The following is a 51,518-nucleotide window of genomic DNA, read 5'->3' as shown; positions in this document are numbered from 1 at the left end:
GGGGGCGGCGGGCGCCGGGCGGGTCCGCGCGGCCGCGGCCGGGTCGCCGCGCACGTCCGCGCCGTCCGGCGTCCTACGCATCCCGGCGCCGCCGGGCCTGCCAGACGGCGGCGCCGGCGAGGACGGCGACGATCGCGCCGCCCGCGACGAGCCCGACCGACGGCCCGCCGCCCTTCCCACCGGAGTTACCGGAGTCCCCGGAGTTCCCGGACGCACCGCTCGCGGCGGCCGTCTCCGGCCCCTTGCCCGCGTCCGGCCCCTTGCCCGAGACCTGTTCGCCGCAGCCCTTCGCCGGGTAGCCGGCGATCGCGCACAGCAGGGCGTTGGTGTCGTAGCGCAGGGGCTTGGCGACCGCCGCCAGCGCCTCCGCCGTCGTCGCGTCCGAGGACACCCGGGCACAGGCGGTGCGCGCGGCGGGCGGGGCCTCGCCGGCCGGGGCGTCGGCCTTCGTGCCGAAGTCGAGGACGAGCGCCACCCGCTTCTGGCCGTGCCGGGCCGGCGTGCCCGCGCAGATCGCGGCGAAGTCGGCCGCGCCGCGCGGCCGGGCCGCGTCCTGGGAGTCCTCGCTGACCGCGAACCGCAGCCCCTGCACGTCGCCGTCGGCCGGACGGGCCGTCGAGGGCCCCTCGGTGGCGTACGTCCACCGGCCGCCGTCCCGGTCCCAGAAGGACCAGTAGCGGTAGCCCACGGCCTGCGCCGTGCCCGCGCCCGCCGCCACCAGCAGGAGGGCGGCGGCCAGCAGCAGGACGGGCAGGGCGTACGGCGGGCGCGGGCGGCCGGTCACGGCTGCTGCCCCCGCTTGCGGCGGCCGCCCAGCATGACGCCGACGGCGACGACGACGAGAAGGAGGATGCCGCCGGTCCACCACAACGCGTGGCCGCCGCCGCTCTTCGCCGACGTCCCGGCGGCCTCGCCGGGCGTGGGCGCGTCGGTGGACCGCGGCGCGGGGCCGGTGGCGTTGAGCGCCTTGACCAGGTCGAGGCCGCCGAAGTCGCGCGGGTCGGTGCCGGTGGCGTGGGCGGCGAGGACGAGCTGGGCCCAGGCGGCCGGGCCGCTCTGCTTGGCCCACGCCTCGGAGTGCTGCTCCAGCCACTGAAGCGGCTTCTTCGCCTGCGCGGTCCCGCCCTGCGCGGCCAGCGCGACGACCGTGTCGGCGGTGTTGCCGTAGTCGGGCTGGGCGGTGGCGCCGGGCAGCACGGAGGTGAGGTAGCCGTTCTTGGCGACCTGGTGCGCGAGGTAGGCGGCGCCGTTGGCGGCGGCCTGCGCGGCCGTCGGCTTCCCGGAGCCGGAGCACCGGGCCGCGCCGCCCTTGCTCGCGCCCGTGGCCGCCAGGCCCTGGCCGAGGGCGGCGACGACGCCCGCGGCGGTCGCGTCCGCGTTGGCGGCCAGCTCGCCCTTCTTGTCCGGCTGGTAGGCGAACGCGCCCGCGCCGTCGCCGGAGCACGGCAGGGCGAGGCCGAGCAGCGCGTCGTAGGGGGACTTGCCGTCCTTCAGGACGGCGGCGGGCTTCTCGCCGGTCGCGGCGAGCGCGCCGACGACGACCGAGGTGGAGTTGGTGTCGCTGGGGCCGCCGGGCGTGTAGCCCCAGCCGCCGTCCTTGTTCTGCGCGGACTTCAGCCAGGCGACCGCCTTGCCGGTGGCGGCGTCGTGCCCGCCGAGCGCGGCGAGGGCCTGGACGGCGGCGGCCGTGCTGTTGGTGTCGACCATGACCTTGGCGTCGCAGGCGCGGGCCGGGTCGGCGCGGAAGGCGGCGAAAGCGCCGTCGGCGCACTGCTGCCCGGTCAGCCAGTCCACGGCCCGGGCGGCGGGCCGCACCCCGGCGGTGTGCTGGGCGAGCAGGGCGAGGGACTGCCGCCACACGCCGTCGTACTTGGGGTCGGTGTCGCCGTAGAGCCCGGCGGGCAGGGTGGCCGGCCCGGTCGGGGAAGGCGACGAGCCGGCGGCGAAGGCGGGGCCCGGTATGCCGATCACGGCGACGGCGGCCAGGGCCGCGGCGCAGCGGCGGATGTTCATGATCGGCGGATGCCTCTCCCTGTGGGGAGCCGGACAGCACGGGGCATCCCCGCAGCTCGGCTCCGTATACCTCGACGGCGCCGTGCGGCGGCGGGCGCCGACGCACGTGAGCCGGTCACGGGCCGTACGAGGCAGTCCGGCTCGCCGCCCTCGGGGCGGCTCACGGTTGCGGGTCAGCGCCGGATTCGCACCGGCTTCCCCTCGTACGGCTGTGATGACGACGCCGTCACTTTACCGGCCGGTGAAATCCGGCAATCTTTCCCCGCCCTTCCCTCACTCTCGTTGGGGGGTTGCGTACCGGTTGCGGCGGGTTCATCCTGGAAGTGGCCTACGAGGCGAGTGAGGGAGTTCGACCGGAGTAGCCGACTTGGGCGAGACGCGTCACGCATCCGCCGGGGCCGACGTCGACGGACGGGCTGAGAGGCCGGAAAGCCGCAAGGACTGGGCTGGACGGCGACCCCTAGTACCTGATCCGGGCAATACCGGCGAAGGGAACCCGTCTCGTAGGTTTTCTGCGGGTTCCTCGCGCCTTCTTCACGCCCGCGTCAGATCGATCAGCCGGCAGGCCGTCGCCACGTCCGTCTCGACCTGGGCCGTGGACGCGCGGCCCGCGAGCCAGGTGATCAGGGCCGAGTGCCAGGTGTGCTCGATGACCCGGATCGCGGAGAGCTGCTCGTCGGTGGGGTCGGCGTCCTGCCCCATCGCCTCCAGGATGATCGCCGTCGTCTGCCGGTGCACCCGCTCCACCTCGGCCGTGACGCCGCTGTCGGCGAAGGTCAGGGCGCGCACCATCGCGTCGGCGAGCCGGGGCTCGCGCCGCAGCGCGCGGAAGGCGCGGAGCAGGGTCTCCGTCACCCGTTCGGAGGCGGTCGCACCGGCCGGCGGCTTGGCGCGCAGGGTGCCGCGCATCCGCTCCAGCTGGTCGTGCATCGTGGCCACCAGCAGGTGCACCTTGGACGGGAAGTACCGGTAGAGCGTGCCGAGGGCGACCTGCGAGGACTCCGCCACCTCCCGCATCTGCACCGCGTCGAACCCGCCCCGGCAGGCCAGCTGCGCGCTGGCGTGCAGGATGCGGCGCCGGCGGGCCTCCTGCCGCTCGGTCAGGGGTGCCGGGCAGGGGCGCGTGATACGGATCTCCGCAGGCATGGGTCCCGTTCCGTGACATTCGGTGAGGGCGTGCGACCAGACAGCATGCCAGGGCCCCGGCCGTGGCGTGAATCACCCGTTCCACCGCCTTGCGGCGAGGCTACCTGCCGGTAGATTCGGAGCTTCCTGGACGATCAAGTCTGAAACTTGTTCTAGATCGACGACCCGGCGTAACCTCGCGGGACAGCGCAGTCAGAAGGGGGCCCAGAGTGTCCGCTGAGGCCAGTCAGGCGGAGTCCTCGCAGGGCCTCGCAGCCGACGGCGGGCGACCGCTCGGAATCGCGCTCCTCACCTACAAGGGCAACCCGTTCTGCGGCGGCCAGGGCGTCTACGTCCGCCACCTCTCCCGCGAACTGGCCCGCCTCGGCCACCGGGTGGAGGTGATCGGCTCCCAGCCCTACCCCGTGCTCGACGCCCTCGACGGCCCGGCCGCCCAGCGCCTGAGCCTCACCGAGCTGCCCAGCCTCGACCTCTACCGCCAGCCGGACCCCTTCCGCACCCCGAAGCGCGACGAGTACCGCGACTGGGTCGACGCACTGGAGGTCGCCACCATGTGGACCGGCGGCTTCCCCGAACCGCTGACCTTCTCGCTGCGCGCCCGCCGCCATCTGCGCGCCCGCCGCGGCGAGTTCGACGTCGTGCACGACAACCAGACGCTCGGCTACGGCCTCCTCGGCGACGTCGGCGCGCCCCTGGTCACCACCATCCACCACCCCATCACCGTGGACCGGCAACTGGAGCTGGACGCCGCGCAGACCCGCCAGCGCCAGTGGTCCGTACGCCGCTGGTACGCCTTCACCCGCATGCAGAAGCGGGTCGCGCGCAGGCTGCCGTCCGTGCTCACCGTCTCCGGCACCTCCCGCCAGGAGATCGTCGACCACCTCGGGGTGCGCCCCGACCGCATCCACGTCGTCCACATCGGCGCCGACACCGACCTGTTCGCGCCCGACCCGTCGGTGGCGAAGGTGCCCGGCCGCATCGTCACCACCTCCAGCGCCGACGTCCCGCTCAAGGGACTGGTCTTCCTGGTCGAGGCGCTGGCGAAGGTGCGCGCCGAACACCCCGCCGCCCACCTCGTCGTCGTCGGCAAGCGGCCCGCGGAGGGCCCCGTCGCCCAGGCGATCGAGCGCTACGGCCTGGAAGGCGCCGTCGACTTCGTCAAGGGCATCTCCGACGCCGAACTGGTCGACCTGGTGCGCTCCGCCGAGGCGGCCTGCGTGCCGTCGCTGTACGAGGGCTTCTCGCTGCCGGCCGCCGAGGCGATGGCCACCGGCACCCCGCTGGTCGCCACCACCGGCGGCGCCATCCCGGAGGTGGCCGGGCGCGACGGCGAGACCTGCCTCGCGGTGCCGCCGGGCGAGCCCGGCGCGCTGGCCGCCGCGCTGACCCGGCTGCTGGGCGACCCGGAGCTGCGGACGCGCCTGGGCGCCGCCGGCCGCGCGCGGGTCCTCGCGCACTTCACCTGGGCCCGGGCCGCCGAGGGCACCGTCGCCCGCTACCGCGAGGCCATCGCCGCCCCGGCCACGCCCGCGCGCCCCGCGCCCCCGACCACCGGCCGCCCCGCGGCGGCCGCCCCGACCACCGGCGACCACTCCGAGCACACCGAAAGCAGGGCCACGTGCTGACCGTCGACTTCTCCCGGTTCCCGCTCGCCGCGGGCGACCGCGTCCTGGACCTCGGCTGCGGCGCCGGCCGGCACGCGTTCGAGTGCTACCGGCGCGGCGCGCAGGTCGTGGCGCTGGACCAGAACGGCGAGGAGATCCGCGAGGTCGCCAAGTGGTTCGCCGCGATGAAGGAGGCCGGCGAGGCGCCCGCCGGGGCCACCGCCACCGCCATGGAGGGCGACGCCCTCCACCTGCCCTTCCCCGACGAGTCCTTCGACGTCGTGATCATCTCCGAGGTGATGGAGCACATCCCCGACGACAAGGGCGTCCTCGCCGAGATGGTCCGCGTGCTCAAGCCCGGCGGCCGGATCGCGATCACCGTCCCGCGCTACGGCCCCGAGAAGGTCTGCTGGTCCCTCTCCGACGCCTACCACGAGGTCGAGGGCGGCCACATCCGCATCTACAAGGCCGACGAACTGCTCGCCAGGATCCGCGAGGCCGGCCTCAAGCCGTACGGCACGCACCACGCCCACGCGCTGCACTCGCCGTACTGGTGGCTCAAGTGCGCCTTCGGCGTCGACAACGACAAGGTGCTGCCGGTGCGGGCGTACCACAAGCTGCTGGTCTGGGACATCATGAAGAAGCCGCTGGCCACCCGGGTCGCCGAGCAGGCGCTCAACCCGCTGATCGGCAAGAGCTTCGTAGCGTACGCCACCAAGCCGCACCTGCCCCGGGCGGCCGCCCAGTGACCACGCCCCGGACAGAACACCTCGTCCTGCCCGGGGTCCTCACCGCGGAGCAGGCCGCCGCCACCGTGCGCGGCATCCTCGCCGCGCAGCGGGAGGACGGGGCGATCCCGTGGTTCCGCGGCCACCACCTCGACCCGTGGGACCACGTCGAGGCCGCGATGGGACTGGACGCCGCGGGCGAGCACGAGGCCGCCGAGCGGGCCTACGCCTGGCTCGCCCGGCACCAGCTGCCCGACGGCTCCTGGTACGCCGCCTACACCGACGGCGCGCACGACGCCGTCACCGACCGCGGCCGGGAGACGAACTTCGTCGCCTACGTCGCCGTCGGCGTCTGGCACCACTACCTCGCCACCGGCGACGACACCTTCCTGGACCGCATGTGGCCGGTGGTGTACGCGGCGGTGGAGTTCGTGCTGCGGCTCCAGCGGCCCGGCGGGCAGATCGGGTGGAAGCGGGAGGACGACGGCACCGCCGCCGAGGACGCCCTGCTGACCGGCTCCTCCTCGGTCCACCACGCGCTGTGCTGCGCGCTCGCCATCGCCGAACAGCGCGAAGAGCCCCAACCCGACTGGGAGTTGGCGGCCGGTGCGCTGCGCCACGCGATCCGCCGGCACCCCGAGCGGTTCCTCGACAAGGACCGCTACTCGATGGACTGGTACTACCCGGTCCTCGGCGGTGCGCTGACCGGCGCGGAGGCCAAGGAGCGCATCGAGGCCGACTGGGACCGCTTCGTGGTGCCCGGCCTCGGGGTGCGCTGCGTGGTGCCCAACCCGTGGGTGACCGGCGGCGAGTCGGCCGAACTCGCCCTCACCCTGTGGGCGGTGGGCGAGTCCGACCGCGCGCTGGAGGTGCTCAAGTCCATCCAGCACCTGCGCGATCCGGAGACCGGCCTGTACTGGACGGGCTACGTCTTCGCCGACGACGCCATATGGCCGCGCGAGCTGACCACGTGGACGGCCGGCTCGCTGCTGCTCGCGGTGGCCGCGCTCGGCGGGCACGAGCCCACCTGCACGGTCTTCGCCGGCGACCGGCTGCCCAGGGGCCTGGACCCGGACTGCTGCGACGGGGAGGCCCTGCGGCCGTGAGCCGCAGGGCGCTCCCGTCGCCCGGGACGCCCGGTCAGTGCCGGTGCAGGCGGTTGGCGAGGGCGTGCCCGACGAACAGGTACACCACGGCGGCCAGACCGTAGCCCGCCACCACCCGGGCCCACGCCCGGTCGAAGGTGAACAGGTCGCGGGACCAGCCGGCGAGCCAGTTCGCCGCGCTGTGGATCCACTGGACCAGATCGTTGGCGCGGTTGGCGTCCAGCAGATACATCAGTATCCACAGACCGAGGATGGCGGCCATCACGTCCGCTACCACCGCGATGACCGTACCGGCGGAGTTGGAACCCGTGCGATATCGAGGGGACATGGTGTTCGACTGCCCCGCCTCCCCGGTTGAAACCTGTACCGCGCACGGGCGGTGACCCGGCCGGTACGACCCGTATCCTGTTTCGGGCGGTATGACCCGGTTCACACGGACCGACGGAGAACCCGAAGCAACACGATGCGGAGGACACCGTGCCCGTCGTACCGATACGGCGCCTCGCCGTGGCGCTCACCCTGTGCTGCGCCCTGCTCGCCGGCTCCGCCGCGTGGGCCACGAACCAGGGCGGAGGGCAGCGCACCGACCGTCCCGCGGCCGTCGCCGCCGCCGCCACCCCCAGTCCGACCACGTCGGCGGAGCGGCAGAAGTTCGCCAAGACCCGCTTCGTGGCCAACGCGGGCCTCGCGGCCGGAGCCACCTACCAGTGGATCTGGAAACCGTACAAGGAGGGCAAGTTCAAGAAGGGCGCGCACGGCCGCAAGGTGACGCTCGTCAAGGCCGGTCTGGCCGGCGCCTTCACCTACAACCGGCTCAAGGCGGCGGTGCGCAACGCGCAGGGCGACCCCCTCCTCTCCAAGGCGCTCGCCCCGCTCAACGAGGCCATCGCCGGGCTCAAGGACCTGCCCGCCAAGCTCCGCAAGGGCGACGGCTCGGCCGCCCAGAGCTTCAACGACACCATCAACAAGGTGAAGGACGCGGGCAAGGACGCCGGGGCGCCGGTCAAGGACAAGGTGCCGTCCACCGGCGACCTCAGGCAGGGCGCCAACGCCAACCCCTGAGGCCGCGCCCCGCCGGCCGCACGGCAACGGCCCCCCGCCCGCAAGGACGAGGGGCCGCAGGGCCGTTCAGCCGGTTCAGCAGTGGACCGGCGGGCGGTTCAGCTGCCGCGCTGGATGTCCGAGGCGTCCTGGAGGACACCGCGGCGGCCGTCCTGCATCTCCGTCAGCAGGCCCTGGCCGCGCTGCTCCACCGCCAGGTACCAGACGCCCGGCGACAGTTCGGCGACCGGGGTGGGCGCACCGTCCTCCCCGAACAGCGGACGCGGCGCGGGCACCGCGTACCAGAACGGCGAGAACGGCGCCGCCGACTGCGGGGCGGACGCGCCGGCCGGCTGCGGCTGCGCGGGCGCCTGCTGCTGGGCGGCGTAGGGCTGGGGCTGACCCGGCTGCGGCTGGGCGCCGTAGGGCTGACCGGGCTGACCGGCCTGCGGCTGGGCGCCCGGGTAGCCGTAGCCACTGGGCGGCTGCGCGCCGTAGGGCTGCGGGGCGATGGGGCGCTGGGCCGGGATCAGGGCGGCCTGGAGGGCGGGGACCAGCGGGGTGGCGACGGCCGCGGCGGCCAGGACGAGCGCCCCGATGAAGCCGAGGATCAGGCCCGCACCCGCTTCGATGCCGCTCGGCACGTCCACCAGCGACCAGAAGAAGATCCACGCGGCCAGGACGGTGAAGCCCACGCCGATCGTCCCGAGGTCGAGACCGGCCACCTTGCGCGGCTGCGGCAGGCAGCGGTTGAGGACGATCAGGGCGGCGCCGATGACGGCCCCCATGTAGATGCCGAGGCCGGTCCCGAGGGACTCCCACGCGTTCTGGCTGCTGGAGTAGCCGGACATGGAGTAGGAGTAGTAGTCGAGGAACGACGCGATGAACAGCAACACCGCTGCTCCGATCACCACGCCGTCGCCCCGAGTGAGGGAGCGGATATTCACGTCAGGTCCTTCGTAGGTCGTCTCGTCGTCGGTAGAGGCGTCGCTGTCACCAGGTCGCCGTCAGGCCCTGGTGCGAAGCGTGGGGGTGCCCTCTCATCGTAGGAGTGACACTATCGCCCGTACGGTGAGGCTGTCCGCAGAGATCAACGCGGCGTCGCCTGCCCGCGCAGGAAACTCACGATTCCCTCAGACAACCCCTGCGCGGCCTGCTGCCGCCAGTCACCGCTGGTGAGCCGTGCCGCGTCCCGGCCGTCGCGCATGTTGCCGCACTCGATGAAGACCTTGGGAACCGTTGACAGATTGAGACCACCCAGATCCTCGCGCGTGACGAGACCGGTGCCGCCGCCGAGGTAGTTGGAGGCCGGCTCGCCCGTCACGCGGGCGAAGTCCCCCACGATCGCCGTCCCGAGCTTCTTGGAGGCGGCCGCGATCGGGCGGGTGTCGGCGGCGCCGGAGTGCACGGCCGCCGGGAGGATGACGTGGAAGCCGCGGTTGCCGGGCGCCGAGCCGTCGGCGTGGATCGAGACGGCGGCGTCCGCGTGCGCCGCGTTGCCGATCCGGGCCCGCTCGTCCACGCACGGACCCCAGGCGGGCGAGCCGTCGTCGTGCGTCAACTTCACCGTGACGCCCTGCCGTTCGAGCAGGGTGCGCAGCCGGTGCGCCACGTCCAGGGTGAACCGGGCCTCGGCGTAACCGGCGTCGGTGGCGGTGCCGGTGGTGTCGCACTCCTTGCGGTGGGTGCCGATGTCCACCTGGCGGGCGATCTCGGCGGTGTGCCGGACGTTCCCCGGGTTGTGGCCCGGGTCGATGACGACGACCTTGCCCTTGAGCGATCCGGCGGCCGCGGCGCCCTTGCCGTCCCCGCCCGCCGGGGCGGACGCGGACGAGGCGGCCGGCGCGGTGGCCCCGGCCGTGTGCGCCGCCCCCGGGCCGGAGGCGGGGTCCGAGGCCGCCGTCGTCTCGTACGCCAGCCAGCCCAGCAGCGCGCCGCAGACCAGCGCGACGCCGGCGACGGCCGGCCGGCGGCGCGGGCGGCCGGGACGGCCGGGGTGTTCGGGCCGCCCGGGCCGCGGCGGAACGAGGTCGGGGTCCGTGTACGACACGACAGCGACTCTAACCGCGGCCCTCGCCCGGCACCCCGCCTCCCGCCCCGGCGGCCACGGCTCCCGACCGGGCCGCGACGCCTCCCGCCCCGGCGGCCACGCCCCCCGGCCCCGCAGCCTCCGCGCGCCGCAGGACGCGCAGCGAGCCCGTCGCCGAGACCTCGGTGAACTCACCGGACTCCAGCGCCCGCAGGTACACCCGGTACGGGGCCTGCCCGGTGAACTCGTCCTCCGGTTCGGGGAACACGTCGTGGATGACCAGCAGTCCGCCCGCCGCCACGTGCGGGGCCCAGCCGGCGTAGTCCGCCCCGGCGTGCTCGTCGGTGTGGCCGCCGTCCACGAAGACGAACCCGAGCGGGGTGTTCCACAGCGCGGCGATCTGCGGCGAGCGGCCGACGAGCGCCACCACGTGCTCCTCCAGACCCGCCCGGTGCAGCGTGCGCCGGAAGGCGGGCAGCGTGTCCATCAGGCCGATCTCCGGATCGACCGTCTCCGGGTCGTGGTAGTCCCAGCCGGGCTGCTGCTCCTCGCTGCCGCGATGGTGGTCGACGGTCAGGGCGGTGACCCCGGACCGCCGGGCGGCGTCGGCGAGCAGGACCGTGGAGCGCCCGCAGTACGTGCCGACCTCCAGCAGCGGCAGCCCGAGCCGTCCGGCCTCGACGGCCGCCGCGTACAGCGCCAGCCCCTCGTCCACGGGCATGAAGCCCTTCGCGGCCTCGAACGCGGCCAGGATCTCGGGCTGGGGCGCCGCGGTCATGCGGGGGGTCCTTCCGGTCGTACGTCCGTTCCGGCCGCCCATGCTGCCGCACCCCCCGCCGCGGGTGCGACGGGGGGTGCGGTGGGGTGCGTCCCGGCGGCCGCGCCGCCCGTCCGCACCGGGCTCAGGCGGTGACGGTCTCGCCCGGCAGCGCGAGGTCCAGGTCGACCGGGCGCTCGTCGCCGGCGTGGCTGGCGGACGAGGCGTGCGGGCCGTGACCGGCGGCGCGGGCGGCCAGCACGTACGGGCCGCTGGCGGGCACCGCGAGGACGTAGGAGCCGTCCTCGCCGGACAGGGTCGCCCCGGCCTGCCGGCCGCGGTGGTCGATCAGGGTGACCTTGGCGCGGGCGACCGGAGTGCCCTGGGCGTCCAGGACCCGGCCGCGGAAGCCCCGCAGCGCCTCCTCGGCGCGGGCCAGGTTGGCGTCCTCCTCGCTGCTGGCGCGCAGCTGCGGCACGGACGAGCGGTTCGCCTTCGGCAGGCACAGCGCCAGCACCAGACCGACGGCGACGGCGGCGGTGGCGATCAGGAAGGAGACGTGGAAGCCGTGCATGGTCGGGACGGCCACGCCGTTCACGTGGTCGGCGGTGTTGGCCAGCACCATGCCGATCACGGCGCTCGACACGGAGGTGCCGATGGACCGCATCAGGGTGTTGAGGCCGTTGGCCGCGCCGGTCTCGGAGGCCGGGACCGCGCCGACGATCAGCGCGGGCAGGGAGGAGTAGGCCAGGCCGATGCCGGCGCCGAGCATCAGGGAGGTGATCACCGTCTGCCAGGCCGCGTCCATCAGGCCGAGGCCGCCGCCGTAGCCGATCGCGATGATCAGCAGGCCGGTGATCAGGGTGACCTTGGGGCCGTAGCGGGCGGACAGCCGGGCGTAGACCGGCGCGGTGAACATCATCGTCAGGCCCAGCGGGGCCACGCACAGGCCCGCGACGACCATCGACTGGCCGAGGCCGTAGCCGGTGGCGGTGGGCAGCTGGAGCAGCTGCGGCAGGACCAGGGAGACTACGTAGAAGGCGACGCCGACCATGATCGAGGCGAGGTTGGTGAGCAGCACCTCGCGGCGGGCGGTGGTGCGCAGGTCGACCAGCGGGGCGGCGACGCGCAGCTCCAGCAGGCCCCACAGCAGCAGGACGGCGGCCGCGGCGGCGAACAGGCCGAGCGTGGTGGCCGAGGACCAGCCCCAGTCGCTGCCCTTGGTGATCGGCAGCAGGAAGAGCACGAGTCCGGCGGACAGGCCGAGCGCGCCGAGCAGGTCGAAGGAGCCCTCGGCGCGCATCGGCGACTCGGGCACGGTCAGGAGGGTCAGGACGATGGACAGCACGCCGAGGCCGGCGGCGCCGTAGAAGAGGGCGTGCCAGTTCGTGTGCTGGGCGACCAGGGCGGCGGCGGGCAGCGCGAGTCCGCCGCCGACGCCGATCGAGGAACTCATCAGCGCCATCGAGGAGCCGAGCTTCTCGCGCGGCAGCATGTCGCGCATCAGGCCGATGCCCAGGGGTATCGCGCCCATGGCGAAGCCCTGGAGGGTGCGGCCGACGATCATGGGCAGCAGTGCGCTGGTGAACGCGCTGACCAGGGCGCCGGCCACCATCACCGTGAGGCTCACGATGAGCATGCGGCGCTTGCCGTACAGGTCGCCGAGGCGGCCCATGATCGGCGTGGCCACGGCGCCGGAGAGGAGGGTGGAGGTCAGGACCCAGGTGGCGTTGCTGGACGAGGTGTCCAGCAGCTGCGGCAGGTCCTTGATGACCGGCACGAGCAGGGTCTGCATCACCGCGACAACGATGCCCGCGAACGCGAGCACCGGGACGGTGGCCCCGCTCGCGCTCCGTGCGGGCCGGTCGGTCGTCGTGAGCGTCATTGAGGGTGGCCTCCAGGCCGTCGTCGAAACATGGGTCGGAGAGAGCGGGGTCGCTGATCGTCCGGGGGCGTCGCTGATCATCGCGACCGGTGCCGGGTGAAACCTCGTACGCCTGGGCGACTATTCCGATGCTTCGGCGTACTAACGAATTCTTGACCGTTCCGAGAGGAAGTGACAGGGCGTCAGGGGGCGAGTGGAGGCGAGGGGAGGCGGTCGCCCGGCGGGCGGGCACCGCGCGGGCGCGGCGCGTGCGCCGGGGTGGACGCCCGCGTTCCGCGAGCGGACTCCGGCGTTCCGCGAACCGGACTCCCGGATTCCGTGGACCGGACTCCGGCGCTCCGCGATCATGCGGAACCTCGCACTCCACAACCAGTCGGGCGCTCGCGTGATTTATCAGTGCATGACATCTAGTGGTGGCCGGTACGGGTTCCTAGACTGCCGCTGCTCACCGGCCGCACCCGGCCGGCCGCGCACCACCACGCCGCGCCGCCGACCGGCGACGCCTCACGAGGGAGGTCCCGACCATGGTCAAGCACTACCTCAAGTACGCCCTGAGCACCCTGTCCGCCGCGATGTTCGCGCACATGGCCTGATCCGGCGGTCCCGTCGCGGGCGGCCGGCCACGACGGCCGCCCGCGACGGACCGACGGCGCCCGTACGGGCCGGCGGGCGAGGACCCCACCGCCGTCACGGGCAGACGAGCGAAGGCCCGTCCCGAAGATCCCGGACGGCGGCCTTCCGTCCCGGCACCAGGAGAGGGCCCCCCTTTGTTCGGCACCGCCCTGAGTCAGCTGCGCTACGGCATGTCCATCCTGCTCAACCGCCCCATCCGCCCCCAGGACCTCGAACGGATCGCCCGCGATCTGGTCGCCACGCTGGAGGAGTTCGGCGCGCCCGGCGCCGACTCGGCACTGCTGCCCGGACAGGCGGCCGGGATCGACCCCGAGGTGCGGCGCACCGTCACCCGCCGCAGCCTGCGCGCCACCGCGCGGGCCGCCGCCCGGCACACCGCCCACTACCGCCGCCTCTTCGGCGACCTCGGCCTCGACCCCGACACGCTCGACCCCGAGGACGGCACCTGGGCCCAGGTGCCCGTCACCCCGAAGACGGCCCTGCGCGGCCTGCCCGGCGCCTTCGTCTCCGCCGCCGCCCGGCCCGCCCTCATGGCCCTCACCACGGGCACCAGCGGCACCCCCACCGCGGTCTGGTACTCCCGCGCCGAACTCGACACCACCCTCGCCCTCAGCACCATCTCGGCCGTCCTCGGCATGGGCATGCGCCCCCACCACACCCTCGCCTACGCCGGCTGCTCCCGGGCCACCCTCCCGCTGCTCAACGCCGAGGAGTCGACCACCCGCGTGGGCGCCTCCTTCGTCCAGTTCGGCACCCTGGAACCCGCGCTCGCCATGGACCGGCTCGCCGCGCCGCTCGGCCTGCCCGGCAAGGCGCCGCAGATCACCCACCTCAGCACCGCCGCCTCCTACCTCGCCGCCCTGGTGCACCGCGCCGAACGCGACGGCTGGCGGCCCGGCGACTTCGGCCTGACGAGCATCGGCGTGGGCGGCGAAGTCCTCTCCCGCCCGCTGCGCGAACGCGCCGAGGCGGTCTTCGGGGCCCGGGTGACCACCTCGTACCTGATGACCGAGACCCTGCCCTCCGGCGGCACCCCGTGCGACCAGGGGCACCTGCACCACACCACCGAGTTCGGCCACCTGGAGGTGCTCGACCCGCGCACCTGGGAGCCGACCCCGCCCGGCGGCACCGGAGTCGTCGTGCACACCCCCTACGTCCCCTACCGCGAGTGCACGCTGCTGCTGCGCTACGCCACCGGCGACCTGGTCCGCCTGCCCGCCGCCGCGCCCGGCTGCGAGCTGGCCCACCTGCCCGCCACCAGCGAGATCCTGGGCCGCTGGAACGGCCCGCTCAGCGCCGCCGTCACCACCCGCGACCTGCTCGACCTCGTCGAGGCCGAGCCCGAGGTGCCGCTGCCGGCCCGCTACGCGCTCACCGAACGGCCCGACGGCGGCGCGCTGCTGCACCTGCTCGTCGCCGCGCTGCCCGCCCGCGCGCTGCGCGCCCGCCTTGAGGACCGGATCGCCGCGGCCGGCCTGCCGCTGACCGGACTCGTCCTGCACGACGACCGCGCCGCCCTGCCGCCCACCGCCCCCCTCCGCGCCGACCTGCGCGAACACAGCTTCGAGACGGCGCCCGCACCACCGGCCGCACCGCCGGACCCCGCCCCCGACACCCGCAGACCCGTCGTGGCCGCGACCGCGCGCCCGGCGACCGACCAGGAGGGGAGCGGGTCGTGAACGGCGTCGCGCTGGAGGAGGGGAGCCGGTCGTGAACGGCATCGCGCTGGTGGCGCTGAGCTGCTGCGTGGCGCTGATCATGGCGCTGGCCGCCGGCTATCTCGCCCGGGTCGACATGCCCCGTCCGCCCGTCGGCGTCTACACCCCGGCCGACGTCGCCGTGCTCTGCACGGGCGTCGTCCTGGCCCCGCTGCTGTACGCCCGCCTGCCCGGCGCCTGGGTGGCCGCGCTGTTCGGCCTGGTGCTCTGCACGGCCGTCCAGTTCACCCTGGCGCCCCTGTGCGGCGGCCGCTGGGCCTGGTGCCTCGCGCTCGCGGCGACCGGGGCGACGGCGGGCGCGTCCTTCGGCGACGCGGCGCTCGCGGTGCGCGCCGGGACCGGCGTGCTGCTGGCCGTGGCGGTGGTGGGCGTGGCCAACCTCTGGACCCAGAGCGGCATGCGCTCGGCCCAGGTCGCCGCCCTGGCCGCCGTACTGACCTGCTACGACCTGGCCGCCACCACCCTCACCCACGTCACCGCCGACTTCTTCGACCAGGTGCGCGGCCGGCCGTTCGCCCCGCTGCTCGCCCTCACCGGCGGCGCCCACCCGGTTGGCGTCGGCCTGGGCGACCTGCTGCTGCTCGTCCTGTTCCCGCTGGTCGCGGCGAAGGCGTACGGCCGGACGGCGGCGCTGCTCGCGGCGGCCGTCGGCGTCGCCGTCACCAGCGCGGTCAGCGTCCTGTTCGCGCTGGACGCGCTGACGGCGGGCTTCCCGCTGCTCACCGCGCTGGGACCGCTCATCGTGGCGCAGCACCTGGTGTGGTCACGGCGTACCGGCGGCGAGCGGAGCACCGCCGAGTGGCGGGCCGGCGCCCCCCGGCCGGCGCCGCGCGGACGCGACCAGGACCCGTACCCGGCGCTGGTCGCCGCGCTCGCCCTCACCGCGCCCGGCGACCTGCCCGAGGGCGCCTGGATCGCCTGCGCCGACGGCGGCCGGATCGCCGGCACGGGCGCCTCGGCCGGACTGGCCCGCCGGGACGCCCGCGAACGCGGCGAACCGGCGGCGGTGCTCGCGGTACGTCAGGTGTGAGCCCGGCCTGATCCGCACGAGGGGCCCCGGTCCGGCGCGGCCCGGCGCGTCACAGCCAGCCCCGCTGCCGGGCCTCGCGCAGCGCCTCGGTGCGGTTGCGGGTGCCGGTCTTGCCGATCGCGGCGGACAGGTAGTTGCGGACCGTGGACTCCGACAGGTGCAGCCGGGCGGCGACGTCGGCGACCGTCGCGCCGTCGGCCGAGGCGCTCAGCACATCGCACTCCCGGGCGGTGAGCGGGCTCGGGCCGGCGCTCAGGGCCGCCGCCGCGAGCGCCGGATCGACCACCGTCTCACCGGCCAGCACCCGGCGGATCGCCGAGGCCAGCTCCTCCACCGGGCCGTCCTTGACCAGGAACCCGGCCGCGCCCGCCTCCATCGCCCGGCGCAGATAGCCGGGCCGGCCGAAGGTGGTCAGGATGAGCACCCGGCACCCGGGCGCCCGCCCGCGCAGCGCGGCGGCGGCGTCCAGCCCCGTCATCCCCGGCAGCTCGATGTCCAGCAGCGCCACGTCGGGCCGGTGCGCCAGCACCGCGTCCACGATCGCGTCGCCCCGCGACACCTGCGCGACGACCTCCAGGTCCTCCTCCATGCCCAGCAGCAGCGCGAGCGCGCCCCGCATCATGCCCTGGTCCTCGGCGAGGAGGACGCGCGTACGGCGCGCGGCCCCGTCCTCCTGTGGCATCTCGTTCACGGGCCAAGGGTAGGGCGGGCCAAGGGCCTTGACGGGGCGCGGGTCGGGACGGGCGGGCGGGTCGGGACGGGCGGGACGGGCGGGCCGGGCGGGCGGTGCGGGGGCCGCGCCGCCCGCCCGCGGCGGCGGGTCACCGCTCGCCGGCCGCCGGGGCAGCCGTCACCGGCGCGGCCAGTGCCGCCGCCGTCAGCTCCTCCGGGTCCCTGGGGAGCTCGGCGGTGACCGTGAAGCCGCCGCGGAGGGCGGGAGCGGCGGTCAGCGAGCCGCCCGCCGTGGCGAGGCGCTCGGTCAGGCCCTTCAGACCGGTGCCGCCGACGCCCGGCGCCGGCGGCCGGGCCGCCGCGCCGCGACCGTCGTCGGACACGGTCAGCCGGACCCGCTCGGCCGCACCCGCCACGGTGATCTCGCAGCGTGCCGCGCCGCTGTGCCGCACCGCGTTGGTCACCGCCTCGCGCACCACCCAGCCGAGCAGCGCCTCGGTCTGCGGGGTCAGCGGCGGCCCCGAGCGGCGCACCACCGGCTCGATGCCGGCGGCGGTCAGCGCCGAGCGGGCCCGGTCCAGCTCCGTGCTCAGGCTGCCCTCGCGGTAGCCGGTGACCGCCTCGCGGATCTCGGTGAGCGCCTGCCGGCCCACCGACTCGATGTCGGTGATCTGCCCGAGCGCCGCGTCCATGTCCCGCGCCGCCAGCCGCCGCGCCGCCTCCGACTTGACCACGATCACCGACAGCGTGTGCCCGAGCAGGTCGTGCAGGTCGCGGGAGAAGCGCATGCGCTCCTCCTCCACCGCCCGCCGGGCCAGCTCCTCACGGGCGGCGCGCAGTTCCCGCACCGCCTCGCTCAGGCCCAGGATCGCGGCGGTCACCATGGTGGACAGGAAGGTGGCGTAGGCGATGTTGATGCCGTTCCAGCCCTCGCGGTATGCCGACACCGCACCGGCGAGCGCGGTGAGCCCCAGTCCGGCCTGCCCCAGCCAGGTGCGGCCGCGCACGATCGCGCCGGTCGCCAGCCCGAGCAGCGGGAAGAACAGCAGCCAGTTGCCGCCGTAGCCGAGAGCGAGGGCGGTGGTGAGGACGCCCATCAGCACCACCGCCGCCCGGGTGGAGCGGGCCTCGCGCAGCTCCTTGTCGAAGGCGCGGAAGACGACGTACACGTACAGCGAGTTGAAGACGAGCAGGCCCGCGCCGCCGATCCAGGGGTTCGGCGTCTCGCCCTTGAGGACGTTGGACAGGGAGCCCATCCCCATCAGCAGCCAGGGCAGCAGGGTGAAACCGGTGGGCGGCGGTCCGGGGTGCTCCGGCGCCCGCCCGTCCTTGCGGGCCGCCTTCTGCTCGGCCTTGAAACGGCGCATGTCCTCTTTCCACGCCGCCCGGGCGAGCCGGACCCGCCGTATCCGGCACCGCACTCCTCGCCAGCCTGCCATGTCCGTGTCCGTGCCCTTCATGGTCCCCCGATCGAATGCCCGCGCTCAGATGCTCCCGGCGTTGCGGCGGTACGCCAGGACAGCGTACGAACCGAACGCCAGCAGCCACACCGTCAGCACCGCCACCGCCCCCGCCGTCGGCGCGTGCCCCCCGGCGACCGCCACCCCGAGCTGGGACACGCGGTTGGTGGGCGTGTACGCCGACACCGCGCGCAGCCAGTGCGGGAAGAGCGCGACCGGGAACCACAGGCCGCCCAGCACCGCGAGACCCAGGTTGCACACCATGTTCACCACGCCCGTGGTCTGCGCGGTCAGCCCGTAGCCGTTGCCCAGGCCGAGCAGGGTGAAGGGGATCGAGGCGAGCCACAGCAGCAGCGCCGTCGCCGCCCACTGCCACGCCGCCAGCCGTACGCCGTTGACCAGACCGCCCGCCAGCAGCACCGCGCAGATCGCCGGCAGCACGGTCACCGCACCGGTCAGCGCCCGGCCGATCACCACCTGGCGCGAGGTCATCGGGGTCGCCCGCAGCTGCCGCAGCCAGCCCAGCGACCGGTCCTCGGCGACCCCGCCGCCGGTGTTGAGCGCGGAGCCGACCGCCCCGTAGGCGGCCATGCCGACCATGGACGCGGTCCGCCAGGAACCGTCGTCGTCGCCGATGTTCGTGAACAGCAGGTACATCAGCACCGGCATCGCGATGCCGCCGATCACGAACCCGGTGTCCCGCAGGGTGCGGCGCACTTCCAGCCGCAGGTAGTCCCACATCAGACCGTCTCTCCTTCACGTGCCGCCGGGTCGGTGGTCTGTGCCGTCGGGCCGGTGGCGTGTGCCGTCGGGCCGGTGGCGTGTGCCGTCGGGCCGGTGGCGTGTGCCGTCGGGCCGGTGGTCAGGGCCAGGAAGGCGTCGTCCAGGGAGGCCGGAGCCACCTCCAGGCCGCGTATCGCGCCGAGTCCGGCCAGCGCGATGACGGTGGCGTCCGAGTCGTCGGTGCGCAGCCGCGCCCGGTCGCCGCGCACCTCCACCGAGCGCACGCCCGGCAGCAGTTCCAGCCCCGCGGTGCCGCGCCCGGCCAGGTCGAAGGCGACCAGGGCGCCGCCCGCCGAGTGCCGCAGCCGCTCGCCCGTGCCGTCCGCGACGATCCGGCCCCGGTCCAGGACGACGATCCGGTCGGCGTGGACGTCGGCCTCCTCCAGGTAGTGCGTGGAGAACAGCACCGTGCGGCCACCGCGCGCGTACGCCCGCATCGACTCCCAGAACGCGCGGCGCGCCTCCACGTCCAGCGCCGCCGTCGGCTCGTCCAGCACCAGCAGCGACGGATTGCCGGCGAGCGCCACCGCGAACCGCACCCGTTGCGTCTGGCCGCCGGAGAGCCGGTCCACCCGCCGCCCGGCCAGCTCGCCGATCCCGGCCAGCTCCAGCACCTCGGCGAGCGGCAACGGGTCCGGGTAGCGGCCGGCCACGAAGGCGACCAGCTCGCGCACCGTCACCCGGGTCACCGCCCGCGCCTCCTGGAGCATCGCCCCGACCAGACCGGCGCGCACCGCCCGCTCGGACGGCCCGCCGAACAGCTCCACCGTGCCCGCGTCGGGCTCGGCCAGCCCGAGCAGCAGCGAGATCGCGGTGGACTTGCCGGCGCCGTTGCGCCCCAGCAGCGCGACCGTCTCGCCCCGCCCTATCTCCAGATCCATCCCGGCCACGGCGCGTACGGCGCCGTAGCTCTTGACCGCCCCCGTGAAGGACACCGCCCGCGCGGCCCGTCCACCGCCGGCCACCCCGTCCGCCGCCATGCCTGCGACGCTGTCTGCTGTCATGTCTACGACGCTACGGAGACGCGCCGGACGCGGACAGATGCTGTTGTACGGACTCGGCCGGGACAAATGTCCCGGCCGGCCGGGACATCTCAGGAGAGGCATGCCGATCGACGAAGCCGCAGCCCGCGCGGCCGCACCCCGCACCCGCGAGATCTCCTGGGCGCCCGAGGACGTACAGCTCTACCACCTCGCCCTCGGCGCGGGCGTCCCCGACACCGACCCCCGCGAACTGCGCTACACCCTGGAGAACGTCCTGCACGTGCTGCCGAGCTTCGCCACCGTCGCGGGCGGCGGCGAACCGGGCGTGATCCGCGTCCTGTCGACGCCCGGCGTCGACGTCGACCTCGCCCGCGTGCTGCACGGCGGCCAGACATTGACCGTGCACCGTCCGCTCCCGGTACGCGGCACGGCGACGGCGACCGACCGCGTCACCGCCGTGTACGACAAGGGCGGGGCGGCCCTGCTCGTCCTGCGCACCGAGGCCGCCGACGCCGACGGCCCGCTGTGGAGCGAGGAGGCGCGGGTCTTCGTCCGCGGCTCGGGCGGCTGGGGCGGCGACCGCGGCCCCTCCGCACGCCCCGCGCCGCCCGCCGGCCCGCCGGACCGCACGGTCGAGCGGCCGGTCCGGGCGGACCAGGCGCTGCTGTACCGCCTCACCGGCGACCGCAACCCGCTGCACGCCGACCCCGCCTTCGCCCGGACAGCCGGCTTCGACCGCCCCGTCCTGCACGGCCTGTGCACCTACGGCATCGCGCTCAAGGCGGTCGTGGACACGCTGCTCGACGGCGACGTCACCCGCGTACGGTCCTACGGCGCGCGCTTCGCCTCGGTGGTGTACCCGGGCGAGACGCTGCGGGTGCGGATGTGGCGGAGCGAGGATGGGGGTGCAGGTGGGGGTGCGGTGCGGGTGGCGGTGAGCGCCGTGGAACGCGACGACGCGCCGGTGCTGGCCGACGCGGTGGTGGAGCACTCCTGAACGGTCGCGCCCCGGTAGCGCTCCCTCAGCACCAGAACACCGAACGGCCCCGCCCTCCGAGTGGAGGGCGGGGCCGTTCGGCGTGCGCAGTGCCGTCAGGCGGCCATTTCGGTCCGCTCCTGGGCCGGCTTGCGGTGACGGCCGCTGGGGGCCGTCTCGCCTTCCTGGGAGGAGACCGGTCCGCGGTGCTTGCCGTGGCCCGGGTCCTGCTGGGCGCCGGCGGTCAGCGGCTCGGTCGTACTGGCGTCGCTCATCGAAGAACTCACCCCGTCAACATGATCTTTCGTACAGCCGGGCGAGTCTAACCGGCACACCTCGGGTCGAATCCAGACGGCCACGCCAACCGGCACGACTTCGTTACCTCACTGCCATGTGCCCCGTCGTGTGACCCGTCATCCGCCCGGTGAGAGCGGCTTGTCGCAAGGTGACGGGCCGTTCCGCGGGCCCCTCGGCGCCCTCCGCCTCCGGGGAGTGAGGTGTGTCCCCGGTACCGGGGGAGTGGGTGGAGGCGGGGCCGGGATCGGGCTGGGCACCGGTGGGATCGGGGGTGGCCGGGTCCACGGGTGCGGGGGCGGCGGAAGGTGTGCGGGGCAGGAGCGGAGTGAGCGGCGCGAGGAGTGCGAGCGGCGCGTGCACCGTGGCCGTCGCGCCGGGGGTGGGAGGTGCGGGGGGCGTGGAGAGTGGGTCGGCCGGGGTATCGGGTGCGCCGGGTGTGCACGGCGCGAAGCGCACGTCGGCCACCCCGGTGGTGCGAGGTGCGCCCGTGGCGCCCGCCGCAGGGAGTGCGCCCGGTTCGAGCGACGGGAGCGGCGCACTGGACGCATCAGGTGCAGCGGGTGCAGCGGGTGCGCCGACGCTGTCGGGCGCGCTGACGCTGTCGGACGCGCGGGCAGCGCTCAGCGCACCGGCGCTGTCGGTCGCGGTCGTGCCGCCGGACGCGTCGGAGTTCCCGACCGCACTGGAACCGCCGTACGCGCCGGGGCCGCCGTACGCGCCAGGACCGCCGTACGCGCCAGGACCGCTGGGTGCGCCAGGGTCGCTGGGTGCGGTGGGTCTACTCGGTGCGCCGGGGCCGCCGGGGCCGCCGGGGCCGCCGGGGCCGCCGAGGCCGCCGGGTGTGCCGGGTGCGCCGGGGCCGCCGGGTGTGCCGGGATGGTGGGGTGCGTCGGAACTGTCGGGCGCAGCCGGGTCGTTGGGCGCGCCGAGTCCGTTGACGGCACCGGAGCCACCAAGCACGCCGAACCCGTTGGGTGCGCCGGCGCGGTCGAGTGCGCCGTAGCCATGGGGCGCGCCCGGGGTGCTCGGCGCAGCGGACCCCATGGGGGTGCCGCCCGAGGGGTCCCGCACGGTGCCCTGGGGCGCGGTGAGCGAGTCCCGGGGGCCCGGGACCGTGCCGTTCGGCGCGGTCGGCGTCGCGCGCCGCAGTGCGCCGAGGCGTGTGCCGCCCGGTCTGCCGAGCGCCGTCCCGCGCCCCCCACCCGGCACCGCGCCGAGCGCCGCGTCGCGTCCCGTACCGAGCGCCGCCCCGCGCCCCGCGCCCTGCGCCGTCTCCCCGACAGCGGGCCCCGCCACCGGGGACGATCCCGCCACCGGGGACGATCCCGCCACCAGGGAGGCTCCCGCCACCAGGGACGGCCCCGGCACCGGGAACGCGCCCGGCACCGGAGGCGGTCCCGTCACGGGAGGCGGTCCCTGCGTCGCCGAGGCCGAGGAGGGCCCCGTCGCCGCGGACGGTCCCGGCGGCAGTGCCAGGTGCGCGCCGGGCGCGCCCTGCGGGCGCGCCGGTCCGGGCCACCGGGCCACCCCGCACGGCACCGCCCGCGTCGCGTACGGCAGCCGCAGCACGCCCTCCGCGGTCCACAGTCCGGCGCCGGTCAGCCACCCCTCGGGCGCGGGCAGGTGCCGTACCCGCCGGTCGGCGGGGCGCCACACGCCCACCCAGCTGCCGTACGCGCCGTCGCAGCGCAGCGCCACCGCGCACTGCTCGGGGGTCAGCACCTGCCCTGGCTGGATCGCGAACGGCGTCACCGTGCAGTCCGGCAGCCGCAGGCACTGCGGGAACCGCACCGGCAGCGTGCTGCCGAGCACCCCCCAGCCCAGCCGGTACTGCCCGGGCGCGGCCGCGTCCGAGCGGATCAGCAGCAGCCCGCTGTCCAGGTCGGCCAGCAGCAGCCGGTCGTCGCTGTGCGGAGCGATCTGCAACAGCGGCGAGACCGCGCCCCCGCGGCCCAGGTCCACCACGACCGTCTTGGTGCGCCCCGTGGTGCGCCGGTCCAGCGCCAGCAGCCGCCCGGCGCGGTCCAGCCAGACCCCGCCCGAGCAGTGCCCCTCCACCTCCGCCAGCAGCTCGGGCCCGAACGGACCGCCCGCCACCAGCCACACCGCCGACGAACGCGAGCCCACCGCCAGCGCGTACGCCCGCTCGCCGCCGGGCGCCGGGGGCAGCAGCCGCAGCCGGGTGCCGTCCGGGCACTCGACCGCGCCCAGCGGCAGTTCACCGGTGCCCGGACCGGTCGGGTAGAGCAGCGAGAACGTGTTCCGGCCGGCCACCAGCCGCCGGATCAGGACCCGGCCGTCGCTCATCGGCTGCACCTCGGTGCCGGGCTCCTCGCCCTGGTCGCCGGGCAGCGGCACCGCGTACGGCTCCGGGCCGTCCAGGGTCCAGCGCTCCGGGTACCAGGAGCCGCCGCCGCGCGCGAGCCGGGCGGCGTAGGCGCCGTCCGCCGTGATGGCGCAGCCGGGCGCCGGCGGACCGCCGTCCTTGTCGGCCGCCGCGGCCGCCGGCGGTGCGGCGCCCTTCTGTTCACGTGTGACCGAGACCCCCGGAGAGGCACAGACTGTCATCGCGTGGTCACCTCCTGTGAGGACGCTAGTTTTCGTCCGCACAAGCGGCGCTCCGGCGGGCGGAGGCTTCACACATAAGGGTGGCCCAGGAACGATTCTGCTGAGAAAAGCGGAACGTTTGTGCTGGCCGCGGGCGACCGCGACCGCGGCGGCCCCCGCCGCCCCCCGCCCAGGCGCCTGGCACCGTGCCGCTCCGTCCCCGCCGAAGCGCCCCGCACCGTTCCGGCCGTCCGCACCGGAGCCGCCCCGCACCGTTCCGGCCGTCCGCACCGCACCCGCCCCGCACCGTTCCGGCCGCCTCCCCGGCACCGGTTCTGCCGGGGCGAACACCCAGGTAGCCTTGCACCCGTGCCCCGTCTGTCAGAAGTCATCGCCGCGCTGGAGAACCTGTGGCCCGCCGAGCGGGCCGAGTCCTGGGACGCGGTCGGCACCGTCGTGGGCGACCCCGACCAGGAGATCGCCCGCGTCCTGTTCGCCGTCGACCCGGTGCGGGAGATCGTCGACGAGGCGGTGAAGCTGGGCGCCGACCTGCTCGTCACCCACCACCCGCTCTACCTGCGCGGCACGACGACGGTGGCCGCGTCCACCTTCAAGGGCCGCGCGGTGCACACGCTGATCAAGCACGACATCGCCCTGCACGTCGCCCACACCAACGCGGACACCGCCGACCCGGGCGTCAGCGACGCGCTGGCCGGCGCGCTGGACCTCAGGGTCGTACGCCCCCTGGTGCCCGACCCCACCGACCCGGAAGGCCGCCGCGGCCTCGGCCGGGTGTGCGAGCTGGACCACCCGCTGACCGTCCGCGAACTGGCCGCCCGCGCCGCCGAGCGGCTGCCCGCCACCGCGCAGGGCATCCGGGTGGCCGGCGACCCCGGGGCGACGGTCCGCACGGTCGCCGTCAGCGGCGGCTCCGGCGACAGCCTCTTCGACGCCGTACGGGCCGCGGGCGTCGACGCCTTCCTCACCGCGGACCTGCGCCACCACCCGGCCTCCGAGGCCCGCGCCCACAGTCCCCTCGCGCTGCTCGACGCGGCGCACTGGGCCACCGAGTGGCCCTGGTGCGAGCTGGCCGCGAGCCAGCTCGACGAGATCTCCGACCGGCACGGATGGGACCTGAGGGTCCACGTGTCCAAGACGGTCACCGACCCCTGGACCGCCCACGCGGCGTCCACCGCCACCACCGACAACTAATGGGAGCCCCCAACTGAACGCCGCGCCCGCCGACCAGATCCGACTTCTCGACGTCCAGGCCCTCGACGTCCGCCTCCAGCAGCTCGCGCACAAGCGCAGGTCGCTGCCCGAGCACGCCGAGATCGAGTCGCTGACCAAGGACCTCACGCAGCTGCGCGACCTGCTCGTGGCCGCGCAGACCGAGGAGAGCGACTGCGCCCGCGAGCAGACCAAGGCCGAGCAGGACGTGGACCAGGTGCGCAGCCGCGCCGCCCGCGACCAGCAGCGCCTGGACTCCGGCGCGGTCACCTCCCCGAAGGACCTCGCGGGCCTCCAGCACGAGATCACCTCGCTCGCCAAGCGCCAGGGCGACCTGGAGGACGTCGTCCTGGAGGTCATGGAGCGCCGCGAGTCCGCGCAGGAGCGGGTCGCCGAGCTGACCGAGCGAGTGTCCTCCGTGCAGTCCAGGACCGACGACGCCGCCGCCCGCCGGGACGCCGCCTTCCAGGAGATCGACGGCGAGGCCGCCTCGGTCACCAAGGAGCGCGAGGTCGTCGCGGCCGCCGTCCCCGCCGACCTGCTCAAGCTGTACGACAAGCTGCGCCAGCAGCAGGGCGGCATCGGCGCGGCCAAGCTGTACCAGCGCACCTGCCAGGGCTGCCGCCAGGAACTCGCCATCACCGAGCTGAACGAGGTCCGCTCGGCCGCGCCCGACACGGTGGTGCGCTGCGAGAACTGCCGCCGCATCCTGGTGCGCACCGCCGAGTCCGGCCTGTAAGGGGGCGGAAGGGCGTGACGGCGTCGTCCGACGACCGCGAGCCGGCCACGGGGGCCACGGAGGCCACGGCGGCCACGGACCCGGCGGCCGCCGCAGGACGCGTGGTGCCGGAATCCGGGCCGCGGGAGTTCGTCGTGGAGGCCGACGGCGGGTCACGGGGCAACCCCGGGCCCGCCGGCTACGGCGCGGTCGTGCTCGACCCGGCGTCGGGCGAGGCGCTCGCGGAGGCGGCGGAGTACCTGGGCACGGTCACCAACAACGTCGCCGAGTACCGCGGCCTGCTGGCCGGCCTGCGCGCCGCGCACGCGCTGGACCCCGGGGCGCGGGTGCACGTGCGGATGGACTCCAAGCTCGTGGTCGAGCAGATGTCGGGCCGCTGGAAGATCAAGCACCCCGACCTGAAGCCCCTCGCCACGACGGCGGCCCGCGTCTTCCCGCCCGATCAGGTCACCTACGAGTGGATCCCGCGCGAGCGCAACAAGCACGCCGACCGCCTGGCGAACGAGGCGATGGACGCGGGCGCGCGCGGCGAGCGGTGGTCGCCCGCGGCTTCGACGGCGGCACTGGACGCGGGCGTACGGGACGCGGGCGTGCGGGACACGGGCGTACGGGACACGGCGGCGCGGGACGCCGCCGCCCCCGATGCGGCGGCCGAGGCCGCCGAGGCCGCCGAGGACACGGACGTCACCGCGCACCCGACCGCCGCCGAGGGTGCCGAGACGACCGGGACCGAGACCGCCGGGACCGAGACCGCCGGGACCGAGACGACCGGGACCGAGACGACCGGGACCGAGACCGCCGGAGCGAAGGCGGACGCCGACGCGCGGGCCGCGCGCGCCGTGGCCACGCCCGGGTGGGCCCCCGCCGACCTCGGCGCGCCGGCCACGCTCGTCCTGCTGCGGCACGGCGAGACGCCGCTGACCCCGCAGAAGCGGTTCTCCGGAAGCGGCGGCAGCGATCCCTCGCTCTCGGCCATCGGGCGCGAGCAGGCCGAGCGGGTCGCCGCGGCGCTCGCCCGGCGCGGCACCGTCCAGGCCGTCGTCGCCTCCCCACTGGCCCGCACCCGCGAGACCGCCGGGATCGTCGCCGCCCGCCTCGGGCTGGACGTCACGGTCGAGGACGGGCTGCGCGAGACCGACTTCGGCGCCTGGGAGGGGCTCACCTTCGCCGAGGTGAGCGAGCGGTACCCGGACGACCTGAACACCTGGCTCGCCTCGCCCGAGGCCCGCCCGACCGGCGGCGGCGAGAGCTTCGCGACGACCGCGACCCGGATCGCCGCCACCCGCGACAAGCTGGTCGCGGCGTACGCCGGCCGTACGGTCCTGCTGGTCACGCACGTCACACCGATCAAGATGCTGGTCCGCCTGGCGCTCGGCGCCCCGCTGGAGTCGCTGTTCCGCATGGAGCTGTCGGCGGCCTCGCTGTCGGCGGTGGCGTACTACGCGGACGGCAACGCGAGCGTACGGCTCTTCAACGACACCTCCCACCTGCGCTGAGGTTTCGGCGCAGGGCCGCCGCCTCCCGGGCCAGCCGTTCGATCCGGGGCCAGTCGCGGGCGGCGAGCGCGTCCGCCGGGACCATCCAACTCCCGCCGACGCAACCGACGTTGGGCAGGGCGAGGTACGCGGGCGCGGTGTCCGGTCCGATGCCCCCGGTGGGGCAGAACCGGGCCTGCGGCAGCGGCGCGGCGAGCGACGTGAGGTAGGCGGTGCCGCCGGCCGCCTGCGCCGGGAAGAACTTCATCTCCCGCACCCCGCGCTCCAGCAGCGCCACGACCTCCGACACGGTCGAGACCCCGGGCAGGAACGGCATCCCGGACTCCGTCATGGCGGTCAGCAGGGCGTCCGTCCAGCCGGGGCTGACCAGGAACCGCGCCCCGTCGGACACCGAACGCGTCACCTGCGCCGGGGTGAGGACCGTCCCCGCGCCCACCACCGCCTCCGGCACCTCGGCGGCGATCGCCCGGATGACCTCCGGCGCGGCGGGCGTGCGCAGGGTCACCTCGATCGCGGGCAGCCCGCCGGCCACCAGCGCGCGCGCCAGCGGCACGGCGAGGGCGACGTCGTCGAGGACGACCACGGGCACGACGGGAGCGAGGTCCAGCACGGAGGCGGGCGGCACGGCGGAAGGCGGGGGAGTGGACGGCATGGCCACATCCTCCCGACGTCACACAGCATGCGCAAAGCACGTTGCGCATGCTGCAACGAGTCTATGGGGGGCGGGGCTCAGTGCACGTCCGTCACCAGCACGTCCAGCCCCCACGCCTTCCCCGCCCGCGCCGGCGGCTCCGCCTCCACCACGTACCCGAGGTCGCGCAGCGCCTCCACGAGCTCGGCGGGCCCCTCCGGGGTCACCCCCTCGGTGAGCAGACTGCGCACCAGCCGCCCCTTCGTCGCCTTGTTGAAGTGGCTGACCACCTTCCGGGTGGGCGCGTGCAGCACCCGTACGGTCGCCGTCCGCTCCGCCACCTCGCCCTTCGGCTTCCACGCCGCCGCGTACGCCGCCGAGCGCAGGTCCAGCACCAGCCCGTCCCCGGCGGCCTCGGGCAGCACGGCGGCCATCGGCGTACGCCAGTACGGGCCCAGCGCACCGAGTCCCGGCAGCTTCACCCCCATCGAGCACCGGTAGGAGGGAATCCGGTCGCCCACCCGCACCGCGCCCCACAGCCCGGAGAAGACCAGCAGCGAACCCGCCGCGCGCCGCCCGGCGGCCGGATCGAGGGAGCCGAGGCCGAGGGCGTCGTAGAGCACGCCGGTGTACACCTCCCCGGCGGGCCGCGTCCCGGCGGTGCGCAGCCCCGCGTTCTTGGCGACCTCGCCGCGCAGCCCCTCGCTCAGTCCGAGCACCTCGCGGGCCTTGCCCTCGTCGCCCTGGCACAGCTCGACCAGTTCGCCGAGCACGGCCTCGCGGGCGGCGGTCAGCCCCGGCAGCGACAGCGACTCCAGCGTCAGCGGGGCGTCACCGCCGGCGGCGGCCTTGCCTTCGGACGGGGGCAGCAGCACAAGCACGGGGTCTCTCCTTCGTCGGCGTTCCGCGCCAGCGTACTGACCACCCGCCCCACCCGACCGCCCTCCTCCAACCCGTGGACAGACCCGTGGACAAACCCGTGGACAGACCCGTGGACACCCCGTCCGCACCGCCCGTCGGGGCCGGGAGCGGTGTGCCACGATCGAGGGAACGGTTCCCGATCTCATGGACAGGTGATCTTGGGATGTCCGAGTCTGGCGAGCGACCGAAGGAGGGGCGTGACATGACCGCCATGGCCCATGAGCCGCTCCCGCAGGAAGAGGTCCTGCTGGAGGGCTTCCTCGCACTGCGCACTCCGGAAGGCTTCCGCGCGGAGCTGATCGAGGGGGAGATCGTCGTGACACCGCCGCCGGACGGGGACCACGAGAAGTACATCAGCCGGGTGGTCAGGCAGGTGATCAAGCGCTCCCGGACCGACATGGACTTCTCGGGCAACAAGGGACTGAGGCTGGCGAGCGGTGGTGCGTGCCCGAAGAACCACGTGATCCCGGACGTCACGTTCGGTCCCCTGGGACTCGATCTCTTCGCTGCGGCGGAGTCGTGGATGCCCTGCGCCGGTGTGGCCATGGTGCTGGAGGTGACCTCCACCAAGCCGGAGGCCGACCGGGAGACCAAACGCCGCTGCTACGCCCGCGAAGGCATCCCGCTCTACCTCCTGGTGGACCGCGAGACGGCCATGGTGACCCTGTTCAACGAGCCGGAGAGGGACGATTACCTCCGGTCGCTGAAGCGCTCCTTCGGCGACCCGCTGCCGCTGCCCGAACCCTTCGCCTTCGACCTGGACACAGCGGACTTCATCTGAGAACTCGGAGTCTGAGCGCCCGGCCCGTGTCGTGTGCCGGGGCCGGGGTGCTCAGGCGGGGCGGACCGGCGTGCCGAACCAGCGCTCCAGGGCCTGCGGCAGCGGGTCGACGCCGGGCATGGCCGGTTCCGTGTCCGCAGCCCAGCACACGAAGCCGTCCGGGCGGACCAGCAGCGCGGCGAGGTCCGGGCGGCCGGGGCAGCGGGCGGTGAGGACGTCGAGACGGTCGCCGTACCCGTCCGCGAGGCCCCGCACCTCCGGGTTCCCGGCGAGGTCGAGCAGCAGACCCCGGCCGCCGTGCAGCCGGTCGCCCAGCCGGGTGCCGTCGCCGAGCTCCAGGTCGGGCGCGCTCGCGCCGACCAGCGGATGGTCGCCGGGCAGGTCGTAGCGCTGCCAGACGCCGGAGATCTGCTTCACGAGATACGTGGTGCCGGTCGTCGTCAGCGCCAGGTCGGTCACGATCCGGCGCAGGGCGCGCGCGTGCCGGTCCGGCCGCATGACGGCGATCTGCGCCCGCGTCCAGTCCAGCACCCACGCGCCGATCGGATGCCGCTCCGCCGTGTACGTGTCGAGCAGCCCCTCGGCCGCCGACCCGCGCACCACGGCTGCCAGCTTCCAGCCGAGGTTCATCGCGTCGCCGATGCCGAGGTTCAGCCCCTGCCCGCCGAACGGCGAGTGCACATGGGCGGCGTCCCCGGCGAGCAGCACCCGGCCCTTGCGGTACGTGGTCGCCTGGCGGGCGTTGTCGGTGAAACGGGTCACCGAGCGCACCTTCGTCACCGTCACGTCGGGCACGCCGGAGACCCGGCGCAGACTGGCCTGGAGCTCCTCGGCGGTGACGGGCGCGGACCGGTCGGCCGGCGGCCCGTCGAACTCGACCGTGAGCACCCGGCCGGGGAACGGCCCGTGGACGTACGTGCCGACCTCGGTCGTGTTCCAGCCGGCGCCGAGCTTCTCCGTGCCGGTCAGCTCGGCGATCGCCTGGTAGCCGGTGATCTCCGGCGGGGTGCCGGGGAAGTCGAACCCGGCGAGCTTGCGGACCGTGCTGCGTCCGCCGTCGCAGCCGACGAGCCAGGAGGCGCGGACGCGCTCGGGAGACACGGGGCGGCCGTCTCCGCCGCCGACCGGCGCGAGCCACACGGCGACCCCCTCGCGCGGCCCGCTCCCGTCCTCCGCCGGTTCGCTCCCGTGCTCCTCGAAGCCGGTCAGCTCGACGCCCCGGCGGATCTCCACGCCCAGCTGCTCGGCGCGTGCGGCCAGGATCCGTTCCAGCTCCGCCTGGGGCACGCCGAGGCCGATCTCCCCGGCCGGGCCGAGGTCCGCGTAGGCGGGATCGGAGTCGTCGAACAGCTCCGCGTCCATCATGATCCCGGCGAAGTGCCCGGCGAACTTGGGCGGCGTACGGAAGCCCGGCGCCCCCGGCGCCCCCGGCGCCCCCGGAGCCCCCGGAGCCCCCGGCGCACCAGTGGCACCAGCGGCCCCCGAGTTGCCCGGGGCGCCGCCCGCCCGCATGAACTCCCGTATCCGGCGCAGCGACTGCTCCCACACCGCCGCCAGCTCGGGCAGCAGCCCGCGCCGGTAGAGGGCCACGGCGGTCGGGGTGTTGATCGCGCCCGCCTTGATCGTCTCGTCCACCTCGGTGAGCCGCTCCACGACCAGCGTGCGGGCTCCGCCGAGCCGCAGCTCGCAGGCGAGGAACAGCCCGACCGGGCCAACCCCGGCCACCACGACGTCGTAGTCGGTGCGGCCGGTCCGAGCCGCCGCGTCGTTCCCGTGCTCCATGTGATCCGTCGTCATGCCATTGACTGTAGTCACTAAAACTTTTGTTTTGCTATAGTTTTTCCATGACGAACAGACCCCCGGCGGAGCCGTCCCTGCGCGAGCGGAAGAAGCGCGAGACCCGGCAGCGGATCTCGGACGTGGCGAGCGGGCTGTTCCAGCGGCGCGGCTTCGACCAGGTGACCGTCGCGGAGGTCGCGCGGGCCGCCGACGTTTCGACGATGACGGTCTTCAACTACTTCCCGCGCAAGGAGGACCTGTTCCTCGACCGGATCCCCGAGGCGGTGGAGACGTTCACCGCGGCGGTACGCGGGCGCGCTCCGGGCGAACGTCCGCTCGCCGCGCTGCTGCGCCTCGGGCTGGACCTGCTGGAGCGCCGCCACCCGTTGTCGGGGGTCGGCGAGAACTTCGGCCACTTCTGCCAGGTCGTCCTGGACTCGCCCGCGCTGCGCGCCCGCGGCCGCGAGGGCCTGGAGGAACTGGAGGCCGCGCTGGCCGGGGCGCTCGCCGCGACCGCCCCGGAGGAGCCCGACCCGCGCCTGACCGCTGCCCTGGCCGTCGCCGCGTACCGCACGGTGTGCGCCGCCTCCGTACGCCGGCTGATGGCCGGGGAGCCGGTCGACGATGTCGCCGAGGGGCACCGGCTCCGGCTGACCGCGGCGTTCGAGGCGCTGGACCGGGCCTTCCCGCCGCCGGCCCCCTGACCTGCCGGACCGCCGCGACCGGACCGGCGGCGTGCGCCCGGTATCATGGTCCACACGGCAGACGAGCCGGGCGGGCGGCCGCGTGGAGTTCCCTTACGGGGCTTCCCGAGGAACGTCCGGGCTCCACAGGGCAGGGTGGTGGCTAACGGCCACCCGGGGTGACCCGCGGGACAGTGCCACAGAAAACAGACCGCCCAGCGCTCAGGCGCTGGGTAAGGGTGAAACGGCGGTGTAAGAGACCACCAGTGCCCAGGGTGACCTGGGCAGCTAGGTAAACCCCACCCGGAGCAAGGTCAAAAGGAAACACCCCGGTGTTTCTGCGCGGACGTTCGAGGGCTGCCCGCCCGAGTCCGCGGGTAGACCGCACGAGGCCGGCGGCAACGCCGGCCCTAGATGGATGGCCGTCACCGGACGACCCGCGAGGGTCCCCGGCACAGAACCCGGCGTACAGCCCGACTCGTCTGCCCCTCAAGGCTCTCGCGTACCGGCAGGTCTCGTGTGGCACTGTCGATCACATGGCTGCTCCGCCGTCGTGAAGGTACAGCGGTCGTCCTGTCTCCAGTGCCTTCAGGGCGTGCTCGAACCGGTGTCGGATACGGTCCCGGAGGCGACCGGCGGCTTCGGCGGCCGGGACGAAGGCGGCTTCGGACAACTCGCCGTCTCGTGGCCGTAGCCGGTCGACCTGGTCTGCTTGCAGAACACCGCCGTCGAAAATGAACGCGAGCTGGTCGTCCCAAGGGCCGTGCGGGGCCACCCAGTCCACGATTAGCAGCCCGAGCAGCGTGATGCGCAGGCCGAGTTCCTCCATCAACTCGCGGCGCACCGTGTCCTCCGGCGGCTCGTTGGCCTCCGCCATCCCACCGGGCAGGTCCCATCCCGGTTTGTAGGTGGGGTTCACCAGGAGCACACGGCCGGACGGGTCCCGCAGCAGTACGTCGGCCGCCACGCGTTTGCGGGCTTGCTTGGCGTTGCCCTCCGCGAGGTACGCGTTCCACGCGGCGGCGTCGGAGGGATCAGGTGCTGTGGGCCTCATGCGGTGGTGCCTCCCGGGGACGGCGGGATCAGATCAGCCAGCAGGAGCATTCTGGCGCGGCGTGCGTCATCGAACCGCACCAGGTACTCCCGGACCGGCGGGTACCCCCGGTGCGGTTCCAGCAGCCGGCGCATGCCGTCGAGCTGCCGCACCACCCGGACCGAACCGAGAGTAGGGTTTGTACAGAGAAGGTCGTGGGCCACGCTCACTGCGGCATCCAGGTCACTCCGGCGCACGTGGATCTCCACCAGGCTGATCCGGCTGAGGGCCAGGGACCGTGCCCGTCCCGACTCGCGCAGCGCAACAGCTTGTTCGGCGTGCCGCAGCGCTTCGTCGTACTGCTCCAGGTCACGCAGGATCAGGGCTGACTCGCCGGCCAGCGCCGCTCGGTCGAACGGGCTCAGCCACGGGTGCGCGGTAGCGGGCGGCGCTTCCAGGTGACGGTGCGCGGCCTCCAGCGCTTGGGTGGCCGGAGTGCGCTGAGACGCGACCGCCAACGCGCGCGCCCGCATGGTGTGCAGCCGCGCCGTCAGCGCGGGAATACGAGGTGCTCGCGCGGCCAGGTCGAGTCCGGTGCGTGCCCAGCCGACAGCCGCGGTCGCATCCCCGGTCGCAAGGGCGAGGTGACTGGTGCTCGCGGCGACGTGCGCGGCCAACGGGAGGTCACCAGAAGCGCGGGCGAGGGGCAGAGCACGGGCGAAGTGCTTCGCCGCGCGGTCGTCATGACCGGAGTCGTGCGCCATCCAGCCCGCCATCTCGGTCAGTGCGGACGCGGCGGCGAACACCTGTGGACCGCTGCCGATGTCGACCAGTCTGGGCGCCACTCGGTCCGCCAGGTGTCGGACGACCGCCCCGTACAGCCGGCCGCCGCCCGTCTGCCGGTCCGCGCTGCGGAAGTGATCCATCGCCACCAGGTCGTCACCGTCGGGCGGTGGCCGGTCCGCCCGCTCGTGCCCGACGGTCGCGGGTACGGGCTCCCACGAGCGTCGAGCCAGCCCCAGCAGACGGCCGGGGATGTGAAAGGCGTCGGCGATCTGCTCGAACAGGGTCAGCTTCTCCACCCGGCTCTTACCGTTCATGTAGTCGTACAGCCGCCCCTGCGTGATGTCGACGGCGGCGGCGATGCGCCGTGTACTGACACCACGTGCGTTGACCATCCGGAACACAGCGCCCATGTCCCGTGCGGTGCATGCGGCGATGAGGCGTTCATCTCCGAGCAGCCCGGCGATGACCTCACGCGGCTCCGGTGACCGAAGGCTCATGTGCAACTCCCCCGAGTAGCGAAGGAACCGATGGTAGGCCGACATCGCCGGCTGACTCCGTGCCGGAGTCACCTTCTGGAGTCTCCTCGTCCCCGTCTTCACGCGTTGACTGGCTGACAGTCGCCGGGAAGCGCATCCGCTTGCGCACCTCGGCGGCACCTCACCCGCAGGCCGTTTCCTGACGCCCGCGGGCGGGGTTTCTCCCCAGCCGCCCAGACCAAGGCGTGACGACGACCATGACCAACGAGCGAGTGAGACACGGGCAATACCCGCGACAGAGCGTCACCGTCGCGAGCGAGGCCGCCACCGTCGCGGTGGCGCGTCAGATAGTCCGGGATGCGTGCGCGGAGTGGGGCATGGACCAGGACGCCACAGAGACCGGCATACTGCTCGTCTCCGAAATCGCCACCAACGCAGTCCGCCACGGTCGTTCTCACAGCGTTCGAGTGATCGTCGAGCAGCCGCGCCCTGATCGGCTCCGCATCGCGGTGGTCGACAAGTCCCGCCGGATGCCCGAATTGCACATCGCTGGACCGGACTCCGTCGGCGGCCGTGGCCTCTTCCTGGTCGACGCCCTCTCCGACCGCTGGGGAACCGACCTCCTTCCGTGGGGCAAGCGGGTGTGGGCTGAGATCCCGACCAAGGCCGGTGATCAATGACCGTCCGCCACCGCGTGCTGGAAGCCGATGGGGTAACCGCAGGCACCGGACTTCTGGGCGTCATCGCCGTCGGGCTCGGCCTGGTGGGGGCCATCGTCTCCGACGCATGCCGTGCGGAGCCCGCCTCGACCGCGTACTCCATTACCGACACGGAACCGCACGCGGCGACTCTCGGCGCAGCGGACCGCTCCCCGAACCGCCCTTACCGGTGTGCGCAGCCCCGCGACCCTTTGGATCACTGAGAGAAGAGAGACTCATGCAACAGCCTTCGACGTCACTGAAGCAGGTCGAGCCCTGGGGGATCGGACGCATGCGGCCCTACCCGGATGCGGTCGTTCTTCCCGCTGCCCGCCCCATCCTCGACCCCCACACGCAAGCTCCCGTGTGGGTCGGTCCCGACGGTGCTCCGCTGGAGGTGGAGGCCAAGCACAAGCGCTCGGAGACATCGCAGGAGACGAGCACGAAGACCAGCCTGGACGGAACGCCGGACCAGGGAAGCGATCAGAACGGGGACAGTGACTGATGGCCGCAGGCGGGCCGCCTGTCCTGGTCGTCACGCGGCTGGACGACGCGACCGCGGATCAAGTGATCACTGAACTGAACCGGCGTCGCGTGCCGGTCGTCCGCCTGGACCCAGGCGACTTCCCTCGCGAGGTGGTCCTGTCCGGCACTTTCGACAGCACCGGGACCAGCGGCACTCTCGCCACTGCGTCCCGGAGGGTCGACCTGGGGAATGTCCGCTCGGTGTACTGGCGGCGGCCCACCCCTCACACCGCTGACCTGGCCATGGACGAGCAGACTGGCCGATGGGCCGTCGAAGAGGCCCGCTACGGGTTCGGCGGCATCCTCGCCGCTCTTCCCGGCGCGTACTACCTGAACCACCCCTGGCACAACCGGGACGCCGAGTACAAGCCGGCGCAATTGGCCACTGCTGCTGCCTGCGGCTTCACCGTGCCTCCTACGCTCATCACCAACGACCCCGACCGCGCCCGCGCCTTCGCCGCCGAACATGGGCCGGTCCTCTACAAGCCGCTCAGGGAAACCGAGTACACCGACGGTACCGGCCGCGCGCTGACGGTGTGGATCGAAGACGTCACCCCGGACCAGATCGACAGCCACGTAAGACACACCGCACACCGGGGTGCGCGCCTACCTCGACGCTTTCCGACTCACTTTCGGTGCCTTCGACTTCGGTCTGGACCGCGATGGCGTCTGGCACTGGTACGAGTGCAACCCGAACGGTCAATGGGCTTGGTTCCCCGACCGCATCACCACCCTCCTCACGCACGCCATCACCGACCGCCTACAGCACGGAGCCCCCGCATGACCGACTCCGCAGATCTGCGCCGCCGACTCGCCGCCGCCGTCCCCGTGGACGACCCGGCATGGCGCACTGCCCTCGAAACGGTGCCTCGCGAACTCTTCGTCGACAAGGGCCTGTGCCAGTTCGACGGCCACCGGTGGACACCCGTGCACCAGGACGTGACCGATCCCGGAACGTGGCTGGAGCTCGTCCACCAGGACACCACTTGGGTCACCCAGGTCGGCGGCACCGGTGCCGCCGACGCCACCGGGCCCGTCACGGGCCCCCACCTCGTCCAGCACGCTGCCTTCCCTGATCGTGCGCATGTTCGATGTCGCAGGGATTGAGGAGGGGCACAGAGTGCTGGAGATCGGCACCGGCACCGGCTACTCCACCGCCATCCTGTGCAGCCGCCTCGGCGACGAGAACGTGTATTCCATCGAGTACGACCCGGGCTTGGCCGCGACGGCGGCCGATCACATCCACGCCGCCGGGTATCACCCGGTTCTGATCACCGGCGACGGCTTGGCCGGACACAAGGACGACGCCGAATACGACCACATCGTGGCCACCTGCGCCGTCCGTCACATCCCCCTGGCCTGGCTCCAGCAAGTACGCGTCGGGGGAAGCATCACCGCCACCATCAGCGGATGGATGCTCGCCTCGGGACTCGTCCGTCTCCACGTCCGCGACGACGGCACGGCCACAGGCCGCTTTCACCCCGACCAGATCGGCTATATGCTCGCCCGCCCCCACGAACGCCCGCACCGACCCACTTTCCACCAGCGTCCCGGCCACACCCGCGCCACCCGCGTCGACCCCGCACTCCTGGCGGACTGGACCGGGCAGTTCCTGGCCCAGCTCGCCGCACCGTCCGCCGAACTCATGACCACCAGCACGGGTGTGATCCTGGTGGACGTCGCCACCGGATCACAGGCGTGGACCGAACCGGCCGAAGGCGGCTGGACTGTCCACCAGCACGGGCCTCTTCGCCTCTGGGATCAGGTCGAAGACGCCCTCACTGTCTGGCAGGGCGCGGGCTCACCCCCGCACTCCGCTCTTGGTCTCACCGTGCATCCGGACGGTACTCAACACGTGTGGCTCGGAACACCTGACGGCCCCGCGTGGAACCTGCCGGTCTGACCTACCGATCACCGCAGAGCCCGTCCCCTGGCTGGGGCGGGCTCTGTTCAGAGCGAGGGGGCCATGGCGCTCCGGACACGTACAGGCGTACCGCGTCGTGCAGGCGGTAGTGGAGGTCGCCGTGCGGGGCTGTCGTGTCGGTGTGCAGGAGTTGGCGGTGCACCAGTTCCTCCAGCAGGTCTGCGGGTGGGGTGCCCAGGGGGCCGGCCGGTGTTCGGGATGGGGTGAAGTCGGCTGGAGCGGCGGCCAGTTGGCGCAGTGCGGTGCGTAGGGGTGGGGGCAGGGGGCGGTAGTAGGCGCTCACGCTGGCGCGCAGGGACAGGTCGCCGATCCGCAGCGCGGACAGCCGTTCCCGCTCGTCGGCCAGCCGGTCCGCCAGGTCGCGCAGGGGGCGGTGCGGGCGGGCCGTGAGCCACAGGCCGGCGATGTGCACCGCCAGCGGCAGTCCCGCGCAGGACCGTACGACGCTCAGCGCCGCCGGCCGTTCGGCGCGGACCCGTTCGGCGCCCACCAGGTCCGCCAGCGCCCGGTACGCCTCGGGTTCCTCCAGCGCGCCGATCCGGCGGCCGAACCGGCCGGGCAGGGCGGACAGTTCACGGCGCGCTGCCACCAGCACCGCGCTGCGTCCGCCGTCCACCAGCAGTGGCCTGACCTGCGCCTCGCTGTCGACGTTGTCGAGGACCACGAGGACCCGCCGGCTGCTGAGCGCGTGGCGCAGCCGGGCACGGGACTCCTCCGGGTGTGGGTGCGGGTGCGGGTGCTCGGCGGCCGGGGCGCCGCCGAGGGAGCGCAGGACGCGGCGTACCAGCGCGTCGGGGGTGACGGGGAGCGAGCCGGGGGAGTGCAGGTCGACGAAGACCTGTCCGTCCGGGAACCGTTCGCGCACGCCGTGGGCCGCCCGCAGGATCAGTGCCGTCTTGCCCGCGCCGGGCGGTCCGACGACGACCGCGGCGGGCCTGCCGGGGCCGGGTGCGCACTGGGCGAGGTGTTCCGTCAGCTCCTCGACGAGCGCTTCCCGGCCCACCAGCCGGTGCCGGGGCGCCGCGGGCAACTCCGCGGGCGCGCACGCCCCCGGCGGTGCGGCCGCTCCCGGCGGTGCGGCCACTCCCAGTGGTACGGCCGCTCCCGGCGGTGCGGCCGTCCCCGGAGGGACAGCCACACCGGGTGGCACGGCCACACCGGGCGGCGCCGACGCTTCCGACGGCCCGCACGCTCCCGGCGCCACGGACGTCCCCGACGGCCCCCACACTCCCGGCATCACAGACGTACCCGATGCCCCCCACGCTCCCGGCCCCACAGGCGCATCCGATGGTCCGACCGCTCCCGGTGGCGCCGATGCCCCCGGCGTAGCCGATCGGGGGCCGGTGCGGGGCAGTCGCAGCAGCCGTCCCACCTCGCCGGACGGCAGTCCGAGCGCCTCGGCCAGCAGGAGCAGCGACTGCTTGCGGGGGCGGGCGGTCCGGCCGGTCTCCAGATCGCGGATGGCCCGTACGCTCAGCCCGGACCGCTCCGCCAGCTCCCCCTGAGTGAGGCAGGCCATCTCCCGGGCCCGTACGAGCACAGCCGCCAGCCCTCCGGCCCCACCGGCCGCACCGGCCGCACCGGCCGCACCGGCCGCACCGGCCGCACCGGCCGCTCCGACCGCCACAGCCGCCCCGTCTAAACCGACCCCGACCCCGACCCCTACCCCTACTTCAACCCCGACCCCCACCCCGCCGCTCACCCGTCCTCGCCGGTCGGGCGGACCGCTGTCGTCACGTCGGGGCGGAAGGACGGGGGGCCGGGGCGGTGCAGGGCGGCCACGAACTTGTAGCGGGAGCCGCGGTACACCGAGCGCACCCACTCCACCGGCCGTCCCTCGGCGTCGCGGGAGTGCCGGGACAGCAGGAGCATCGGCAGGCCCACGTCGGTGGCCAGGAGCTGGGCCTCGCGCGGGGTGGACAGCGAGGTCTCGATGGTCTCGTCGGCCTCGGCGAGGTGGACGCCGTAGACCTGGGCGAGCGCCGTGTAGAGGGAGGGGTGCGTCGCCAGGGAGCGGCGGAGTCCGGGGAAGCGCCGGGCGGACAGGTGGGTCGTCTCGATCGCCATCGGGTCGCCGCTGGCCAGCCGGAGCCGCTCGATGCGCAGCACCCGCTCCCCGACAGCGATGTCAAGCAGCGCCGCGAGCTTCTCCGGCGCCGGGATCTCACCGATGTCCAGCACCTGCGAGGCCGGCCGCAGGCCCTGCGCGCGCATGTCCTCGGTGTGGGAGGTCAGCCGCAGCGAGCGGTACAGCTTGGGCTGGGCGACGAAGGTGCCCTTGCCCTGGATGCGGTCGAGCCGCCCCTCTCCGACCAGTTCCTGGAGGGCCTGGCGGATCGTGGTGCGCGAGGCTCCTAACCGGACGGCCAGCAGCCGTTCGGCCGGCATGGCCGAGCCGGGCTCCAGCGCCTGCGTCATCTCCAGCACCTGCTGTTTGATCCGGTAGTACTTCGGCACGCGTGCGGTGCGGCCGGGCGCTCCCCCGTGGTGCTGGGCGCTGCTGACGTCGGTGGCCATGCCTGCCTTCCCGGCTGTGTGGGTGGGCTCCCGTTATAGCGACCAACTTCCCTATGGTCTAGTCCAACTGGGGAAGCCGCGCCTCCGGTTGTCCGGGGCCGCAAACGAGCTCGGGTACGCTCCGGTGTCTTTCTCATAACGCCCGGGATCAGGCTCCCGAACCACCCTTGACACCTCAAAAGGTCTAGGCCAAGCTCCACCGTACTGGTCTACACCATTAGTGACCAGGTCCCGAGCCCTACGTGAAACAGCGTCGTGCGTGAATCACCGCCGGGGGCGTGGGGGGTTGGCAGCATCCCTGAGGAGGGTGGCGTGAAGCGCAAGCTTGCGGCCGCGATCGTGATCGCGGGCATGATGGTCTCCGTCTCGGCGTGTGGTGGGGGCGACGACGACAAGAGCAAGGACGCGGGGCCGGACAGCTGGAAGGGCCAGACCCTGACCGTCTGGACCATGGACGGCTCCGTGCCGCCGCAGTGGACCAAGGACGTGCAGGCCGCCTTCGAGAAGAAGACCGGCGCCAAGGTCAAGTTCGAGATCCAGAAATGGGACGGCATCCAGCAGAAGGTCACCACCGCCCTCTCCGAGTCCAACCCGCCGGACGTCCTGGAGGTCGGCAACACCCAGACCCCGGCGTACGCGGCCACCGGCGGCCTCGCCGAGCTGGGTGACCTGAAGAAGGAGATCGGCTCCGACTGGACCGCCTCGGTCTCCGCCTCCTCCCTCTACGACGGCAAGCAGTACGCCGCCCCGTGGTACTTCGCCAACCGCGTCGTCGTCTACAACAAGGCGATCTGGGCGAAGGCCGGCATCAAGAGCACCCCGAAGACCCGCGACGAGTTCTTCAAGGACCTGGAGCTCATCGGCAAGAAGACGGACGCCGAGCCGATCTACCTGCCCGGCCAGAACTGGTACTTCTTCGACGGCCTGATCATCGGCCAGGGCGCCGACCTGGTGAAGAAGGACGGCGACAAGTACGTCTCCAACCTGGCCGACCCGAAGGTCGCCGCGGCCATGGAGATCTACAAGAAGTACGCCTCCTACTCCAAGGCCCCCAAGGACAAGGACGAGGCCACCCCGCAGCAGGCCACGATCTTCGCCAAGGGCAAGACCGGCGCCTTCATCGGCATGGGCTGGGAGGCGGCCACCGCCGTCCAGACCAACAAGGCCATCGAGAAGGACCTCGGCTACTTCACCATCCCCGGCGCCACCGCCGACAAGCCCGAGGGCGTCTTCCTGGGCGGCTCCAACCTCGCCGTCGCCCAGAACAGCAAGAAGCAGTCGCTGGCCAAGGAGTTCCTGAAGATCGCCCTGTCCGACCAGTACGAGGGCGAGCTGTCCAAGCTCAACGGCGTCATCCCGAACAAGGAGTCGCTGGAGAGCAACCTGAAGGGCAACGGGGCCGCCGAGGCCGCCGCGCCCGGCGCCTCCGCCGGTGGCACCACCCCGCTGATCCCCGAGTGGGCCGCGGTGGAGAACACCCCGAACCCGATCAAGGCGTACATGACCTCCGTGCTCAACGGCAAGGCCCCGGCCGACGCCGCCAAGGCGGTCGAGTCCGACATCAACAAGCGCCTGGCCCAGCAGAACTGATGACCGTGCCGGGGGCGCCCTCAGCGGCGCCCCCGGTTCCATGTGTCGTCCGTACGGCCTCGGAGTTCGCACACGGAGTTCGTACGGCCACGGAAGAGATGGCAACTCATGTCAGTGCAGACCGAGGGCACGGACACGGCCGGGGAGCCCGCTGTCCGCAAGGCCGGGCCGCCGGCGCCCCCGCGGGGTGAGACCCGCGCCGCGAAGTCCCCGGCGGGCCGCCGCGCCGCCGCCCCCTACCTCCTCCTGCTGCCCGCGCTGCTGGCCACCGTGGTCCTGCTGGGCTGGCCGCTGGTCAAGAACGGCATCCTGTCGTTCCAGAACCTCAACCCGCGGCAGCTCATCCAGCACCTCACCGAGTGGAACGGCGTCGACAACTACAAGGAAATCCTCAGCGGTTCGGATTTCTGGCACGTCGTCGCCCGCTCGGTGGTCTTCACCGCCGCCAACGTCGTCCTGATCATGCTGGGCGGCACCCTGATCGGACTGCTGCTCGCCCGCCTCGGCAAGAAGATGCGGCTGCTGCTCCTGGTGGGCATCGTGCTGGCCTGGGCCATGCCCGTCATCGCGGCCACCACCGTCTACCAGTGGCTGTTCGCCCAGCGCTTCGGCGTCGTCAACTGGGTCCTGGACAAGGCCGGCTGGCACTCCATGGCGGACTACAACTGGTTCGGCAGCCAGTTCTCCACCTTCTTCGTGGTCATCGTGCTGATCGTCTGGCAGTCGATCCCGTTCGTGGCGATCAACCTGTACGCCGCCACCACCACGATCCCCAGGGAACTCTACGAGGCCGCGTCGCTGGACGGCGCCGGCGCCTGGAAGAGCTTCACCTCCGTGACCCTGCCCTTCCTGCGGCCGTTCCTGTATGCCACGACCTTCCTCGAGGTCATCTGGGTGTTCAAGTCGTTCGCGCAGATCTTCGCGCTCAACGAGGGCGGCCCCGACCACCTCACCGAGACCCTGCCGATCTACGCCTACGTCGAGGGCGTCGGCAACCAGCACTTCGGCATGGGCGCGGCGATCTCCTTCCTGACCATCCTGGTGCTGCTCGCCATCACCTCGTACTACCTGCGCATGGTGCTCAAGCAAGAGGAGGACGAGCTGTGAAGCGCTCCGCCTTCGGCCGTATCTGGCCCAACGCCACCGCCGTCGTCCTCTTCGTCGGCTTCGTATTCCCCGTCTACTGGATGTTCGCCACGGCCTTCAAGCCGACCGGCGACATCATCACCGAGGACCCGGTGTGGTTCCCGTACCACGCCACTCTCGATCACTTCAAGAAGGCGGTCCACGCAGACCACTTCTGGACCCTGGTCGCCAACTCGGTGATCGTGACCGTCAGTTCGGTCCTGCTCTCGCTCGTCATCGCCCTGTTCGCGGCCTTCGCCCTGGCCCGGATGCGGTTCAAGGGCCGGCGCGGACTCATCGTGACCTTCATGCTGGCGCAGATGGCCCCCTGGGAGGTCATGATCATCGCCATCTACATGCTGGTCCGCGACAACGACATGCTCGACAGCCTCGTCCCGCTGACCGTCTTCTACGCGATGATGGTGCTCCCGCTGACCATCCTGACGCTGCGCGGCTACGTCGCCGCCGTGCCCAAGGAGCTGGAGGAGTCGGCCATGGTCGACGGCTGCACCCGCTTCCAGGCCTTCGTCAAGGTGATCTTCCCGCTGCTCGCGCCCGGTCTGATGGCCACCTCGCTGTTCGGCTTCATCACCGCCTGGAACGAGTTCCCGCTCGTCCTGATCCTCAACAAGGACATCGAGAAGCAGACGCTGCCGCTGTGGCTGTCGCAGTTCCAGACCGCCTTCGGCGACGACTGGGGCGCCACCATGGCCGCCTCGTCCCTGTTCGCGCTGCCCATCCTGATCCTCTTCATCTTCCTGCAACGCAAGGCTGTCAGCGGTCTGACCGACGGCGCCGTGAAGGGATGACACCGCCGATGACCACACTCGCCACTGGCCCGGACACCCTCACCCGGGACGCGCTCGCGGTGCTCCAGCCGGGCTTCGACGGCACCACCGCCCCGGACTGGGTGCGCCGCCGCCTGGGCGAGGGACTCGCCTCCGTGGCCCTGTTCGGCCGCAACGTCGTCACCGAGGAGCAGGTCACCGCCCTCACCGGGCAGCTGCGCGCCGAACGGGACGACCTGCTGGTCGCCATCGACGAGGAGAGCGGCGACGTCACCCGCCTCGACGTGCGCACCGGCTCCTCCTTCCCCGGCAACCACGCCCTCGGCGCCGTCGACGACCCGCACCTGACCCGGGGCGTGGCCCGCGAGCTGGGCCGGCGCCTGGCCGCCTGCGGCGTCAACTTCGACTGGGCGCCGTCCGCCGACGTCAACGCCAACCCGGACAACCCCGTCATCGGCGTGCGCTCCTTCGGCAACGCCACCGACCTGGTCGCCCGGCACACCGCCGCCTGGGTCGAGGGCCTCCAGTCCACCGGCGTCGCCGCCTGCACCAAGCACTTCCCCGGCCACGGCGACACCAACGTCGACTCCCACCACGCCGTCCCGCGCATCGACGTGGACGCCGACACCCTCTACGAGCGCGAGCTGCCCCCCTTCCGGGCCGCCATCGCCGCCGGCACCCGGGCCGTGATGAGCGCGCACATCCTCGTGCCCGCCCTCGACGCCGAGCGCCCCGGCACCCTCTCCCGCCGCATCCTCACCGGACTGCTGCGCGAGGAGCTGGGCTACCAGGGCCTGATCGTCACCGACGGCATGGAGATGCGCGCCATCTCCGGCACCTACGGCCTGGAGCACGGCGTCGTCCTGGCCATCGCGGCCGGCGCGGACGCGATCTGCGTGGGCGGCGGCCTGTGCGACGAGGCCACCGTGCTCGGCCTGCGCGACGCGCTGGTGGCCGCCGTGCGCTCCGGCGAACTGCCCGAGGAGCGGCTGAGCGACGCGGCCGCCCGGGTGCGCGAGCTGGCCCGCTGGACCGCCCGGGCCCGCGGCGACGCGGGCGAGATCGCGGCCGAACCGGAGATCGGCCTGGTCGCGGCCCGCCGCGCCCTCAGGGTGACCCGCGCCGGCGCCGCCGCTCCGGTCACCGAGCCGGTCTTCGTGGCCCAGTTCAACCCCGAGGCCAACATCGCCGTCGGCGACGAGACCCCGTGGGGCGTCGCCGCCGAGCTGCGCCGGCTGCTGCCCGGCAGCGCCGCGGGCTCCTTCACGGGCGCCGACGCGGGGACCGCCGCCCTGGCCGCGGCCGAGGGCCGCCGGATCGTCGCGGTGGTCCGCGACGAGCACCGGCACGCCTGGATGGGCGCGGCGCTGGACGCGCTGCTCGCCGCCCGCCCGGACACCGTGGTGATCGAGATGGGCGTACCGCAGGCCGCGCCGCGCGGCGGCCTGCACATCGCCACGCACGGCGCCGCCCGGGTGTGCGGCGTGGCGGCCGCCGAGGCCGTCGTCGCCGGCTGAACCGCGCGACCGACGCGGCCGGGCCGGGACGCCCGGCCGCGAACCGGCCGGCGTGGAGTCTTCCACAGGCCCCGCGCCGGCCTTCTTCATGCCCGGGAGGCGGCAGTAAACCGGCAGTTGGGCGGCGCTTGGGCCGGTACCGGCCGGTAGCCGTTGACTTCCGAAATTGGTCTAGTCCAGCTTGGGGGTGCACCTCGGTTCGATCACCACGGAGTGATTGCATGCACCAGCCCACCCCCACCCCCTACCTCCACCGCGCGGCCTCCGAGCGCCCCTACTTCAGCGCCGACGGCGAGACCTACCTCGCCCCCATCCCGCTGCGCGACCTGGAGAAGACCCGCCCGCTGCGGGTGCTGTCCGAAGCGGACTTCGCCTTCTGGCAGACCTACGGCTACGTCGTCGTCCGCGAGGCCATCACCCCCGGCGAGGCCAAGGAACTCCTCGACTTCACCTGGGACTTCCAGGGCCTGGACCCCGACCGCCCCGACACCTGGTACGCCGAGCCCGAGTTCCGCTCCGAACTCGACCAGCACCTGTTCATCTACGGCTTCGTCGAGGCGTACCACCACCAACTCCTGTGGAACAGCCGCCAGTCGGAGCGCGTCCACGGCGCCTTCGCCGACGTGTGGGACTGCGAGGAGCTGTGGGTCACCCTCGACCGGCTCAACCTCAACCCGCCCAACCGGCACACCCGTTCGCGCTCCCTGATCGACCCCACCGACGAGGGCTTCGACATCGAGCTGCACTGGGACGTCGACAGCACCCTCACCGTGCCCCCGCAGCGCGTCCAGGGCATCCTCGCCCTCAACGACACCCAGCCCGAACTCGGCGGCTTCCAGTGCGACCCGGAGCTGTTCCGGCGCTTCGACCAGTGGCGCACCGCCCAGCCGGCCGGCCGCGACCCGATCCGCCCCGCCGTCGACCGCGCCGAGTTCCCCGTGGTGCGGCCCGACCTCCAGGCCGGCGACCTGCTCATCTTCAACGGACTGCTGGCGCACGGCGTGGCGCCCAACGTCTCCGACAGCGGCGTCCGCGCCGTCCAGTACCTGTCGATGATGCCCGCGCTGGAGGAGCACACCGCGCTGCGCACCTCCCGCGTGGAGTCCTGGCGCACCCTGTCCACCCCCGACTGGAACGGCACCCTGCTCGGCGACGCCCGCCGCCCCGAGGCCCTGCGCTACGGCCCCGCCGAACTCACCGGCCTCGGACGCAGACTGCTCGGCCTGGACTCCTGGACGACCGGGGAGACCGAGGGGGCCGAGGGGAACGACAAGGCCCGGGAGACCGGGGGAGGGGCGCGGTGAACCGGATCTGCCTGAGCCTGCCCACCAACCGGGCCTGCCCGGCCACCCTCACCGCGATGCACGGGGAGGCCGCCCACGCCGCCGAGCGCTTCGGTGTCGCCGTCGACCTGCTGGTCCTCGACTCCTGCGACGAGGCCACCCGCGCCGAGCACGCCCGCGTCCTGGCCGCCCTGCCGCCCGCGCCGGGGGTGAGCGTGCACCACCTCGGCGAGGAACCGCAGCGCGCCTTCCTGCGCCGGGTGATCGAGCACTCCGGCGCGCCCGAACCGGAGCGCCTGCTCGACCTGATGCTCCCGGCCGGCGTCTCCTACGGCGCCTGCACCAACCGCGCCTTCCTGCTGGCCGCCGCCCTCGGCTGCCGCTCGGTGCACCGCCGGGACTCCGACAGCGCCTACCAGCTCCACGACGGCGAACCGGTCTTCCCCGTCCACCACGAACTGCCCTGGCTGGGCCGCCCCGCCGCCGAGGCCGCGCCCGCCGTCACCCGCACCGACCTCGACCCGGCCCTCGCCGGCCGCCCGGTGTCCCTGGCCGGCGCCTCCTTCATCGGCGAACTCTCCGTCGACATAGCGGAGATACGCCACCTGCACGAGACCGTCTACGAGGACGTCGTCGGCCTGTGGGCGCCCGGCCACTGGAGCGAGGAGCAGCGCCGGGACCTGGTCGCGGAGTCCTTCACCGGAGCGGGCACCGCCCCCTTCACCGGCGACGACTCCACCCTCGCCCTGGTCGACCCGATGCGGGTGGACATGTGCAACGTCGCCTTCGACCGCGACGTCTACGAACGCTTCCCGCTCTCGCCGGCCACCGACACCATCGGCAGCGACTACTTCCTGCTCCACCTCGTGCACGACGCCACCCTGCCCGGCATCCTGCACAACCGGCACATCGAGAACTTCCACACCCCCGAGCGCCGTACCGACACCGGCTTCCAGGCGTACCAGCTGCGGTTCGTGAAGTTCCTGCTGTCGATGCTCCACCTGCACCACGTCTACGACCGCCTCGCCGCCGAAGGCCCCGCGCTCCTGGACGACCGGCAGCGCGTCCGCACCGGACGGGTCGCCGAGTTCCTGCGCGAGAGCGCCCGCCTGGACCGCGCCGACAACCACTGGCGCCTGGACCGCTGCGACACCGCCTACCGCAAACTCGGCGGCCGCTACGCGGAGTTCGCCGAGCGCCTCGCCCCCGCGCGCGAGCGCCTGCTGGCCGAGGCCGAACGCGACATCGAGGACTACGCCCGCCTCGCCGACGCCTGGCCGGCCCTCGTCGACGCGGCCCGGCACACCGCGCCCGGACAGGGGAGCGGATGACCGTGCAGACCAGCCCCCGCCTGACCGCCGCGCTCACCGCCGTCCCCGCCGACCGGCTCGTCTACGACCTCGCCGGCATCGAGGCCCAGTACGACCGCCTGATCGCCGAACTGCCCGGCGTACGCGTCCGCTTCGCCCTCAAAGCCTGCCCCGTGGACGAGGTGCTGCACCGCCTCGCCGCCCGGGGCGCCGGCTTCGACGCGGCCGGCCCCGCCGAGATCGCCCAAGCGCTGGCCACCGGGGCGGGCCCCGACCGCGTCCACTACGGCAACACCGTCAAGTCCGACGCCGACATCGCCGAGGCCCACCGGCTCGGCATCCGCACCTTCGCCACCGACAGCCTCCAGGACGTGGCGGCCATCGCCGAACACGCCCCCGGCGCCCGGGTGTTCTGCCGCCTGGCCACCAGCGGCGAGGGCGCCCTGTGGGGCCTGAACCGCAAGTTCGGCTGCTCGGCCGACGACGCCGTACGCGTCCTGACCGCCGCCCGCGCCGCCGGACTGACCCCGGCCGGCCTGTCCGTGCACGTCGGCTCCCAGCAGATGACCGGCGAGGGCTGGCAGCAGGCCGTCGACCTGATCGCCGGCGTACTGGTACGGCTCGACGGGCTCGGCATCGCGCTCGACCACGTCAACCTCGGCGGCGGCCTGCCCGCGCTCGGCTACCTCGACCGGCACGGCGAGCCCCTCGACCCGCCCCTGGACAAGATCCTCACCATCGTCCGCGAGGGCGTGGAGCACCTGCGCACCCTCACCGCGCACCCGCTCGACCTCGTCATGGAACCCGGCCGCCACCTGGTCGCCGACCACGGCGCCGTACGCGCCCACGTCTACCGGCTGACCCGGCGCCGGCAGCCCGACGGCGCGGACGCCCACTGGCTCTACCTGAGCTGCGGCAAGTTCAACGGCCTCTACGAGATGGACCAGGTCATCCACCGCCTGGTCTTCCCCACCCACCCCGCGCCGCACGGCCCCGACGACCCGGCGTATCTGCCCGCCGTCGTCGCCGGACCCACCTGCGACAGCGACGACGCCTACGGCGGCGGCACCCACCCGGTGCGCGTCCCGCGCGACCTGGCCTCCGGCGACCCGGTCTGGATCCTGTCCGCCGGCGCCTACGCCGCCAGCTACACCACCCAGGGCTTCAACGGCATCCGCCCCCTGCCGCACCTGTGCGTCCCCGGCCCCGCCCCCGCCCCCGCCCCCGGCTCCGACGAACGGCACTGACATGGCAGAACACACCCGCGTCCGGGGCATCGGCGAGGCCGACTGGCCGGCGGTCGCCGCCCTGGAGGCCGAGGCGTACGCCGACCTGGGCCTCGCCGAGGGCGAGCGACTGCTGCGCACCCGCGCCGCCGCCGGCACCTGCTTCGTCCTCGACCTCGACGGCCGGACCGCCGGCTACGTCCTCGCCCTGCCCTACCCCGCCTTCCGCTGCCCCGACCTCACCCGCCCCGAACACGTCGTGCACCACGCGACCAACCTCCACCTGCACGACCTCGTCATCGCCAGGCCGCTGCGCCGCAGGGGCCTGGGCGGCCTGCTGGCCGGACACCTGGCCGACACCGCCCGGCGGCGCGGCTTCACGACCGTCTCGCTCGTCGCGGTCGGCGACAAGGAGCCCTTCTGGCGCGCCCTCGGCTACCGCGCCCACCACGGAACCCCGCTGCCCGCCGGCTACGGCGCCGACGCGGTCTACATGACGGCCGAGGCGGCCGCCCACCCCTCCCAGACAAGGCGCCCGGCATGCTGACCGACACCCCAGACACCCCAGACACCCCAGACACCTCAGCCCCGCTCGACCCCGCCGGGTTCCGCCGCGCCAAGTGGGCGATCGCGGCCCTGTTCTGCTTCCTCGGCTTCCAGTACGCCACCTGGATCGCCCGGCTGCCCGCGCTCAAGACGCGGCTGGACCTCGGCACCGGCGAGGTGGGCCTGCTGCTGATGGCGTGCGGCGCGGGCGCGGCCGCGTCCTTCCCGCTCGTCGCCGTCCTGATGCGCCGGCTGGGCGCCCGGCGCCTGGCCCTGCTGTCCGCCCTGTGCCTGGTGGCGGTGCTCGCGGCGCTGTCGGCGGTGCCGAACTATCCGCTCGCGCTGCTCGCCGTCTGCTGCGACGGCGTCGCCGTCGGCTGTCTGAACGTCGCCATGAACGCGCAGGGCGCCGCCCTGGAGACGGCGTACGGGCGCACCGCCATGTCCCAGCTGCACGCCACCTTCAGCGCCGGGCTGCTCGGCGCCGCGCTGCTGGCCTCCGGCAGCACCGCCCTCACCCCGTCCGTGCCGGCCCACTTCGCCGTGGCCGCCGTCCTGCTGCTCCTGCTGCTCGGCTACGCGCGCCCCGGCCTGCTCACGCACCAGGACCCCGCTCCCGCCGCCGAGGCGGACACGCCGAAGCGGCGCAAGCGGCCGGTGCTGCCGTCCGCCGCCACCCTGCTCATGGGGTGCGCGATGGCGTTCGGCACCATCACCGAGGGCGCCATGAACGACTGGTCCACCCTCTACATGAAGGACGTCGTCAAGACCTCCGCGACCGTCGCCCCGCTGGGCATCGCGGTCGTCTCCGTGATGATGCTGCTGGCCCGGCTGCGGGCGGACCGCTGGCGCGACCGGTGGGGCGACGGACGGGTGGTGCGGGTCGGCAGCGCCGTGGCCGGCGTCGGCCTGGCGCTGGCCCTGGCGGCGGGCCACCTCGTGCCCACCCTGCTCGGCTTCGCCTGCGTCGGGCTGGGCGCGGCCGCAGTGACGCCGTGCGTGTACGTCGCCGCCGCCGAGCACGGCCCGAACGCGCTGGCGCTGGTCGCCGCGATGGGCACGACGGGGCTGCTCGGCGGCCCCGCCCTGATCGGCTTCGTCGCGGGCGCGGGCAGCCTCACCCTCGGCATGGCCACGGTCGCCGCGTCCGCGCTGATCGTCACCCTCACCGCCCTCTGGATCCCCTGGCCCGCACGGGGAACGGCCGCTCCCGCCGCCCAGGACACGGCCGGGGCGGGGGAGGCGGTGGTGGAGGGCGCCCACTGAGCCCGCTGACTCCCTTGAGCCCTTGTGCTGAAGGCGGCTACTCCTCGAACAAGGGTTCCTGGAGCCCTTCCTTCTGCCGGCGCAGGTGCCGAACGCGGGCGCCGAGCACGGCCGCCGTGGCCGCCGCCGTCGTCGCGAACGCCGCCGGGACCATCCAGCCCCGGTCGACCGCGTGCCCGAGGGCGTGGTCCAGGGAGAGCCGGCCGGGTCCGGCCACCGAGAGCCCGGCGGCGGTCAGGCCCAGGGAGGCGGCGTACTCGTAGCCGCCTTCCTGGGCGAAGAAGCCGTTCGGGGCGTGCAGCGCGGCGGCGCCCGCCATCGCGCCGGCCGCCGCCGCGCCCGCCGCCGGGGTCGCCAGGCCGAGCGCCAGCAGCAGACCGCCGCCCGCCTCCGCCAGGCCCGCCGCCATCGCGCTCGCCCGGCCCGGCCGGTAGCCGACGGACTCCATGAACCGGCCGGTCCCCTCCAGACCGGCCCCGCCGAACCAGCCCAGCAGTTTCTGCGCGCCGTGTGCGGCCAGCACCCCGCCGGTGCCCAGCCGGAGCAGCAGCAGGCCCAGATCGCGTCGGTCGTAACAGGTCACGGTGACTCCCAGCACCTCGGAACGTCCCACCCCAGGACACCTCTCGCCGTTCCACCGTCGCACCGTCCGCACCCGCCCGGCCCGTCCGGAGCGCCGTTCGGGTGGTGGGCGGGTGGCGGGGCGCCGGGGCGGGTGTGACGCTGCGGACATGACGATTCAGACCGCCAGACTCAGCGACCCGGCCGTCCGCGCCTTCGTCACCGCCGTCAACGCCCACGACCGCGAGGGCTTCATGCGGCTCCTCGCGCCCGGCGCGACCATGGCGGACGACGGCGCCGACCGCGACCCGGCCGAGTGGATCGAGGCGGAGATCTTCGCCACCCACGGCCGTCTGGAGGTCGACAACGAGTCCCGGGGCGGCCGGGTCCTCGTCGCCCGCCACCGCAACGACACCTGGGGCGAGATGCGCACCCGCCGGCTGTTCACCGTCACCCAGGACGGCCGGATCAGCCGCTTCGAGACCGGGCAGGCGTAGGGCCGGACGCGCCGGACGCGCCGGACGCGCCGGACGCGCCGGACCGCGGCCCGGGAAGCCCGCGAACGCACGCCGTACAGGGGCCCGTTCCCTCCTTTTGATGATCTTTTGATCGGGCTTTGGAGACCCGTCGTGCATCGACGGGGGATCGCTCTGTACGGTCCCGGAGTGCGCGATTCCAC

Annotated in this window: 46 protein-coding genes, 1 other RNA gene, 3 pseudogenes and 1 riboswitch; of the genes and pseudogenes, 27 read left to right on the top strand and 23 right to left on the bottom strand. The window is 73.8% G+C overall.

Annotation, left to right across the window (positions count from 1 at the left end; genetic code table 11):
• Window positions 1-73 precede the first annotated feature (73 nt).
• The 3 genes from ABEB07_RS05055 to ABEB07_RS05045 all read right to left on the bottom strand — a co-directional run bounded on the left by ABEB07_RS05055 (window position 74) and on the right by ABEB07_RS05045 (window position 3,159).
• The gene (locus ABEB07_RS05055) at window positions 74-784 is read right to left on the bottom strand and encodes an SCO2322 family protein (protein WP_345667196.1); all 711 of its coding nucleotides are present in this window, start codon (window positions 782-784) and stop codon (window positions 74-76) included.
• A complete protein-coding gene (locus tag ABEB07_RS05050; protein WP_345667195.1) occupies window positions 781-2,013 on the bottom strand; it encodes a prenyltransferase/squalene oxidase repeat-containing protein in 1,233 nt (410 codons plus the stop codon). Before ABEB07_RS05050 ends, ABEB07_RS05055 begins: the two co-directional genes overlap by 4 nt.
• 121 nt (window positions 2,014-2,134) lie before the next feature.
• A riboswitch (cobalamin riboswitch) is annotated at window positions 2,135-2,262 on the bottom strand.
• A 285-nt stretch (window positions 2,263-2,547) separates the two neighbouring features.
• Window positions 2,548-3,159, bottom strand: a complete 612-nt coding sequence (locus tag ABEB07_RS05045; protein ID WP_345667194.1) for a TetR family transcriptional regulator — start codon at window positions 3,157-3,159, stop codon at window positions 2,548-2,550.
• 209 nt (window positions 3,160-3,368) lie between these two features.
• Here ABEB07_RS05045 and ABEB07_RS05040 point away from each other — a divergent pair, with 209 nt between their 5' ends.
• From ABEB07_RS05040 to ABEB07_RS05030, 3 genes are read left to right on the top strand one after another with little or no spacing between them, the layout of a single operon-like run.
• Window positions 3,369-4,784, top strand: a complete 1,416-nt coding sequence (locus tag ABEB07_RS05040) for a glycosyltransferase family 4 protein (RefSeq protein WP_345667193.1) — start codon at window positions 3,369-3,371, stop codon at window positions 4,782-4,784.
• Window positions 4,778-5,512 (top strand): class I SAM-dependent methyltransferase, encoded by a 735-nt coding sequence (locus ABEB07_RS05035; protein ID WP_345667192.1) that lies wholly within the window; start codon window positions 4,778-4,780, stop codon window positions 5,510-5,512. The genes ABEB07_RS05040 and ABEB07_RS05035 overlap by 7 nt, the downstream gene beginning before the upstream one ends.
• Entirely contained in the window at window positions 5,509-6,597 is a 1,089-nt protein-coding gene (locus ABEB07_RS05030; protein WP_176148764.1) for a prenyltransferase/squalene oxidase repeat-containing protein, read from the top strand. The genes ABEB07_RS05035 and ABEB07_RS05030 overlap by 4 nt, the downstream gene beginning before the upstream one ends.
• Window positions 6,598-6,631: 34 nt before the next feature.
• Here ABEB07_RS05030 and ABEB07_RS05025 read toward each other — a convergent pair whose 3' ends face one another.
• Window positions 6,632-6,925 carry a hypothetical protein gene (locus ABEB07_RS05025; RefSeq protein WP_164585083.1) on the bottom strand — a complete coding sequence of 98 codons (294 nt, stop codon included), beginning with the start codon at window positions 6,923-6,925 and terminating at the stop codon, window positions 6,632-6,634.
• A gap of 149 nt (window positions 6,926-7,074) precedes the next feature.
• Here ABEB07_RS05025 and ABEB07_RS05020 point away from each other — a divergent pair, with 149 nt between their 5' ends.
• On the top strand, window positions 7,075-7,659 hold the full coding sequence (locus ABEB07_RS05020; protein ID WP_345667191.1) for a hypothetical protein: 585 nt from the start codon (window positions 7,075-7,077) through the stop codon (window positions 7,657-7,659).
• Window positions 7,660-7,757: 98 nt separating this feature from the next.
• Here the strand turns inward: ABEB07_RS05020 and ABEB07_RS05015 are convergent, their stop codons facing one another.
• The 4 genes from ABEB07_RS05015 to ABEB07_RS05000 all read right to left on the bottom strand — a co-directional run bounded on the left by ABEB07_RS05015 (window position 7,758) and on the right by ABEB07_RS05000 (window position 12,309).
• On the bottom strand, window positions 7,758-8,585 hold the full coding sequence (locus ABEB07_RS05015) for a hypothetical protein (protein ID WP_345667190.1): 828 nt from the start codon (window positions 8,583-8,585) through the stop codon (window positions 7,758-7,760).
• A gap of 143 nt (window positions 8,586-8,728) precedes the next feature.
• A complete protein-coding gene (locus ABEB07_RS05010) occupies window positions 8,729-9,688 on the bottom strand; it encodes an N-acetylmuramoyl-L-alanine amidase (RefSeq protein ID WP_345667189.1) in 960 nt (319 codons plus the stop codon).
• A gap of 10 nt (window positions 9,689-9,698) precedes the next feature.
• Complete coding sequence (locus tag ABEB07_RS05005) at window positions 9,699-10,445, bottom strand: class I SAM-dependent methyltransferase (protein ID WP_345667188.1); 747 nt, start codon at window positions 10,443-10,445, stop codon at window positions 9,699-9,701.
• A gap of 124 nt (window positions 10,446-10,569) precedes the next feature.
• Window positions 10,570-12,309: an MFS transporter gene (locus tag ABEB07_RS05000; RefSeq protein WP_345667187.1), complete on the bottom strand. Its 1,740-nt coding sequence runs from the start codon at window positions 12,307-12,309 to the stop codon at window positions 10,570-10,572.
• A gap of 767 nt (window positions 12,310-13,076) precedes the next feature.
• Here ABEB07_RS05000 and ABEB07_RS04995 point away from each other — a divergent pair.
• Both ABEB07_RS04995 and ABEB07_RS04990 read left to right on the top strand, forming a co-directional pair.
• Complete coding sequence (locus ABEB07_RS04995) at window positions 13,077-14,621, top strand: phenylacetate--CoA ligase family protein (protein WP_345667186.1); 1,545 nt, start codon at window positions 13,077-13,079, stop codon at window positions 14,619-14,621.
• Between the two features lie 31 nt (window positions 14,622-14,652).
• Window positions 14,653-15,690 (top strand): hypothetical protein, encoded by a 1,038-nt coding sequence (locus ABEB07_RS04990; RefSeq protein ID WP_345667185.1) that lies wholly within the window; start codon window positions 14,653-14,655, stop codon window positions 15,688-15,690.
• 49 nt (window positions 15,691-15,739) lie between these two features.
• Here ABEB07_RS04990 and ABEB07_RS04985 read toward each other — a convergent pair whose 3' ends face one another.
• From ABEB07_RS04985 to ABEB07_RS04970, 4 genes are all read right to left on the bottom strand, one after another.
• On the bottom strand, window positions 15,740-16,372 hold the full coding sequence (locus ABEB07_RS04985) for a response regulator transcription factor (protein WP_164585547.1): 633 nt from the start codon (window positions 16,370-16,372) through the stop codon (window positions 15,740-15,742).
• A 139-nt stretch (window positions 16,373-16,511) separates the two neighbouring features.
• Window positions 16,512-17,801: a sensor histidine kinase gene (locus tag ABEB07_RS04980; RefSeq protein WP_345667184.1), complete on the bottom strand. Its 1,290-nt coding sequence runs from the start codon at window positions 17,799-17,801 to the stop codon at window positions 16,512-16,514.
• A 45-nt stretch (window positions 17,802-17,846) separates the two neighbouring features.
• Window positions 17,847-18,563, bottom strand: a complete 717-nt coding sequence (locus tag ABEB07_RS04975; RefSeq protein WP_164589015.1) for an ABC transporter permease — start codon at window positions 18,561-18,563, stop codon at window positions 17,847-17,849.
• Window positions 18,563-19,585 (bottom strand): ABC transporter ATP-binding protein, encoded by a 1,023-nt coding sequence (locus ABEB07_RS04970; protein ID WP_345667203.1) that lies wholly within the window; start codon window positions 19,583-19,585, stop codon window positions 18,563-18,565. The genes ABEB07_RS04975 and ABEB07_RS04970 overlap by 1 nt, the downstream gene beginning before the upstream one ends.
• 124 nt (window positions 19,586-19,709) lie before the next feature.
• Here ABEB07_RS04970 and ABEB07_RS04965 point away from each other — a divergent pair, with 124 nt between their 5' ends.
• The gene (locus ABEB07_RS04965; protein ID WP_345667183.1) at window positions 19,710-20,585 is read left to right on the top strand and encodes a MaoC family dehydratase; all 876 of its coding nucleotides are present in this window, start codon (window positions 19,710-19,712) and stop codon (window positions 20,583-20,585) included.
• Window positions 20,586-20,680: 95 nt separating this feature from the next.
• Here ABEB07_RS04965 and ABEB07_RS04960 read toward each other — a convergent pair whose 3' ends face one another.
• Both ABEB07_RS04960 and ABEB07_RS04955 read right to left on the bottom strand, forming a co-directional pair.
• Window positions 20,681-20,839, bottom strand: coding sequence for a hypothetical protein (locus tag ABEB07_RS04960; RefSeq protein ID WP_176148756.1), 159 nt, complete (start codon window positions 20,837-20,839; stop codon window positions 20,681-20,683).
• 103 nt (window positions 20,840-20,942) lie between these two features.
• Window positions 20,943-23,429, bottom strand: coding sequence for a hypothetical protein (locus tag ABEB07_RS04955; RefSeq protein ID WP_345667182.1), 2,487 nt, complete (start codon window positions 23,427-23,429; stop codon window positions 20,943-20,945).
• Between the two features lie 348 nt (window positions 23,430-23,777).
• On the opposite strand from ABEB07_RS04955, the pseudogene ABEB07_RS04950 reads away from it, so the two are divergent.
• The 3 genes and pseudogenes from ABEB07_RS04950 (at window position 23,778) to ABEB07_RS04940 (ending at window position 26,873) form a co-directional block, all read left to right on the top strand.
• Window positions 23,778-24,637 (top strand): annotated as a pseudogene (locus ABEB07_RS04950) (Nif3-like dinuclear metal center hexameric protein).
• A complete protein-coding gene (locus tag ABEB07_RS04945) occupies window positions 24,634-25,377 on the top strand; it encodes a zinc ribbon domain-containing protein (protein WP_345667202.1) in 744 nt (247 codons plus the stop codon). Before ABEB07_RS04950 ends, ABEB07_RS04945 begins: the two are co-directional and overlap by 4 nt.
• A gap of 104 nt (window positions 25,378-25,481) precedes the next feature.
• Window positions 25,482-26,873, top strand: a complete 1,392-nt coding sequence (locus ABEB07_RS04940) for a bifunctional RNase H/acid phosphatase (RefSeq protein ID WP_345667201.1) — start codon at window positions 25,482-25,484, stop codon at window positions 26,871-26,873.
• Here ABEB07_RS04940 and eda read toward each other — a convergent pair.
• Both eda and yaaA read right to left on the bottom strand, forming a co-directional pair.
• Entirely contained in the window at window positions 26,848-27,525 is a 678-nt protein-coding gene (gene eda / locus ABEB07_RS04935) for a bifunctional 4-hydroxy-2-oxoglutarate aldolase/2-dehydro-3-deoxy-phosphogluconate aldolase (RefSeq protein ID WP_176148754.1), read from the bottom strand. The genes ABEB07_RS04940 and eda overlap by 26 nt on opposite strands.
• A gap of 77 nt (window positions 27,526-27,602) precedes the next feature.
• A complete protein-coding gene (gene yaaA / locus ABEB07_RS04930; protein WP_345667180.1) occupies window positions 27,603-28,385 on the bottom strand; it encodes a peroxide stress protein YaaA in 783 nt (260 codons plus the stop codon).
• Window positions 28,386-28,627: 242 nt separating this feature from the next.
• Here yaaA and ABEB07_RS04925 point away from each other — a divergent pair, with 242 nt between their 5' ends.
• Window positions 28,628-29,206, top strand: a complete 579-nt coding sequence (locus tag ABEB07_RS04925) for a Uma2 family endonuclease (RefSeq protein WP_345667179.1) — start codon at window positions 28,628-28,630, stop codon at window positions 29,204-29,206.
• Window positions 29,207-29,257: 51 nt separating this feature from the next.
• Here the strand turns inward: ABEB07_RS04925 and ABEB07_RS04920 are convergent, their stop codons facing one another.
• Window positions 29,258-30,988: an FAD-dependent monooxygenase gene (locus ABEB07_RS04920; protein WP_345667200.1), complete on the bottom strand. Its 1,731-nt coding sequence runs from the start codon at window positions 30,986-30,988 to the stop codon at window positions 29,258-29,260.
• A gap of 62 nt (window positions 30,989-31,050) precedes the next feature.
• Between ABEB07_RS04920 and ABEB07_RS04915 the strand changes: the two genes are divergently transcribed.
• The gene (locus ABEB07_RS04915; protein ID WP_345667178.1) at window positions 31,051-31,689 is read left to right on the top strand and encodes a TetR/AcrR family transcriptional regulator; all 639 of its coding nucleotides are present in this window, start codon (window positions 31,051-31,053) and stop codon (window positions 31,687-31,689) included.
• Window positions 31,690-31,751: 62 nt separating this feature from the next.
• Window positions 31,752-32,153: RNase P RNA component class A (gene rnpB / locus ABEB07_RS04910), an RNA gene on the top strand.
• 47 nt (window positions 32,154-32,200) lie between these two features.
• On the opposite strand, the gene ABEB07_RS04905 is transcribed toward rnpB, so the two are convergent.
• Both ABEB07_RS04905 and ABEB07_RS04900 read right to left on the bottom strand, forming a co-directional pair.
• Window positions 32,201-32,722 (bottom strand): NUDIX hydrolase, encoded by a 522-nt coding sequence (locus ABEB07_RS04905; protein WP_345667177.1) that lies wholly within the window; start codon window positions 32,720-32,722, stop codon window positions 32,201-32,203.
• Entirely contained in the window at window positions 32,719-34,029 is a 1,311-nt protein-coding gene (locus ABEB07_RS04900) for an XRE family transcriptional regulator (RefSeq protein WP_345667176.1), read from the bottom strand. Before ABEB07_RS04900 ends, ABEB07_RS04905 begins: the two co-directional genes overlap by 4 nt.
• 191 nt (window positions 34,030-34,220) lie before the next feature.
• Here ABEB07_RS04900 and ABEB07_RS04895 point away from each other — a divergent pair, with 191 nt between their 5' ends.
• The 4 genes from ABEB07_RS04895 (at window position 34,221) to ABEB07_RS04880 (ending at window position 37,089) form a co-directional block, all read left to right on the top strand.
• Window positions 34,221-34,643, top strand: a complete 423-nt coding sequence (locus tag ABEB07_RS04895) for an ATP-binding protein (protein WP_345667175.1) — start codon at window positions 34,221-34,223, stop codon at window positions 34,641-34,643.
• 256 nt (window positions 34,644-34,899) lie between these two features.
• Window positions 34,900-35,166 carry a putative ATP-grasp-modified RiPP gene (tgmA, locus tag ABEB07_RS04890; protein WP_345667174.1) on the top strand — a complete coding sequence of 89 codons (267 nt, stop codon included), beginning with the start codon at window positions 34,900-34,902 and terminating at the stop codon, window positions 35,164-35,166.
• Complete coding sequence (locus ABEB07_RS04885) at window positions 35,166-36,293, top strand: MvdC/MvdD family ATP grasp protein (RefSeq protein ID WP_345667173.1); 1,128 nt, start codon at window positions 35,166-35,168, stop codon at window positions 36,291-36,293. The genes tgmA and ABEB07_RS04885 overlap by 1 nt, the downstream gene beginning before the upstream one ends.
• Window positions 36,271-37,089: a methyltransferase domain-containing protein gene (locus tag ABEB07_RS04880; protein WP_345667172.1), complete on the top strand. Its 819-nt coding sequence runs from the start codon at window positions 36,271-36,273 to the stop codon at window positions 37,087-37,089. Before ABEB07_RS04885 ends, ABEB07_RS04880 begins: the two co-directional genes overlap by 23 nt.
• 1 nt (window position 37,090) lies before the next feature.
• On the opposite strand, the gene ABEB07_RS04875 is transcribed toward ABEB07_RS04880, so the two are convergent.
• The 3 genes and pseudogenes from ABEB07_RS04875 to ABEB07_RS04865 all read right to left on the bottom strand — a co-directional run bounded on the left by ABEB07_RS04875 (window position 37,091) and on the right by ABEB07_RS04865 (window position 39,627).
• Window positions 37,091-38,140, bottom strand: a complete 1,050-nt coding sequence (locus ABEB07_RS04875; RefSeq protein WP_345667199.1) for an NB-ARC domain-containing protein — start codon at window positions 38,138-38,140, stop codon at window positions 37,091-37,093.
• A 351-nt stretch (window positions 38,141-38,491) separates the two neighbouring features.
• A pseudogene (locus tag ABEB07_RS04870) lies at window positions 38,492-38,650 on the bottom strand (helix-turn-helix domain-containing protein); the annotation flags it as partial.
• A 158-nt stretch (window positions 38,651-38,808) separates the two neighbouring features.
• Window positions 38,809-39,627 (bottom strand): GntR family transcriptional regulator, encoded by an 819-nt coding sequence (locus ABEB07_RS04865; RefSeq protein WP_345667171.1) that lies wholly within the window; start codon window positions 39,625-39,627, stop codon window positions 38,809-38,811.
• A gap of 312 nt (window positions 39,628-39,939) precedes the next feature.
• On the opposite strand from ABEB07_RS04865, the gene ABEB07_RS04860 reads away from it, so the two are divergent.
• The 9 genes and pseudogenes from ABEB07_RS04860 (at window position 39,940) to ABEB07_RS04820 (ending at window position 50,278) form a co-directional block, all read left to right on the top strand.
• A complete protein-coding gene (locus tag ABEB07_RS04860; RefSeq protein WP_164589272.1) occupies window positions 39,940-41,217 on the top strand; it encodes an extracellular solute-binding protein in 1,278 nt (425 codons plus the stop codon).
• 108 nt (window positions 41,218-41,325) lie between these two features.
• The gene (locus ABEB07_RS04855) at window positions 41,326-42,324 is read left to right on the top strand and encodes a carbohydrate ABC transporter permease (protein WP_176148746.1); all 999 of its coding nucleotides are present in this window, start codon (window positions 41,326-41,328) and stop codon (window positions 42,322-42,324) included.
• Window positions 42,321-43,151, top strand: a complete 831-nt coding sequence (locus ABEB07_RS04850) for a carbohydrate ABC transporter permease (protein WP_164589271.1) — start codon at window positions 42,321-42,323, stop codon at window positions 43,149-43,151. The genes ABEB07_RS04855 and ABEB07_RS04850 overlap by 4 nt, the downstream gene beginning before the upstream one ends.
• A gap of 8 nt (window positions 43,152-43,159) precedes the next feature.
• Complete coding sequence (locus ABEB07_RS04845; protein WP_345667170.1) at window positions 43,160-44,647, top strand: glycoside hydrolase family 3 protein; 1,488 nt, start codon at window positions 43,160-43,162, stop codon at window positions 44,645-44,647.
• Between the two features lie 221 nt (window positions 44,648-44,868).
• On the top strand, window positions 44,869-45,951 hold the full coding sequence (locus tag ABEB07_RS04840; protein ID WP_345667169.1) for a phytanoyl-CoA dioxygenase family protein: 1,083 nt from the start codon (window positions 44,869-44,871) through the stop codon (window positions 45,949-45,951).
• Complete coding sequence (locus tag ABEB07_RS04835; protein ID WP_345667168.1) at window positions 45,948-47,261, top strand: DUF6271 family protein; 1,314 nt, start codon at window positions 45,948-45,950, stop codon at window positions 47,259-47,261. Before ABEB07_RS04840 ends, ABEB07_RS04835 begins: the two co-directional genes overlap by 4 nt.
• Window positions 47,258-48,487, top strand: a complete 1,230-nt coding sequence (locus ABEB07_RS04830) for a type III PLP-dependent enzyme (protein WP_345667167.1) — start codon at window positions 47,258-47,260, stop codon at window positions 48,485-48,487. The genes ABEB07_RS04835 and ABEB07_RS04830 overlap by 4 nt, the downstream gene beginning before the upstream one ends.
• A gap of 1 nt (window position 48,488) precedes the next feature.
• Window positions 48,489-48,809 (top strand): annotated as a pseudogene (locus ABEB07_RS04825) (GNAT family N-acetyltransferase); the annotation flags it as partial.
• On the top strand, window positions 48,695-50,278 hold the full coding sequence (locus tag ABEB07_RS04820; protein WP_425588951.1) for an MFS transporter: 1,584 nt from the start codon (window positions 48,695-48,697) through the stop codon (window positions 50,276-50,278). The pseudogene ABEB07_RS04825 and the gene ABEB07_RS04820, both read left to right, overlap by 115 nt.
• Before the next feature lie 37 nt (window positions 50,279-50,315).
• Here ABEB07_RS04820 and ABEB07_RS04815 read toward each other — a convergent pair whose 3' ends face one another.
• A complete protein-coding gene (locus tag ABEB07_RS04815; protein ID WP_345667197.1) occupies window positions 50,316-50,861 on the bottom strand; it encodes a DoxX family protein in 546 nt (181 codons plus the stop codon).
• A 148-nt stretch (window positions 50,862-51,009) separates the two neighbouring features.
• Here ABEB07_RS04815 and ABEB07_RS04810 point away from each other — a divergent pair, with 148 nt between their 5' ends.
• Entirely contained in the window at window positions 51,010-51,336 is a 327-nt protein-coding gene (locus tag ABEB07_RS04810; RefSeq protein WP_345667166.1) for a nuclear transport factor 2 family protein, read from the top strand.
• Window positions 51,337-51,518 lie beyond the last annotated feature (182 nt).

Source organism: Streptomyces similanensis, from assembly GCF_039543625.1.
GTDB classification, from domain to species: domain Bacteria; phylum Actinomycetota; class Actinomycetes; order Streptomycetales; family Streptomycetaceae; genus Streptomyces; species Streptomyces similanensis.
The sequence above is the reverse complement of the archived record's forward strand: the minus strand, read 5'-3'. Positions and strand labels throughout refer to the sequence as shown.

Coding starts and splice junctions, on each gene's coding strand:
- eda (WP_176148754.1), bottom strand. CDS start 27,525: ATGCCGTCCACTCCCCCGCCTTCCGCCGTGCCGCCCGCCTCCGTGCTG.
- ABEB07_RS04970 (WP_345667203.1), bottom strand. CDS start 19,585: ATGGCGGCGGACGGGGTGGCCGGCGGTGGACGGGCCGCGCGGGCGGTG.
- ABEB07_RS04880 (WP_345667172.1), top strand. CDS start 36,271: ATGTTCGATGTCGCAGGGATTGAGGAGGGGCACAGAGTGCTGGAGATC.
- ABEB07_RS04845 (WP_345667170.1), top strand. CDS start 43,160: ATGACCACACTCGCCACTGGCCCGGACACCCTCACCCGGGACGCGCTC.
- ABEB07_RS04960 (WP_176148756.1), bottom strand. CDS start 20,839: ATGAGCGACGCCAGTACGACCGAGCCGCTGACCGCCGGCGCCCAGCAG.
- ABEB07_RS04925 (WP_345667179.1), top strand. CDS start 28,628: ATGACCGCCATGGCCCATGAGCCGCTCCCGCAGGAAGAGGTCCTGCTG.
- ABEB07_RS04830 (WP_345667167.1), top strand. CDS start 47,258: ATGACCGTGCAGACCAGCCCCCGCCTGACCGCCGCGCTCACCGCCGTC.
- ABEB07_RS04920 (WP_345667200.1), bottom strand. CDS start 30,988: ATGGAGCACGGGAACGACGCGGCGGCTCGGACCGGCCGCACCGACTAC.
- ABEB07_RS04885 (WP_345667173.1), top strand. CDS start 35,166: ATGGCCGCAGGCGGGCCGCCTGTCCTGGTCGTCACGCGGCTGGACGAC.
- ABEB07_RS04915 (WP_345667178.1), top strand. CDS start 31,051: ATGACGAACAGACCCCCGGCGGAGCCGTCCCTGCGCGAGCGGAAGAAG.
- ABEB07_RS04895 (WP_345667175.1), top strand. CDS start 34,221: ATGACCAACGAGCGAGTGAGACACGGGCAATACCCGCGACAGAGCGTC.
- ABEB07_RS04855 (WP_176148746.1), top strand. CDS start 41,326: ATGTCAGTGCAGACCGAGGGCACGGACACGGCCGGGGAGCCCGCTGTC.
- ABEB07_RS04965 (WP_345667183.1), top strand. CDS start 19,710: ATGCCGATCGACGAAGCCGCAGCCCGCGCGGCCGCACCCCGCACCCGC.
- ABEB07_RS04840 (WP_345667169.1), top strand. CDS start 44,869: ATGCACCAGCCCACCCCCACCCCCTACCTCCACCGCGCGGCCTCCGAG.
- tgmA (WP_345667174.1), top strand. CDS start 34,900: ATGCAACAGCCTTCGACGTCACTGAAGCAGGTCGAGCCCTGGGGGATC.
- ABEB07_RS05045 (WP_345667194.1), bottom strand. CDS start 3,159: ATGCCTGCGGAGATCCGTATCACGCGCCCCTGCCCGGCACCCCTGACC.
- ABEB07_RS04905 (WP_345667177.1), bottom strand. CDS start 32,722: ATGAGGCCCACAGCACCTGATCCCTCCGACGCCGCCGCGTGGAACGCG.
- ABEB07_RS04980 (WP_345667184.1), bottom strand. CDS start 17,801: ATGGCAGGCTGGCGAGGAGTGCGGTGCCGGATACGGCGGGTCCGGCTC.
- ABEB07_RS04900 (WP_345667176.1), bottom strand. CDS start 34,029: ATGTCGGCCTACCATCGGTTCCTTCGCTACTCGGGGGAGTTGCACATG.
- ABEB07_RS04865 (WP_345667171.1), bottom strand. CDS start 39,627: ATGGCCACCGACGTCAGCAGCGCCCAGCACCACGGGGGAGCGCCCGGC.
- ABEB07_RS04810 (WP_345667166.1), top strand. CDS start 51,010: ATGACGATTCAGACCGCCAGACTCAGCGACCCGGCCGTCCGCGCCTTC.
- ABEB07_RS04955 (WP_345667182.1), bottom strand. CDS start 23,429: ATGACAGTCTGTGCCTCTCCGGGGGTCTCGGTCACACGTGAACAGAAG.
- ABEB07_RS05025 (WP_164585083.1), bottom strand. CDS start 6,925: ATGTCCCCTCGATATCGCACGGGTTCCAACTCCGCCGGTACGGTCATC.
- ABEB07_RS04985 (WP_164585547.1), bottom strand. CDS start 16,372: ATGCCACAGGAGGACGGGGCCGCGCGCCGTACGCGCGTCCTCCTCGCC.
- ABEB07_RS05000 (WP_345667187.1), bottom strand. CDS start 12,309: ATGACGCTCACGACGACCGACCGGCCCGCACGGAGCGCGAGCGGGGCC.
- ABEB07_RS05050 (WP_345667195.1), bottom strand. CDS start 2,013: ATGAACATCCGCCGCTGCGCCGCGGCCCTGGCCGCCGTCGCCGTGATC.
- ABEB07_RS05005 (WP_345667188.1), bottom strand. CDS start 10,445: ATGACCGCGGCGCCCCAGCCCGAGATCCTGGCCGCGTTCGAGGCCGCG.
- ABEB07_RS04975 (WP_164589015.1), bottom strand. CDS start 18,563: ATGTGGGACTACCTGCGGCTGGAAGTGCGCCGCACCCTGCGGGACACC.